Raw genomic sequence first — 56087 nt, forward strand, 5'->3', positions numbered from 1 at the left:
CCTCCACACCTACAACCACCACCGCTGCCACACCGCACTGGGCGGCATGCCACCCATCAGCCGCGTGAACAACGCTGCGGGTCAATACACCTAGGCTCAGGGGCTCTTGGTATTGGTATGACTTTCAGCCCAAGCCCCTTCCTGACGCCCCTTCCCGCCGAGGAGAGCCCGATGAGCCTGTACGACATCCCGCTGACCACCCTGGACGACGAGCCCACCAGCCTGGCGGCGCACCGCGGCAAGGCCATCCTGCTGGTGAACACCGCCTCCCAGTGCGGGCTCACTCCGCAGTACTCGGGACTGGCCCGCCTCCAGTTCGCGTACGAGAAGAAGGGCTTCACCGTCATCGGCGTGCCCTGCAACCAGTTCGGCGGCCAGGAGCCCGGCACCGCGGAGGACATCCAGACCTTCTGCGCGGCCGGCTTCGGCGTGACCTTCCCGATGCTGGAGAAGTCCGAGGTGAACGGCGAGAACCGGCACCCGCTGTACCAGGAGCTGGTGAAGACCCCGGACGCCGAGGGCGAGGCGGGGGACATCCAGTGGAACTTCGAGAAGTTCCTGATCTCCCCCGCCGGCGAGGTCGTGGCGCGCTTCCGCCCGCGCACCGAGCCCGAGGCGCCCGAGGTCATCGCCGCGATCGAGGCCCAGCTGCCCGCCTGAGCCCCGTACGGCCCGCTCAGCCCAGGTCGGCCTCGTCGTACTCCTGCCCCGAGCCGGCCGCGGTGAGCTCCCGCAGCTCGACCCGGCGGATCTTGCCGGAGACGGTCTTGGGGAGCTCGGCGAACTCGATGCGCCGGATCCGCTTGTACGGGGAGAGGACCGCCCGGGAGTGCGCGAAGAGCGCCCGGGCGGTCTCCTTCCCGGGCTCCCAGCCGGCCGCGAGGGTGACGTACGCCTTGGGCACCGCGAGGCGCAGCGCGTCCGGGGCCGGGACGACGGCCGCCTCGGCCACGGCCTCGTGCTCCAGCAGGGCGCTCTCCAGCTCGAAGGGGCTGATCTTGTAGTCGGAGGCCTTGAAGACGTCGTCGGCCCGGCCCACGTAGGTGAGGTAGCCGTCGGCGTCCCGGGAGGCGATGTCCCCGGTGCGGTAGAGCCCGCCCGCCATGGCCTCCGCGGTGCGCCCGGGGTCGTCCCGGTAGCCGGTCATCACCCCGGCGGGGGCCGGACGCAGGTCCACGCACAGCTCGCCCTCGTCGGGGGACTCCCCGCCGGTGACCGGGTCCAGCAGCACGATCCCGTAGCCGGGCGCGGGGCGGCCCATCGAGCCGGGCTTGACCGGGACGCCGGGGAAGTTGCCGACCTGGAGGGTGGTCTCGGTCTGGCCGAAACCGTCGCGGATGGTGACGCCCCACGCCTCCCGGACCCGCTCGATGACCTCGGGGTTCAGCGGCTCGCCCGCGGCGACGGCCTCGCGCGGGGGCGTGCGCAGCTTGGTGAGGTCGGACTGGATCAGCATCCGCCAGACGGTGGGCGGGGCGCAGAAGGTGGTGACGCCGCCGCGGTCCATCTCCGCGAGGAGGCGGTCGGCGTCGAAGCGCGCGTAGTTGTGGACGAAGACGGTCGCGCCCGCGTTCCAGGGGGCGAAGAGGTTGGACCAGGCGTGCTTGGCCCAGCCGGGCGAGGCGATGTTGAGGTGGACGTCCCCGGGGCGCAGCCCGAGCCAGTACATGGTGGAGAGGTGCCCGATGGGATAAGAGGCGTGGGTGTGCTCGACCAGCTTGGGACTGGCGGTGGTGCCCGAGGTGAAGTACAGCATCAGGGGGTCCGTGGCGAGGGTGTCCCCGTCCGGGGTGAAGGCCGCGTCGGCCCCGTACATGTCCTCCAGCCGCCGCCACCCGGTGGGGACGTCCGTCCCGGCGGCGATCCGGGTGTAAGTACCGGGAACCCCGTCGAACTTCGCTGTGTCCTCGGCTCGCGCGATGACGTGGCGTACGTGGCCCCGGTCGACGCGGTCGCGCAGGTCGGCCGGGCCGAGCAGCGGGGTGGCGGGGATGACGACGGCGCGGAGCTTCATCGCGCCGAGCATCACCTCCCACAGCTCGCGCTGGTTGCCGAGCATGACCAGGATTCGGTCGCCGGCGGTGACGCCCTGGGCGCGGAGCCAGTTGGCGGCGGAGTCCGACCGTACGGCCATCTCGCCGAAGGAGACGCTCCGGCTGGTGCCGTCCTCCTCCACGATGCGCAGGGCGTCGGCCCCGTTCCCGTGCGCGATGTGGTCGAACCAGTCGAGGGCCCAGTTGAAGCGCTCGGGGCGGGGCCAGGCGAACCCCGCGTGGGCGGCTTCGTACTTCCCGCGGTGTTCGAGCAGGAAGTCCCGCGCGGTCCGGAAGCTGTCGGTGGCGCTGTTCTCCGTCATGACAGGCATCGTGCCGCGCCGGACGGGGCCTCCACCAGGGCGGCGTCAGCCTCGGATTGACCCGAAGCGCACGGATCCGGGCGCGCCGGCCATCCCCGCGAGCAGGGCTTCACCCTCGGCGGCGATCTCGTCCATGCGAGCACGGGAATGCGTACCGAAGAGCTCGACGGTCAGGGCCGGTCCGCCGCTCCCCTCCGCGATCCGCCACAGGCCGGCGAGGAACCCGTCGACGAGCAGGGTGCGGTGGGCCTGGTTGCCGCTCCAGGTGCGGCCCTTTACTTCCGGCGGGACCACGCGGGAGCGGTCGGCGTGCGAGAGCAGCAGGTTGTCGAACTCGGGCAGGAAGCGGGGCGGCGCGGGGGTCGCGGCGTCCGGGCGGGGTGCGTCGGGCAGGTCGAAGAGCTCGACGCCGTTCTCGTCGCGGAAGGCGGTCAGCCGCGGGCGCAGCCGCTCGAAGACCTCGCGCAGCCGGGTCAGCCCCGCCCAGGTCTGCATGTCCTTGACGGAGGCCGGGCCGAAGGCGCCCAGGTAGCGCAACACCAGGCCATCGATCCCCTGCTCCTCGCCGGAGGGCTCGCCCACCCACGCCTCGACGGTGGTCAGCCGCACCTGCCCGCTGCGCCCCCACACCCCGCGCGGGGTGACCTGCACGAGCGGGAGCAGGCAGCGGGCGGCGACGGACAGCGACTGCGGGTCGGCGGCGGGCCACTGGCGCAGCAGCTCCTCGCGGATCTCCCCCATGGTGCGCGGCTCGGCCTCGACGAACGCCCGGGCGCGGGCGGCGAGCCGGTCCAGGTCGACGCCTGCAAGCCCCTTGCGGAAGTAGGTCACCTCCCGGTCGCGGGCGGCCTGGACGAGCGGGCGGAGGGTGAGCGCGTCATGGGCGGTGTGGGTGTGGATGGTGGACCGCATGGTGACCATCCGGACCACCTTCCGCTCCTCCATCAGCCGGGCCAGCCCTTCGGGCCGGAACCCGGCGAGCCGGGCGTGCAGCTGGTAGTAGGGGGGCGTGACGTTCTGCGCCTGGAGCCCGAGGAGGTGCCCGACGGCTCCCTCCGGGGACATCTCGGCGCGGCTCAGCAGCAGTTGGCGGGCGAGCGTGGCACGGTTCAGAGCGCGGGTGCCGAGTACGGGGTTCGTCCTGGAGGCCATGACAGCAAACTAACCCCCCTCGCGGACACCCCCTGTCCGCAACTCACACGGAGACTGCCCGCGCTACCGGAGCACCCGAACCGCCGTCCCCCCTCGTCCGCGAAGCGCTCGGGCTGGCTCCGCCCGCCCGGCCCCGCCGCCCCGCCCCCGCCGACGGCCCCCGGCCCGCCACCCCCGGACCACGCCGGCGTGATCGACTCCGCGGTCTACCGCGACGGCCGCCGCGTCGCCTCCCCCACCACCCTCGCCGACACCTTCCGGCTACTGCGCGAGCAGCCCGACGGGATGGCCTGGATCGGCCTGCACCGCCCGTCGGAGTCCGAACTGCACTCGCTGGCGACCGAGTTCAACCTGCACCCGCTCGCGATCGAGGACGCCATGGAGGCCCACCAGCGCCCCAAGCTGGAGCGCTACGGCGACACCCTCTTCGTGGTCCTGCGCGCGGCCCGCTACCTGGACGCCCTGGAGGAGGTCGACTTCGGCGAGCTCCACGTCTTCGTCGGCCCGGACTTCCTGATCACGGTCCGCCACGGCGCCGCCCCCGACCTCTCGACCGTCCGCCACCGCATGGAGGAGACCCCGGACCTCCTCTCCCTCGGCCCGGAGGCCGTCCTGTACGCGATCCTCGACGCGGTGGTGGACGGCTACGCCCCGGTGGTGGCGGGTGTCCAGACCGACATGGACGAGATCGAGACGGAGGTCTTCCGCGGCGACCCGGAGGTCTCCCGCCGCATCTACGAACTCTCGCGCGAGATGGTGGAGTTCCAGCGCGCGACCCGCCCCCTGGGCGGCATGCTCCACGGCCTGATGGCGGGCTTCGCCAAGTACGGCACGGACGAGGAACTCCAGCGCTACCTCCGCGACGTGGCCGACCACGTGACGCACACGAGCGAACGCGTGGACGCCTTCCGCCAGGCCCTGACCGACATCCTGACGGTGAACGCCACCCTGGTCTCGCAACAGCAGAACGCCGAAATGCGGGCTTTGGCGGAGGCCGGCTTCGAGCAGAACGAGGAGATCAAGAAGATCTCCTCGTGAGCCGCCATCCTGTTTGCACCCACACTCGTGGGAACCATCTATGGCATGAACTTCGAGGACATGCCCGAGCTGAAGTGGGCGGGCGGCTACCCCTTCGCAATCCTCCTGATGGCAGTGGTCTGCGTCAGCCTCTACGTCATCTTCAAGAAGCGCGACTGGCTGTAGCGATCCACCGCACGAGCTTGATCGACTTAGCGCAAGCGAACTGCGGCCCGTGCCCCTGGAGGCCCCGTGGGGAGTACCTGGGGAGAACGCGCGGTAAGGGGTCGACCAGACGCAGCTCCGCCGCCTACCAGGGGGCGGCGCCCGGCGCAGTCGTCACCGACCGCGCTCCACGGGAACTCGCCATTCGGTACGCCCTGCATTTCCGCAGCGTGACACACGACCGAGACGCCTCGACGCAGGCCAGCGGGCCGTCCAATCTGCTAGGCGTTCCCGCAGACATGGCCGACTCGCACCCTTGCCATCCGCACGATCATGACGGCTCATCAGGTTCTGTCAGTGGCCGCCGCTACAACCGAACTGGAGGTCCGCACGGCGCGGACCGATGGGGAGGGAATCAGCATGCCGAAGGTTCCGCACGGCAAGGTGTACGTACGGCCGCACTTCCGGAGCAGGCCGGGCCCGAAGTCCGCCAAGGGCCTGAGTGTGTGGGCCATCGCCGGCCTGTGTGCGGTGGTCTGGCTCTGGGGCCAGGTCTTCGGGTTCAGCGACAGCTCCGCCGAACAGCAGCCCACGCCGAAGCCCGCGATCTCCGCTCCAGCGGGTGGGCAGTGACGGTCCGATGGCGGCGAAGCATCCGGTGGCGACCGCGCAGTACCGCAGACATCCTGGGTGCGGCAGCCGTTGCCCTCGCGCTCTCGGTCGCCCTGGCACAAGCCGCATCGCGCCTCCTCACGAGGGCCGCCGCAGCCTGGCCGGCGCTCGTCCTGATCGGTCTCGCCCTCGCCGTCGGCTTGGCCTGCCTCCGGGTACGGGGCTCCCGTCGGCATCGCGCGGACAGCGAGAGGCTGGCCCGTCTGCGCATCACCTTGTCCGAGCTGGACGCGATGGACGACCAGCAGTTCGAGTACGCGCTGCGCGACCTCCTCGTCCGCGACGGCTGGGCGGCCAGGAAGGTGGGCGGGGGCGGGGACCAGGCTGCGGACGTGATCGGCGTCCGGATACCCCTCGGGCGGATCGTGGTGCAGGCGAAGTACACCCGCGTCGGCGGCAAGGTCGGCTCGTCGGTGATGTACGAGGTGAAGGGCACGGCAGGGCCCGCGCACAAGGCGGATCACGCTGTCGTCGTCACCAACGGCTCCTTCACCCGCGCCGCCATGGCCTGGGGCGACCGTCACGGCGTGCACTGGGTGGACCGCGACCGGCTGGACCAATGGGCCCACAAGGGCAAGGCCCTCCACGAACTGCTCGGACTGCCCGCGCGGCGCTCCCGCCTGCCGTGGCGTCGAGCGGCATGAGACTCAGCGCGTGACCCGCCAACGAGAACGGGTGGCACAGCATGAGCTGTGCCACCCGTTCTCAGGCAAGGGCAAGGTCGTCTGGGACGTACTGAAGGGCAACTCCGAGCAGCGCATCGACTGCCGCACGCCCCTTGCCTCCGGCCTCGGGCATGAAGTGGGCGTAGTGGTCGAGGGTGATGGTCGGGCTGGAGTGGCCGAGCCACCGGGCGAGGGTGACCACGGACTCGCCCGCCTCGAGGATGACCGAGGCGTAGGTGTGCCGGAGGACGTGGAAGCCGTCCTTGCGGGACGCCTTCCAGCGCTGGCCCTTCTCCCGCACGGGGATCACGCCGGCCTTCGCGAGGGCGGGCTTCCACACCTCGTCGTTGAAGATGTTGGCGCGGATCGCGTTGCCGTAGGTCGTGGCAAGGACCAGCGGGAAGGAGCGCTTCTCCCGATCGGCTTCGGGGCCGCCCCAGGGCAGCTCGACCTCAACAGCCGGATGCTGCAGGAAGTGTGCGCGCAGCTCGCTGGCCACCGAAGGCGGCATGTCGACGACGCGGGTCTTCCCGCCCTTGGGAAGGGTGAAGTACAGGCGCCCGTAGAGGAGCTGGACCTGTCGGCGGACGCGGATGAGGCCGCGCTCGAAGTCGACGTCCACCGGCGACAGCCCGAAGACCTCCCCCTGGCGCAGCCCACACCCGAGGGCGACGACGACAGCGATCCGGTACCGCTGGTTGATGACGTCCCGTACCCGCTGCGCGGTCTCCAGCAGCCACGCCTCCCGCTGGTCCTCGGGAGCCTTGGGCCAGCGCACCGACTTGGCGCGCATCGGGTTGCGGACCAGGCGCTTGTCGTCGATCGCCGTCTCGAAGACGTTCGAGAGGGTGGTGAGGATCTGCCGGGCGTAGCGCGGTGCGCACTCGCCTTCGAGCGTGGCGATGTAGCCGCGCAGGACGGACGCGGAGACGTCACGCAGCGCCACCTCGCCGATGTGCGGAAGGACGTGGAGGCGCACGCGCTCGTCAACCCGCTTGACCGTGCCCGGTGCGCCCCGCACTCCCGCCTGCCAGTGGCGCGTGACGTAGTCGGCGAGGGTGATGGAGCCGTCGCGTGGGTCGACGAACTCGCCCCGCTCGCTGTCGGTGCCGGCCCTGCGGAGCCACGCCTTGGCGTCCTCCAGGGTGTCGAACGACATGCCCCGGACCCCCGGGATGCCCGCGACCCGGTAGCGACTCCCCTTTCCGTACCGGGCGGTGCGCTCGCGCTTGCCGCTGACGGGGTCCTTCTTCTTGTTGATCCAGCGGTCTTCGATGTAGCCGGCCAAGTGTTTCCTGGCAGCTAGGGGTTCGGGACGGTTGGCCGGAAGCCGTCAGACGGTGGCCGGGTAGGCGGCGCGCCGCTGTGGTGCGGTGCTCACTGGGTTGAGGGCGGGGTTGGAGCGGGAGTCCGCCCGCTCCTGCTCCCGTATCCAGGCATCGAGCGCATCGATCCGGTACGTCACTCGCCCGCGGGCACCCATGCGGAAACTCGGCGGACCCTGACGCCGGTGACGCCAGACGTAAAGCGTCTTGGGTGAAATGCCGAGATATTCAGCCGCGTCATGCACCCCAAGAAACGCGCGACCGATGGCCGGACGGTGACGGAATGTGGCAGCGCTGACGGAGGAGAGCGGGTCGATAGAAGACAAGCGAGAATCCTTAAGGCAGAAAAAGGGAATGAAAGCGCCCTGCCACCCATGGGTGACGAAGACGTCCAGGACCACCAATGGTCCGGAGGATCCCCGGTTTCGGAAACCGGGGATCGTCGGCTATATTCCGCCCACCCCAGCCGGAGCCGGGTGGATCGGCACCGTCGCCAGCAAGATCTGCGGAGGGGTTCCGAGAGCAGCGGCGATGGCGACGAGATCGTCGATGTCGCAGCGCCGGACCGTGCGTTCGATACGTGAGAGCGCGGTGAAGGTCATGGGGCGACCCAGTGCGGTGACGCGGGCGGCGAGCTGGCGCTGGGAGTAGCCACGGGCGACGCGGGTGCGTTCGATGGCGTGGGCGGCGGCCCGTCCGGCGGGTCCGATTCCAAGGGGGCGTGGCGGCATTGCTGTGTTGTAGCTTGCGCGCCCGAGCCTTCGGAAGGCTTTCCTGTCTGCTGTGAGCGATGCCAGCAGAATTCGGGGGAGATTTCGGCGACCGGGATTTCAGGTCTACCCTGCAGCCGGAAAACCTTTCAGGAGTCCTAGAACCAGCTCTGGACTTCCGGGGCAGGGGTGTGGCTTTGTTGTCCACGCGCCACTGCCCCGCCATCTCCTCGCCCCCATTTTCGAAAGGCGGCCGATCCTCATCGCCCGTATCCGTACCATCAAGCCCGAGGCATTCGCCTCCGAGTCCCTGGCGGCCGTGTCCCTGACGGCCGAGCGGACCTTCTTCGGCCTGCTCACCCAAGCCGACGACAAAGGCCGCATCCGCGACCAGGCCGCCGTCATCGCCGGACAGCTGTGGTCGCTGCGCCGCGAGCACGGCCCGGTGGAGGTCGAGGACGACCTGACGCAGCTCGACGCTGCCGGCCTGATCTGCCGATACGAGGGCGAGGACGGAAGGCAGTACCTGCACATCGTCGCCTTCGGCCGCCACCAAAAGATCAACCGCCCCAGCGCCAGCAGGATCTCGGACTGCCCCCACCACGACCTCGGCCTTCCCCGTGAGACCTCACTGCCTATGCGCGGAGCAGTCGCTGAGGCTTCCGTGATAGGTCCGGGAGAAGACACGGAGTCCACCATGAGCCGAGAATCTGCAGGTCATAGGCGATTCAGTGAATCGTCACCGCGCGCTCAGGGAGGGCTCGTAGAGGCTGCTGTGAGCCCTCAGCGTCCGGATCTAGGACCTAGGAACAGGGAACTAGGAACTACCCCGTTGGGGGGCGCGAGCGCCCCCGCGCCCCAGACCGTCTCGGCGAAGGACCTCGTCGCCGAGTACGCCGCGGCCTGCGAACACCGTCCGCCCGCGAGCGTGCTCGGGCAACTCGGACGGGAAGCCGCGAAGCTCCTCGCCGAGGGCATCGACCCCACCCACGTACGAGCCGGTCTGGACCGCCACCGGGCCAAGGGCCTTCACCCGAAGACCCTGGCCAGTGTCATGCACGAGGTCATGAACGCGGGGGCGCCCACGACCGCCGTCACCCACCGCCCCTGGACCAATCCCACCGACGTCGCCGCTGCCTACGGGGGTGCGCTCTGACCGCCACCACCCTGCCCCAGTCCTCCGGTCAGGCCGTCCGGGCCGTGGCGGGCATCCTGGCCCGCCGGGGCATGGACCCCGTCATCGGCTCGGAGGAACCGGAGCCCACGCCCGAGCCTGTCAGCGCACTGGAACTGGCCGACGCCCGGATCCCCCCGCGATACCGACACGCCCTCGCCGATCACCCCCAAGTCGTCGCCTGGGTGGACGAGATCGCGTGTGCCGGGCGCCCCGGCCCGAGCGGGACGCGGGGCATCGCAGAGGGCCCGTCGCTCCTCATCGCTGGTCCCACCGGCACCGGCAAGACCCACCAGGCCTACGGGGCCGTCCGCGCACTGCTCGCTGCCGGCGTCCGCCTGCGCTGGGAGGCGGTCACCGCCGCCGACCTGTACGCCCGCCTCAGGCCGCGCCCAGGGCTCGACACGGAACGTGAGCTGCACACCTTGGCCCGCTGCCCGCTGTTGCTCCTGGACGACCTCGGCGCCGCCAAGGGCAGCGAGTGGACGGAGGAGCTGACCTACCGGCTGATCAACCACCGGTACGAGTACCTGCGCCCCACCCTGCTCACGACCAACCTCCCTATCCCCGAGCTCCGCACCGCCCTCGGCGACCGCGTCGCTTCCCGCCTCTCCGAGATGACCCACCGGGTCATCCTCGACGGCACCGACCGCCGCCGCACCTCCCCTAGCGCTTGAACACGCCAACCCTTTGGAGCACCACCCGCTTGACCACCACCTCCCACCGCACGCAGACGGCCGAGCGGTACGCCTTGGCCGTCGCAGGCTGCGTCATCGTTGCGCTCACCGCAGCAGGATTCTGGCTCTCCTACGCCCATCTCGCCGAAGTCGCGGGGCAGCACGGCCTCAGCGCTTCCCCAGCCCGCCAGTGGGCGTGGCCGGCAACGCTCGATGCCTCCATCGTCGCCGGGGAAGTGCTCATGCTCCGCGCCAGCCTCCGCCGGGAAACCGACGGGTGGGCGATCGCCCTCACCGCTGCCGGATCGCTGGGCTCGATCGCCCTGAACGTCGCCGGCGTCAGCAGCACCGACGGCGTCCCGGCCCCGGCCCTCGACTACGTCGTCGCCGCTGTCCCTCCAGCAGCCGCGCTCTTCGCCTTCGGCGTCCTCATGCGGCAGATCCACCGCCACGTCGCCTCCGACGACTCCCGCCACCATTGCCTTCCGGCAGGAGAGACCACAATGCATCCCGCGGACCTGGATCGTGCCCGCGCGCACTCCGCCACAGTGCCGCTTCCGGACCCGGAACGGCCCGAGGGCCGGGAGGGTGACTGCCCCACTCCGGCTGACGCCGTACAGGGCGCATCAGCCGATGTGGCGGAAGAGACCGACCAAGTGGCGGAAGCCCACGTCCCGCCGAGGAAGCGCACCGGTCGCAAGCCCGCCGCCACCGACGACGAGCTCTTCACCATCGCCCTCACCGCCCCGCTCGCACGCGATGGACGCGCGTCAAGCCGCCACATCGAGACGGCTGTCCGCGCTCGCGGCCTCCCCATCGGCAGGGACCGCCGGAACAAGATCACCCGGCAGATCCAGGATGCACTCGACAGCGGCCGAGCGGACGCCGCATAGGCCTCGTCCGAAAGTCGCATTGTTCCCCCACGCATCCGTCGCGGGGCGAGTTGGCGTTCGTGCGCCCCATCCCCCCAACGCCAAAGCCGTTCCGGCCCGACCAACAGGAGGCACGCACTTACAGGACGAACCCACTGCCACGCATCCCCACAACCTCCAAGCAGGCGACGCCTACCCAAGCTCCAGACGGAGCAAGTTATCGGCCAAGACGCTCTTCCCCGTCAGGGGAGAGCGTCTCGGCCGCTCCCGCCCCTGGAGTGGCGGGAGCGGACCGGAGCCAGGGGGCACCGGTCCGCCAAGCAGCGACCGACGACGGATCGCAGCCGAGGGATGAGCAGCAGCCTGCGTGCGAAGCCGCGTCACCTCCGCTGCCCCGCCAAAGCGCGTACACGACGACGTACCCACAGGGACGGCCAGCGCTCCAAAGTGTGCAGCGTCCGTCTGCACGACGACGAGCACGCGCTCGTCGCGACCGCCGCCAGGGCCGTCGAACGTCGGCGTCGCCAGCTTACTTGCCCGAGCGACCCACAAGGCGGTCCCCGGCCTCAGGATCGCCCTGCAGATGTACTGCCATCACGCGTGAGCGCGCGGAGCATGGTGGTGTACACCGGGGCGTCGGGGAACGGCTGCTGGTCACCGATGTGCTGGTACCCCCAACTCCCATAGAGGGCCTTCACCTTCGGGTGGCCGGGCTCGACGAGCAGCGTGACGCGCTCCTCGGTGCGGCCGGCCAGGAGTTCCTCGTGGATGCGGTGCGCCAGGCCCGTGCCCCTCCAGGGAGCCCGGACCATGATCTCGAAGAGGGCGAGGGTGCGGGTGCCGTCCTCGATCGTGTCCGCCTCGGGAAGGGGCTGGAGCATGTGGGCCCACCAGCCGGTGTTCTGGGGCAGGGCTGCGGCGTAGGCGTAGCCGGCGGCCTCGCCACCGTCGTAGGCGACCACCGCCTCCCAGGAAGGGCGGGAGGAGTGGCCGGTGAGACGCCCCTCGAAGCGGTCTACGGAGAAGAACGGGTCCTCGCCGATCTCCTTCTCGTACACCTCGGCGTACACACCGACCAGGGTGGGGCGGATGATGGGCAGTTGGTCGGTGCCGTAGCGGTGAAGGGTGATCTCCGGGGCGGGCATGGTGCTCCTTGTCGCGTGACGGTTCAGGCAGTGCGGGCGCGGTCGTTCCACTGGCGGGTGACGGCGGACTTGGGGGCCGCCTGGTTGAGTGCGGAGGTGAAGCTGCCCAGGAGATGGGGGATCCGGCCGGCGTCAGCGCCGGTCGGGGCGATGACGCGGGTGGCAGTGGCCACGGCCTGCTCGACATCACCCTGCGCGACCTGCGCGAGGGCCGCCTGGGACAGGTAGTAGGCGCGGTTGCGGTGCTGGTCGTCGCGGAGGTCCGCGATGCACCGGTGCGCGTGGAACTCAGCCTTCTCCGCCTCGCCGAGCCGGTAATGGGTGATGCCGGTCAGGCCGTGGAGTTCGCCCCGGGTGTAGAAGGCGACGGAGGACGGACGGGCCTCGGCGGGATCGGCCCGGTCGTAGGCACCGTGGGCCCGGTCCAAGGCGCGGAGGGCCCGGGTCTTGTCACCGAGGCTGGCGGCGGTCAGGGCGATGCGGGAGTGGGTCAGCGAGGCGTAGAGGGGGTCGGTGCGGTGTGACCGGGTGCCGGTGCAGGCTTCGGCTGCGGCAAGGGCGTCGGCGTAGCGGCCCCGCTGTCCGGCGAGCATGGCGGCGTACCGCCAGGTCTGGTGCTGGACCTGACCGTCTCCGGAAAGCCCTGCGAGCGTGACGGACTGCTCCAGGTAGCGCTGGGCCTCCCCCAGCCGGCGAGCGTCGATGGCGGAGAACATGGCGAAGGCCGTGAAAGACGCGGCGACGGCGTAGAGGCGGGAGCGGACGCGCTGACTGGCGGAGCCGTGCTGCTGGAGGCTGATGGTGCGGGCGGCGAGGTCGGCGGCGCGCTTCTCCAGGACGGGACCGCCGCCGTTCTGGTCGTCCAGGAGCCACAGTTCGGCCAGCAGACCGCGCAGGCGGTCGACGTCGGAGTGCCCGACGGTGGGTCGGGTGGCTGCGGTCGCGGTGCCGGTGGACACGGCGACGGCGGCGCCGGTGGCTACGGAGATGAAGCTTCGACGGCCAAGCACAGGGTCCTCCAGTCGTGCTGAGGGCGTTGCGGGGCGGGGGCGGGCACGGGGCACGAACCCCAGGTCGGTCCCAGGAAGCCCGGAAACGGCCTCCAGGGCCTGCCACTGGCGGTCCTGGGGCGAGCGGTTCTCTCCCGACAGCCACCGGTAGACCGTCCGTTCGGTGACGGCACCGCGGTGGCCGGTGAGGTCCGCCATGGCGTCGTTGACCTGCTCGGCAAGAGCGCCCGCACTGAGCCCGTGTTCCTTCATCCAGGTCTCTAATTCCGCGTTCCGCTTCCGCACCATGCAGTCACGGTAGGGGTGGGGCCGCCATCCGAGGTAGCAGAGGTCGGGACTTTTCGTCAGTGGTCACGCGAGTAGCTGCGAGCGGATTCGTCATGTCCAACACGGCTCGGACACGGGTTACTTGTCCGCACAGCCGAACCGGCAGCAGGCGGATGGGAGCGGAATCGTGACCGTACTCGCGCACGAAGTGGCGGCAGCCCCGGTCGAGGTGCCCACGGTCACCTCCGCCAACCAGAAGACCGTGATCGCCTCCGCGGCTGCCGCCGTCGCCGGGGACGTCGAGGCCGCCCTCGCCCTCGCCGACCACCACCCGGCTGGGGAGGCGGCCGTACGGCTGCGGGAGCGGCTGCGCGAGCACGTCCACACCCTCGCGGTACCCGCCGAACGGTACGCGGCTCTGCTGCCGGAGAGCCGGGAGAAGGACATCGCGGCCGGCACCGTGCGGTTCGCCCGCAAGGTCGCCCGGGACTGCGGGAGCGATCCGGCGATAGCGCTGCGGCTGCTGGCCAAGTCGGTGGCCCACCTCGCCCGGAACACGGACCTCCTGCGGCTTATCTGAACCGCTTCCGGCGCCGGCCTGCCTGGGGCGCCGGTGCCGGAAGCCCTCCATCTGCCCGGCCGCGGCAGGTGACTGCAACACCTGGCCGACTCCGGTGAGGTGGTCGCCTCCCCCGGATACGGGCGAGGAGCCGGCCACCATGCCCCGGCCCTCCCGGCCAGTCCCCTCGAACCTCGCCCTGGAGGCACCCGCGTGTACGCGATCGGCATGTGCGTCGATGCCCGCTACCTGCTACCCGCCCTGGTCACGCTCGGGTCGGTCGCCGACCACCTGCCGGTGGCCGACCGCCGCGAGAGCGCGGTACGGGTACTGACCAACGGCCTGTCCCCGGGGCAGGCCGCCGTGATGGAGTCCTTCGCCCGCCGCTGCGGGTTCGGCTCCTTCGACCTGCGCTGGCAGGCCCCGCCGCCCGAGAGCGTCATGGCAGACACCGCCTACATCTCGGTCGCCACCTACCTGAGGTTCGGGTTCACCCCCGGCTTCCTCGACCGGCCGTTCCTGATCTACGTGGACGCCGACGTCCACGTACGCGCCGACCTCTCCACGCCTCTGGACGGACTGCCGGCGGATCGGATAGGCGCCGTGCAGGACGAGTTCAACTCGGCCGTCGGCCAGCGCCCCGCCCTGCCCGGCGTCGCCGAGCGCTGGCCCCACCTGGTCGGGCGCACCTACTTCAACGCCGGGATGCTGTGGGTCCCCGCCCCGATGCTCGCCCCCATGCAGGCCGGGGTCCAGCAGGCTCTATTCGGCGGGCGGCAGTACATCAAGCACAACGACCAGTGCGCCCTGAATCTTTGGCTGCTGTCCTCCGGGGCCGCTCACCCGGTCGAGCCGGTGTTCAACCGATTCGAGGTGGACCGGTTCCTCGAGCGGGGGGACTGGGTCCGCCGGGTCATCCGCCGCCCGGTCACCCGCCGGGACGGCCACGTGGTGCACTTCGTCGGAAGCCAGAAGCCGTGGATGCGCTCGTGCCCCAGCACGGAGGACGTGCGTGCCTACCGGCAGCAGATGCACCGCACGCTGCGGCACCTGACCGGGGCAGGTGCACTGTGACTGGCGGCACGGTCCTGGCAGTGGAGAGGGCCTGCACGGAATTGGCCGGGTCGGCTCCGGCGGAGACGGTCCGCGTCCGCAACGGACCGAAAACGGCCGTCTACCGCGTCCGTCTCGCCGACGGCCGCCCGGTGGTGGTCAAGCTGTTCGCGGTCGACGGCACCCACGGCGCTGTCGACGAGGCCCGCCTCCTGGCCGCCGTCACCGCCGCCGGGCGGGTGCGGGTGTCGACCGTGATCGGGTACGGGCCGGTTCCCGGCCTGACCGTCTCTGCCGTGGTCACCACCGATGCCGGAACAAGCACCTTGGGGGATGCCGTCCGAGCCGGGCAGATGCCGCGTCCGGCGGCACTGCTGAGGCTAGCCCTGCTGATGGCTGCCTTCCATAGCGTCAAGGCCCCGGCCGGGGTCCCCCTGGCGCCAGGCATCGGCCAGCAGGTCAGCGCTCTGGCCGCCCACTGCCCCAAGCAGGTCTTCGTCCGGCTCGCTCCCGCCCTGGAGGTCATCGCGGCCGGGGCATGCCTGGAACGACTCGTGTGGTGCCACGGAGACCTCCACCTGGAGAACGTGATCTGCGGAGGCGACCGACGCCTCACCGTCGGCGAACACGGCCGGCCCCGCCTCCCCGACTACCTCGTGGACTTCGAGGCCGCGACCGTGGAGGTCCCCGAGTACGACCTCGCCCAGACCCTCGTGACCTGCGACGCCCTGGAGCTGTCCGACCGGTTGTTCGTGGCCGCTGCCTACGGACGGCCCGTCGACACCCGACTCCTCAACGCCTACGTGGCCTTCCAGGCCGTACGCGGCTGGACCTATGCCGCCCACCGGGAAGGCCGCGACCGCGACACCTGGGCGGCCCGCCTGCACCTTGCCCTGTCTCCGCAATCAGGAAGGACCCTGCTGTGACCGACCCCGATCTGTCGGTGATCATCCCCGCGTACAACGAGGCCGCGTACCTGCCCCGCTACCTGCCCACGGTCTTCGCGTCCCTGCGCGCCTGGGAGGCAGGTTCCGGTCGGCGCGGAGAAGTGGTCGTCGTGGACAACGCCTCTACCGACGACACCGCGACCGTCGCGAAAGAGCTGGGCGCCCGGGTGGTGACGGAGCTGGTCCGCAGCATCGGCCTGGCCCGGAACAGCGGAGCCCGCGAGGCCAAAGGGCGGATGCTGTTCTTCGTCGACGCCGACGTGGCCCTGCCGCTGGAGGGGATCACCGCTGCCGTGGCCGCGATGGACGCCGGAGCCGTCGGCGGGGCGATCCCACCGCTCTACACCCCCGACCGGTTCGGGGCCCGCCTGCTCTGCGCCTACTGGGACCACCACCGCTCCCGTCACGGGGGCGCCCAGGGCGTCAACCAGTTCTGCACCCGGGACGCCTTCAAGGCAGTACATGGCTACCGGCCGGACTACTTCATGAGCGAGGACATGGAGTTCTTCGCCCGCCTGACCGCCTACGGCCGCCGCACGGGCGGGCCGGTCGCGGTCCTCGAAGACCTCCGCGTGCGGCCCTCCACCCGCCGCTACGACGCCTGGTCCACGGCCCGAATGCTCTGGTGGCAGAACCCCGTGGTCGTCCGCCTCGGCCTGACCTCGCCCCGCTTCTGGCGCAACTGGTACGCCACCACCGTCCGATGATCGGAGAACCCCAGGTGACCCAGCCTCCCCTGCCGGACGCCGACGGCATCTACACCTTCCCCACCGACCTCCTGACCGCGCACCGGTCCTGGATGGATTCCCTGACCCGGGCGAAGGAGATCACGACGCTGACGGCACCGCTGACCCTCGCGCCGTACTGGATCGAGCCGCGCAAGCCGTCCGGGCGGCCGGTGGTCGTCATCGAACCCCACCACGACGACTTCGTCCTGTCCGCCTCCGGAACCTTCCTCGCCCGTCCCCGACCGCTGACCGTGGTCACCGTCTTCACCCGCTCCCGCAGCGTCCACCCCTCCCTCGAAAGCACCTACAACAGCGTGGAAACGGTCTCCGAACTCCGCGACCGGGAAGCCGCCCAGTCCCTGTTGCCCCTGGGGGCGGCCAGGGTCGACCTGGGGCACAAGGACGCCGAGAAGCCCTATCGGGCACCCGAGCCCGCCCAGGTGGACCGGATCACCTCCGAACTCGCCGAGTTGCTGGACGGGATGGACGACGCGGAGCTGCTCGCCCCGGCCGCCGTCACTCGCCACCCGGACCACCTCGCCGTCCACGAGGCGGCGCGCCGCCTGGGCTGCCGGTGGTTCTGGGAGGACGCCGCCTTCTGGTCCACCTACGGCCTGTCCGGATGCGACCGGCAGCTGTTCCGGCAGCGGGTGCGCGATGTCTTCGAACCGGAACTGGAGGACATCACGGCCACCGTCCTGGACAAGGTGACCCTGCTGCACATGCACGGCTCGCAGATGCACCCTGCGCGGAAGATGTACCGGCCGATCCGGCACGCCCACACCGTCGCCGCCAACCTGCTGCCCGAACCGGACGGCCGTCCGCGGGGCCAGTTCGCGGAACGCTTCTACCGACTCGGAGGGGCGTGATGATCCTCGGCCTGGAAGGCCCCTCGTACGGGGGCAAGACCTCTGCCCTGGGGCGGCTGCGCCGGGTGCCGGCGATGCAGGACGCGTTGTTCTTCTCCTGCTACGTGAAGTCGTTCGCGCGCCGCGAGGACATCCCCACCCCCTCCACCCGGTCGGCAGACGAGCAGGTGGAGGCGTTCATGACGTTCATGGAGATCGAGGGCGAGCGCGTGGACGCAGCTCGCCGCCACGGCGGGCTGGTCGTCCTGGACCGGACCGTCGACACCCTCCTCGCCCACGCTCACGCCATGGACGAGATCTACGGCTTCAACGTCCTGCCCGAACTGTGACAGCGGGTCGAGGAGATGCCGTACCTGCGGCCGGACCACACCCTGTACCTGGACGTGACACCCGAGCTCTTACACCTGCGCCGCAAGGCGGCCGGGCACCACGAGGTCGAGCCGGAGTACTTCCTCCACGACCCCGCCTTCCTCACGCACTTCCGCGACTACTTCTGTCGCCCGGCCCGCCCGGCGACTGCGGAGTTGGCCGTCGCCTCCGGGGACGGTGACCGCCAAGAGACGGCCGCCGTCGTGCAGGCCCTCTTCACGTACTGGGCGGGTGTCCGGTGACCGGCCCGACGGTGGTGTTCGTATGGAGACGAACGCCGCCACCGCTGCTGATCGGGGGCGCGGAGGTCTCCCAGCAGCTCCTGGCGGAAGAGTTCGTCGGGGCTGGCTGGAGGGTCGTCTACCTAGGCAGCCACGAGGCCCCCTGGAACGGGTCCGCCCAGATCGGCCACCTGCGCGCCCACCTCCGGGCCCACGGAACCGTGTGGGAGGAGGCCGACGGGGAGGTCCGCTACCGGTGGAACGGCGTCTCGTGCCGAGCCGTGCCGCAGGACAGGGTGGAAGCGACGCTGAAGCGCCTCCTGACCGAGGCCCGGCCGGATCTGGTGATGACCTCGCAGGAACGGGCCGCCGACCTCGCCGCACTTGCCCGCCCGTCCTCGCGGGTCGCCGGATGGCTTCACTCGGTCTCGGCCAACAGCATGGGCGTCCTCCACGGCCGACCGCACGTCGCGCTCGCCACGTCAGAGTTCGTCGCGGGACGGGCCCAGACCCACGCCAACACGAAGGCGGTCGTCTTCTACCCGCCATTCGCGCCGGCCGAAGGCGCCGGGCCCCTCCTCGCCGCGGGGCTCGGCACAGCCGGTCGCAGCCCCGGCAGCCCCGGCGGCGTGCTGATGGTCAATCCCATCCCCGCCAAGGGCGCGGCCCTCCTGCACCAGCTGATCCGCCGCTTGCCCGCCCGCCGGTTCACCCTCGTCGAGGGTTGGTGGGACACGGCCAGCGAGTTCACCGCGTACCCGAACGTCCACTGGGTCCCCCGCACCTACGCCATGGGCCCGATCTACGCGGCGAACGACCTGCTGCTCGTGCCCTCCCAGGTCGAGGACGCCTTCCCCCGGGTGATCGTGGAAGCCGGGCTCCACGGCGTCCCCACGATCGGCTCATCCCGCGGCGGCATTCCCGAGGCGGTCAGGGACGGCGGAGTGATCCTCCACCCCGACGACGTGGACGGCTGGCTGCAGGCGATCGATTCGGCCGACCGGACCGGCCTCGGCGCGAGGGCCCGCGCCGGGGCAGCGCCGCTGGTCCGGCCGTGCCTGCCCGAGTTGGCTGCCGCCGGACTCATCCCGGCGGCAGCAGCCGCCGGCTAACGGGCCGCGTAGGCGGCCTGCACCTCGTCGGCGCGGTCGGTCCACCAGTTCAGCAGTGCCTCGTCCGTCAGGAACATCTCGCCGAAGGCGGGGTCCTGGCGGTCAAGGTAGAGCTCCAGCTGCCAGAAGTCGGTCAGCCGCTTCCACCACAGCCGCTTCACCGCATCGGCGAGGTCACCCTCGGACAGATCGATCACGGACCGGTATCCGGAACAGAACGCGGCGACACGGTCGAGGTCGAAGGCACCACCCACCCCGAACTGCACCTGCGCGGTCCGCGCGACCTCCTCCCCGTACGGACGGACCCCGAGCCGGTCCCAGTCCAGGACCGCCACCACCCGGCCGTCGCGGCGCAGCAGATTGCGGTACTGGAAATCGCCGTGCGTCCACCCGTAGGGCCCGGTCGGCACCTCGCCTTCCGGCCGGGCATCGGCGTACCGCGCGAGGAGGCGGCGTCGGTCGTGCAGGACCTCGGCTGCTGCCTTGTCGAAGTCCGTCACCGGAGCGGACGGCAAGCGGCTCAGGAGACCAGCAGCCGCACGGTCGGCCTCGGTCACATCGCGGACCTTCGCCACCGGCGCCTGCTCCGGGACCGGGCCGGGACCATGCCGCCGCAAGCCCTCGTGGAGGCGGCCCAGCAGAGCGCCGAGATCACGCACCTGGTCGAGCGGGAGATCCGTCCCTTGGAAGTGCTCGCCGTCCACCCACGGCAGGACGCAGTAGCCGTGACCATCGACTTCCGCGACGAGGTCACCGTTGGCCGCGCTCAGCGGCGCCGGCACGGGGATGCCCTCGCGAGCCAAGTCCAGGAGGACCGCAAGGTTCCTGCGGACCTTCGGCAGAGGAACGTCGGTGATCTCCTTGAGCGCGAACACCCCGGCAGCGGTCACAAGCCGCCAGTTCCGGTTCATCAGGCCGTGGGCAAGGAACCGCCGACCACTCACCGCGCCCAGCCCGAACGCGTCGGACAGGCTAGGCAGCACTGCCGTCAGAGCATCTTCTCGAGTCGTATCCGTCACCCCCAGCACGGTACGCCGCCCCCGATTCGCGCACCCGAATTCGTCACCCAGATCCCCACTGAGAGTCGGAGGGAGAGGCGAGCCGAGATCGCTCGCGCCACCAGCTCGCCTGACTCCGCCCGTGGCGGAGCCGGAACAGTCCTGGCGGCCTCACTACCCTGACCGACGGACCACCCGCGGCCGTACGACGATCGGGAGACCATGACGACGCCCTCCACCGCCCGAATCGAAGACCTCCTGCAGACCGGCGTTCGCGAGGAGGTCTACCCCGGCGCGGTGTGGGCGGTCGGTGACGCCGACGGCATCCGCGCGAGCGGAGCCGTCGGCCTCCTCGATCCCGACCGGCCCGACGAACCGATGCGGCTGGACACCGTCTTCGACGTGGCCAGCCTTACCAAGATCCTCGCCGTCTGGTCCACGATCGGCACCCTCGCCGAAGAGGGCAAACTCGACCTCCACGCCCCTCTGGGCACCTTCTGGGACGAGGTCGCCGGCCATCCCCTGGCCCGGGCCACGGCCCACCACCTCCTGACCCACACCGCGGGCCTGCCCCTGCGCGCCAACCTGAAGAACCTCTACGGCACCGACCCCCAGGACATCCGCGACGGCGTCCTCCACGAAGCCCTCCACCGCCCACCGGGCGAGGCCGTCGAGTACACCGACCGGGCCGCCCTCGTCCTCGGCTACCTCGCCGAACACCTCTCGGGCCAGCCCCTGGACCGGCTCGCCACCGACCGCGTCTGGCACCCCCTGGGCATGACCCGCACCCGCTTCGGCCCCCTCTCCGCCGCCGAAACTGCCCGCTGCGCCCCCACCGAGTACGACGAGACCACCGGCACCCACCTCAAGGGCACCGCCCACGACTTCTCCGCCCGCCTCCTCGGCGGCATCTGCGGCATCGCCGGCACCTTCTCCGTCCTCGACGACCTCGCCCTCTTCCTCCGCCACATGCTCGCTCCCACCCAGGCCGCCTTCGGTCCGACCTGGATCAAGGACTCCCTCCACCTCCAGACCGGCGCCCTCACCCCCGCCCGCGGCCTCTTCTGGCACCCCGCCCCCGGCACCGACCCTGCGAAAGACGTCTGGGTCCACTACGGCTTCACAGGCACAGGCATGTGGATCAGCCCCACCCAGGGTCGCTGGGCCGCCCTCCTCACCAACAAACTCCGCTTCAACCGCGACCGCGAACCCCTGACGGAGATCCGCGACGCCTTCCGTGCCCTGGTGTTCGCTGAGCCAGCTCAGCTCATGACCACACGTTCATAGCTGAGCTCAGCAATTTAAGATCCCCATCCGGCACCGCCCAAGACACGAGCCGGTAGCGCCTCGCCGTCTCCCGACCGCTCTTCCCCGGCAAGCCCGAGACCCCCACTGGCTCCACCGAAGTGAATCTCCGTCAGCAGCGTTCGCCTCAAGCCTCAGCCCAGCTGGTCGAAACCTATCGACGCTTCGACAAGGCCGCGCTACGTGTAGTGATCCAGTCCGTGATGCCGTCGCGCAACGCAGGGTTTCCGGCAAGCACCTCATGGAAGTTTGACCACTCCTTGGCGGCTTTAGCTGCTGTATCTGCGGCCAAGTCGGCAAGAGCGGCCCCGCTAACTCCGAGCTTGGAATCAAGCCTGGCTTCGAGACTCGAGAAGGAAGAAAGACTAACAGCCTCGAATCGTTTATTACCACAGAATTTCAAACCGAGATCTTCAGGGCCGTCTTCGCTCTCTCGATAGAGAGCGGTCGACACGATGTCATAGACTGGCGAAAGTGTCGGGATTCGGGAATCCGGGTAGATCAAGGACCAGTTCTTGAGATGTGCGTCCCCATTGCCGACGACAACGGAGAAAGCGATTCGCCGAGCAACCTCTTGAAGAGCGCGCAAATCCCGCCCTCGATACGCTAGCGCGGCTACAGTCTCGAAGCTTCCTTGATACTTGTCCTGAGGATACAGATCTCGAACTTGAGCGAAGTCCTCAATATGCACAGCTGTGCGGTCCTGATCCCCAAGTCGATCAAACCGGCGCACGGCGTATGCCCACGCCTCAGAGTTTGGCCACATGCGGGATGGCAGGCCAACCAATTCATCTCGGTGAACAAGGCGAACTTCAGGAACGTCCAACCCGACAGCCTTGGCCAGCGACATCATCGCAAATTCGTTTCTCGGCACATCAGGGAATCGATAATCAGGGAACTTAACGAGCCAATCGCCACGTTCGCCAACTGTCGGGACCGTCAGTCGATCACCTCGCGAAAGCATCGAGAATTTTAGTGCGACTCCGGCTAGCGAGAATCGCCAGGGCGAATCCTTCGAAGGGTTCGTGCCACCGCTCACAACAATGGCCGCATCGCTCGACCAGTCCCAATTCTCATCTGACCCTTCAGCCGGCATAACCTGTACAGCTCCCGGCAAGTCGTGCCCCACCTGAGCAAGAAGTTCCATCTCGCGATCGAGAGATACTTGTCGCTCGTCTGCAACCCATTGGCGGAGCGGTCCCTCGGGGAGCAGATTGGAGAACCACTTCGGCAACCTCAGAGCCGCAGCATAGGGCTTTCGCAGATTTTCTTCGAATCGCAATCCCAGGACCGGCCGTTGAGGGTTACTCAGATAAGACTCACCGAACCGGAAGCTGGTGTAATCGCCCCGCTGACAAAGTGTGCCGACCCGACGCCCATTCAAGAGGACTGCATAAAAAGCCTCAGAGAGAGCCATCAGATTCCTCGTCATCCAGCTCATCGAAGTCCAACGAGTCGAGCGCCGGAGTATCCTCGTACTCCCACTCGGCCATCTGAGACAGAAATTTATGCAGCTGATCTTCAGCTTTCTTCTGGCGTGCTACGAGAAATGCATCACGCTCACCACGTGAAAGACTGTCCATCATGGATCGATCTAGGACGTAAGAGGCCAGAATGGCATCCCAGACGTCATCATCAAGGTCCATCGGCTGCTGAGCCATCCGCTCCAAGAAGGCATCGCCAGTCTCCAATTGACCCGGCGCGAACAGCCGATTTGCGGCCCAGAGCTGTCGTCTACTATCCAAGCCGCGAGGGAATACATACTGCACGGAGACTGCGGCAGTACTTTGCTCACCCAGTAGATTCGTCAGCTCTCGGGCATCATAAGGCGATCCGGTAATCGGGGAGCGGGGACGCAGAGCCCACCACGAACACAGAATGATCTTCCCCGTAGCTTCATTGGTTCGAAACCGCTCGGCATTCGGCATCACACGACGCGCCGAGGCCATCGAATCGATCAGGCCCGATACGGATGCATCCTCATCGCCAGGCTTGATAACGGCGCAGAGGATACGGCTCATCTGAGTGAAGCTTCCCTTAAACACCGCCGGACCTGATACCGAGACCCGCCAGTAGGTGCGCCGCAGTAGCTCCAGATTTCGCTGGCGGGGATTAGGGAAGTGCGCGAAGAATCGAGTGAGAACAACCAGAAGGGCTTTATACGTCAAGAAAGAGGCATGCGGTACGCCAGCCTTCTCCTGAAGGAACGAAATCGCAAGCGCCAACGCCTGCTCACCCTGAGCATAAGCAGTGTCTCGATCTTCCCCAGGGAACTCGGGAGCAGTGCGGCGGCTACTGTCATCAAATTCACTGCGAATATCTCGAGTAGGATCTGGTCCACGCCGTGCCAGGATCGCATGCAGCACAGTATTGGCATCAATGGTACCAAATCCGCTGCGAGCAGCCACCTGTTCGGCAATTCTTGGGATCGACAGGCGATCGGCTGAATCTTCTTCTGGTCCAGCAAAAAGCGCAGAAAAAATCTCAGCACGACTGAGCCTTTTTCCGTAATTATTCATCCGGTCAAAGATGTCAGTCAGCACTCGCTCATCGTCTTGCCTTACGAGATACGCGGGCACTTTGTACTGGCGCAACCTCTTGGCCACCTGCCGGGCCTCCGGGAAGTACTCGGCGCTTTCCTGGCCAACTCCAGAAAACCAGTCAAGTAGCCTGTCAAGGTCAAACAGGACCGGGAGTGGTATGTGTGCCGACTCCAACACCTTAGGTCGAGCTACAAACTCTCGCATCGCAAGGTCGTAGTAGATCGCGAACGGCGGGTGCTCGTTCCCGACCGGATGCAACGCATTCGCTAGACTGGTAATGCGTTGCTGGCCGTCCACAACCCAAAGTGCATTGTCGGCCGCTGGCGCTTCGATCTCTAGCGTCCCCAAAGTAACGGGACCGGGTCCGGATCGCCGCTCCCAGAGGAGAAGGTTTCCGATCGGATAGCCCTTTGAAATGCTATCGAATAGACGAATTACATCTTGCGTCCCCCACCGGAAATCCCGCTGAAAATGCGGAACCCTAATATGCCCACGCCAGGCGAGGTTGATGAGATCTTCCAGCTCATAGGTCGTAGCGCTTGGTTGAGTGTCGAATCCAGATGTAGTCAACAGGTTCACCCTCTCCTGGGACAGGTCCCACGGGTTAGATGCTACCGAGAAGAGTCAGAAAGGTACGGATTTCGAGTGATCCCCCAGTGAGCCCACTCGCCAGATCCAGTCGGCGGGGAGCACAGGGGTCAGGATCATCGCCACCATGGACCGCCTCCTCACCACGGCCACCGACCGATCGGAGTGAAGCCGGCCGACACCATGGAAGCGCCTGGCGCGGGGACGTTAGGATCACGGCCCATGGCTGCGCCTCCTCTTGAGCACACACCGGACCACGACAGGGCCCGGGCCCTGGCCAAGCAATTACGAACCCTCCGGGATGCCAGAGGCTGGAGCCGTGAGCGGCTGGCGAAGGAGGCCGGAGTCCAGCCGAGAACTCTCGCCCGGGTAGAGAGCGGCGGTGCGATCCAGCCAGGTTTCTTCACGATCGGAGCCCTGGCCGCGGCCCTGGAAGTCTCCTTGGACGACCTCTTCTGCCCGCCCAGACCCAACCCTGGGCTGTGGTCCGCCGGCTATGAAGGTCGGGACATCGATTCCTTCGTTTCCTCCCTCGTCGAGAGCCGGATCGACGTCGTGGCAGACGTGCGGCTGACCCCGATCAGCCGCAAGCCCGGCTTCAGCAAGACCCGCCTAGGACAGGCACTCGCCGAGGCCGGTATCGAGTACATCCACCTCCGTGCCCTGGGGAACCCGAAGGACAACAGGGCGCCCTTCTGGGATGGTCGCCTCAGCGTGGGCCGGGCCCGCTTCCGCAGCCTGCTGCGGTCCGACGAGGCCCAGGCTGACCTGGACCGGCTGACCGAACGGGCGAGCCTGTCCCGCGTGGCGGTGCTGTGCTTCGAGCAGGACGAGAGCCGCTGCCACCGCCACGTAGTGCTGACCGCGGTTCGCAAGCGCATCGAGGTACCCGTGGTGCCGTTGGCCTGACTTCGCCCCTTCACTCCGCACGCGCCCTTGTTCAAGGCGACGGCCTCCCGTCCAATCTGACGAGGTGTTGGGCGAAGGGGGACGCCGTGACCGGATTATGGCAGCGCGCACGCATCATGATCACCGTCAAGACCTATCCCGAACTGTCCACCAAGTACCGGGAGACCAGCTGCGTCGCCGGCATACGCCTGGACCAGGGGAAGCCACAGCACGTACGGCTCTTCCCTGTGCCCTTCCGGCTGCTAGCCGAGGAAGCGCGGTTCGCCAAGTACTCAGTCGTCGAGGTCGACGTCCGAACACATCACGGCGACCGGCGCCCGGAGAGCCTGCGTCCGAACCTCGACACCTTGAAGGTGCTCGACCGGATACCGCCCTCCGACGGCTGGCGGCAGCGGTACGCACACGTGGAGCCGCTGATCGCCCCCTCGCTGTGCGCCATCAAGCGAGAGCAGGAAACGAACCGTACCTCGCTCGGCGTCTTCCGTCCGGCTGAGATCACGGGCTTCCGGCTCGCCCCCGCCGAGCCATGGCCCACCTCCAAAGCCGCCATGGCCGATCAGATGGACCTTTTGGACCAGGACCTCCGCCGCCTGGAGTGGGTACCCCTCGAGTTCCGGTATCGCTTCCGCTGCTCGGACAACGCTTGCCCCGGCCACGACATGGCCCTCAGGGACTGGGAGGCAGGCGAGTCCTACCGGAAGTTCCTGCACAAGTATGGTGAGGCCGGCGTCCGCGAGAAGCTGCACGAGCGCTGGTACGAGCGCCTGGTCACCCCGAACCGTGCCGTACACCTCTTCGTCGGCAACATCGCCGCCCACCCCAGGACCTTCATGCTGCTCGGCCTCTTCTACCCCGAACGATCGGTGGTCGCGGGCGGGATCCAGGAGGGCTTGTTCTCCCTGTGAGCGAGCCACCGCACCAGACCGCGAGCACTCCCGAGCAAACAGCGGCCCGACTCCACCTGCCCCGGTGCCATTACGTCGCGTAGCCTCATCGCACCTCGATCACGGTCCCGACCAGCGGAGATCTTCCTTCAAAGGCAGCCCCCTGTGGGGAGAATCTGGGGAGAACGAAGCCCGGTTGGGGAGCGGCTGGGGAGGATCGGCCACATCAACAGGCAGCACGGCGAAAGGGCCGGAAAGACGGATCGTCGCAGGTCAGAGCGTGCCGCCAGTCAATTTCCGCAGGTCAGCGGTGTGAGGGTGACGACTTCAAGAAGATCTCCTCATGGGCGGCCATCTTGTTTGCACCCACGTTGGTGGGAACGATCTACGGCATGAACTTCGAGACCATGCCCGAGCTGAAGTGGGCAGCCGGCTACCCCTTCGCAATCCTGCTGATGGCGGTGGTCTGCGTGAGCCTGTACCTCATCTTCAAGAAGCGCGACTGGCTGTAAGACGGCGGGGATCCACCGAAAATCACTCAGGCTGGCCGACAACAGCCACCTCTCCGTGCCGTACTTCGCCCCGGTCAGCGTTGGCGGACGCCCGTCAGACGGGCGCAGGCGGCCACCACCTCCGCTCTGTGACGGGACTCCGTGCCGGCCAAGGCCGCCTCTACCCGCTGGGTAAACCCTCGCTCACGCTCACGCTCACGACGCTCCTCCGTCCGGTGACGCACCCACCAGCGCACTACCCCTGCGAGCACCGCCAAGACCGTCAGCAGCCACGCGTACGCCCCGGCCGATCCCATCGCCTCACCCACTGCACCGAACACGGCACCTCTCCCCATTCTTCCCCTCGACTCCCCGGCAGCCCTGCCGGTGCCACCAACTCTTCACGTCATGCCGCGTTTCCCTCTAGCGTGAGGAAACTCAGGGGAAACCGATCACCGTACGAGAGGGAGGCCATGGCCGGCGGACGACCCAGCGGCAGCACGGCGCAGCCCGAACTCCGGGAATTAGCTGCCTGGTTCCAGGCGGCACTGCGCGCCGCCGGACATGAGAACGCCCACACCTTTCTCAACGCTCGCCGAGCGGCCCGCCAGGTTCCACCGCCACACAAGAACGCCGTGTACGAGATCCTCGGCGGGCGGCGGCTGCACGAGCTGGCGACCAACGAGCAGTTCGCCCAGTCTCTGGGCCTGCCTCGGCAGGCAGTCGCCGAGGTCTGGGGCAGGGCCCGGTTCGCACTGCAGCGCCGGGAACTGGCCGCCCGGCGCGGCGCACCCGGCCTCACTCCCACCGCCTGGTCCGCCATCCCGCTGCCCGATGACTGGCTGGAGGACCTGCTGTCCAGCCAGGCAGCCGCTGCCGAGCAGTTCCCGTACGACCTGCTTGGCGTGCGCAAGCCGCCGTTGTCTCACATCCACGTCGAACAGGACCTCCAGCCGCTTTCGGAGAACACCAGGCACGCATCGCATGCCCCCACCCTCGCCGCCGCCCTCTCTGCCCACGACCACCTGTTCATCACGGGCGGTCCGGGCGCAGGGAAGACCACCCTTGGCCGCCACATCGTCCGCCAGATCGCCCGGTTTTGGCTCCGCGAGGAGGAAGCGGAAGATCCATGGTGCGAAGAGGCGGTCGTCGCCCTGCGAGTGACAGCGACGGACCTGAGGACACCCCGCGCCCTTCACCAACAGCTCAGCAGCGCCGCAGACCGCACCGGCACCCTGCGCAGCGCCGTGCCCGCCGACCGGTTCGCCGTGCGGCCGCACGGCGTGCGGTGGCTGGTGGTCGTCGATGGTCTTGACGAAGTCGTCTCGCCGAACGAACGGCAGCTGGTCCTCGAGAACCTAGGTCGGGAGATCCGACCCCACGGCCTGTTCCGGCTGCTCATCACTTCCCGGCCACTTCCCCAGGACGAGCTGCGGCCCTTCCGGAACCTGCAGTCCATCGGTTTCTACACGCTCGCCGGTTTCGACTCCGGACAGCAGTTGGCCTTCGCCGAGCGCTGGTTTGGCGCTCAGAGGGATCCCGACCCGGCCGCCGAGGCCCGAGCTTTCCTCAAGGAGGTCAGTCACGCCGGCCTGGGTGAGGTGCTCCATGTCCCGTTGCTGACCACCATCGCCGCCGCATACCGCAGCCGGAACCCCGGAGCACCGCTCCCCCGCGGCCGGGTCGCTCTCTACGACCAGTTCCTCGCCGACATCGCCACTGCCCGCGAGGGCTCCGACGAGGTGGACAAGGGATTCCGGGCTCGGTGGGAGCGTCGCGGGCAGGGTCGGCTCGCCGAGTCGATGCTGGCGTACCGAGACCGCTTGATCACCCACCTGGCCCGGGTACGCACCCTGGGAGGGAGGGGCTCCATCCGCCTGTTGGACGCCGCCGTGGCCTGGCTCGGCGCAGCCCTCCCGTCGGACCTAAAGTGGCCGGAAGGGGCCCGAGACGAACTCGGCCAGTTCCTGGCTCAGAGCGGAATCCTCGTCTACGACCACGATGAGGTCTCGTTTCTGCACCTATCCTTCGCGGAGTTCCTGGCCGCACGTGACGAGGCCGCACGGATCCCAGCGGACTTCCCCGGTCTCGAAGACTGGGCCAACGAGATCCGGAGCCCGTCCTCTCGGAACCGAGTGCTTTTCACCTTCGCCCTGTGGGCTCGGCGCCCAGGGCACGACGTGACCCTGGTCGTACGGCATCTACTGGCTGGCGATCTCGAACACCGAATCATGGCGCTGCGCTTGATCACCTCGGGAGTGCCGCTCGGGGACGCCCTGGAGGAGGCGGTGATCGAGCGGGTGGCGGACCTCGGTCGGCACTCGTTCGACCGCGGCCATGAAAAGGGCCGCCAGGTACTGAGGGAGCTGTCCCAGCTTCGGGGAAGCCGTCTGCTGGCGGCCAGGCTACGGCGGATCGCGGAGGCCGACGGCCTTTCCGCCTCTCTGCGGATCGGAGCTGCTTCCGCGTACGCGGAGGTCGCCTCACTTCCCGAGGGGGTCACCCTGCTGCAGGCGATCGCTCGGGATACCCCGCCCGAGGGCGCACTGGAATGCTGCCGGGAATTGGCCGTGCTCGATCCAGCCGACACAGGATTCCGTGCAGGACTACTATCTGACCTGCTCGCCTCGTCGACGACTCCCACCTGGAACCGGCTCGTGGCCGCAGAGGAGCTCGCGGCTCTCGGCCGTACGGAAGGCCTGGCCGAGTTCACCCGCTCGGTCCTGGCCGGCACCGAGGAGAACGGTGGAGTCCTGGAACGGGCAGGGCAGCTCTGGTACGAATTGGAAGGAAAGTCGGCTGCATCGCGCGTCGCGGCAGCGGTGGCCCAGCGGCCCAGCACACGGGATTGGGCGAAAGCCTCCCTGGCGCAAGTGCTCTTGCTCTTCGGCCTCGTAAACGAAGCGATTCCACTTATGGCGTACACCATCGAGAATTCCGTGGATTCGGATTCGATCGACAACGTGGTGCGCGGTTGGCTCGACCAAGAGGGGGAGAAAGCCGCCGACGGTTTGACCGAGCTGCTCCGCGGATACAAGGTCTGGAACACGGACGAGCGCCCGGGCATCGCCATGGACCTCGTGCGTGCCGGATTCCCGAGGCAGGCCGTGGAATTGGTCCGGCTGAGCCTCGATGAGCCAGACCCGGACACCCGGCACCATCTAACGCTGGAAGTGATGGTGCTCATCCGAGCTCTGGGGCCTGAGAGCTCGGATGAGGTCCTGAGCTGGTTGGACCGGAACCGGGCCACGGCAGATTCCTACGCCTCCGCGATGCGGGATTTGGCCGAGGTGGACGCGGGCACGGAAGGTCTGTTGCCCCTGGCGCGACGGGTACTTCGCCATCCCGGAAGTGGACACGACGAGTTCACCTCAGCTGCCCGCACTCTCTTTCGGTTGGCTCGCGCCGACGCCTGCGCCGAAGTGTTGGCCGCCCTGCACGACCGCCCATATGGCGGCCCCGCCCTGCGGGCGGCACTGCTGCCGTTGCTCGCCGAACACGGTGAGGCGGCGGCCGTAATGGCTCTGGGACAAGAACTGCTGGCAGACCCCGGCCTCGTCGGGCGTGAGTTGGAGGCTGTTTTCTCGGCTTGGCTCACCGTGGAGGGCCGCGAAGCGGCAGCCGCCATCCTGGACCGGGTGAGGACCTTGGTACGGCTCACGGCTGATCAGAGCATGCTTCTTGCCGAATTCCTGGCCATGCGGGGGCTGTCCCGTGTGGCGGTCCCATTGTGGTGCCAGGTGGCTGCGGCCCCCGAAGCCAGTGTCGAAACCCGTTGGCGAGCTGTCCAGGAGCTGCTTACCGCCGACGCCGCCCCTCAAGCCAAACAGGCGTTGCGTGCAGCGTTGCTGGCCCCACCCGCCCCGGGCGAGGCACTGCTGGTCGCTCGCCTTCTCTCCTGGGTACAGCCGCCAACGCCACCGGCGCTCGTGAGCACACAGACTGCTGGGACGGAGTCCTAATTGCTGTCCTGCGGATCGCGCTGCGGCGTCAGGTGTCTACGGAGGCAGCAGCTCGACTCCCCCGTTCGGCAAAGGCCCGATTCGGTACTTGTGTCGAACATAGCCAGCGGTGATCCTCCTTCCCCCGCCCGGCCAGAGCTGGGGAGAGCCTGGGGAGAATCGATGCCCGTTGGGGAACGGCTGGGGAGAATCGGCCGCATAGACGGGCAACACGACGAAACACTCAGAAAGATCGATCACCGCAGGTCGGACCGCCTATCCAGACGATTTCCGCAGGTCAGCGGCGTGAGGGTGACGACTTCAAGAAGATCTCCTCGTGGGCCGCCATCCTGTTCGCACCCACGTTGGTGGGAACCATCTACGGCATGAACTTCGAGACCATGCCCGAACTCCAGTGGGCAGCCGGCTACCCCTCCGCGATCCTGCTGATGGCGGTGGTCTGCGTGAGCCTCTACGTCATCTTCAAGAAGCGCGACTGGCTGTAGCTGGATGAGCCCTCCGGCTACGTCCGCGACACCCTTCTGCCCGCCATGGTGAAGGGCGCGGCCGAGTCGGGCCGCCCGGTGCCCCGCATGGTCACCGTCGTGCACGCCGCCGTCGACCGCCGCGGACGCCATGCCTATCGGCTCGCCTTCACAGGGGCCCACTTCCACCTCGCCGGGCCGCACTACTGCGTCATGCTGCGCCGCGCCGGCCTGCGCGTCCACCACAGCCGCCCGGGCCCCGGCGCCCGTGCACTCGTCGACTCCGGAGTCTTCCTCTACGGCACGCCCGGGAACATCGCCGCACAGATGGCCGGATACGAACGGGCGGGGGTGGACGAAGTTGTCGTCAAGGTCGCGGGAGTGTATTCCGAGCATGGCCGACCGGATGCCGTACAGGACCTCCAGGAGATCCTCGCGGCCTGCCAGGAGGCGGCGAACTGACCCGTGAAGGGGTGCGAGAGGCCCGGGCACGACCGCGTGCCGCCCTGCCGCACGCGGTGAGGAGAGGCAAGACGGTGCGCGACGACATCGCCCGATGGCTGGACGAGCACGCCAAGCCCTTGAGCACCCTGACCCCCGGCGCGCCCGTGGAGGACCTGCAACCCCTGGGGGAGGCCCTGCGGGGCACGCGGATCATCGGCTTGGGGGAATCCACGCACGGTACGAGCGAGTTCTTCCGGCTGAAGCACCGCATGCTGGAGTTCCTGGTCCGTGAGGAGGGGTTCACCGCCCTTGCCATGGAGGCCAGCCAGTCCGCCGCCCGCGCGCTCGACGCGTACGTCCGGTACGGTGCCGGCTCCCCCGAACGGCTCGTCGCCCGGCTCGGCTTCTGGACCTGGCGCACGCGCGAGATGGTCGACCTCGTCGAGTGGCTGCGCGCCCACAACCGCGACCTGCCCGCAGAGCGCCGGATCCGCTTCGTGGGAACCGACCCCCAGCTCTGCGCCGACTCGGTCGAGGCCGTCGCTGCCTTTCTGCGCCGCGCGGCGCCCGGTCAGGCCGGGTGCGTGAACGCCTTGGACGTACTGGCGCGGGCCCGCCCGGGCTCCATTCCGGACCCGGACAAGGCCCTGGTGCGGCGCGCCGAGGAAGTCGCACGCCTCGTCGCGGACCACGTCGAGCGGTCGGGTGCCGGCGACGACGCCGGCGAGGCCCTGGAACACGCGCGGATCCTGGTCCGCGCCGCCGACCTGGTGAGCCGGCCCTTGAAAGCCTCAGCCGGCGAGGACGGCGTGTACACCGCGCGTGACCGCTACATGGCCGAGGCCGTCGCACGGCTCGTGGACGACGACCCCCGGGCCCGCGTCGCGGTCTGGGCACACAACGGGCACATCGCAAAGGGCACGTACGGGGACCAGGTGCCGGCCCTCGGCAGCAGACTCCGAGAACGGTACGGCGACGCCTACTACGCGCTGGCCCTCTTCTTCGGCAAGGGCTCCTTCCTGGCCCGCCGCGGCCACGACCTTCAGCGCCCGCCGGCCCGCCACCGCATCGGCACCGGCTTCCGCTCCTTGGAGGCGTGGCTCGCGGACGCCGTACCCGGCGACTACTACGCGGACCTCCGCGGCGCGGTTACGTCCGCCGGCGGCGCACCCTGGCTGCACACCCCGCACGCGCAGCGCAGCTTCGGCGCCAACGTCCAACGGTTCTTCTACCGCCTGAACACGGCCCCGCTCGTCCCGGCCGAGGACTACGACGGCATCGCGTTCGTAGCACGCTCGACCTGCTCCCACCTGCTGCCCGAGGCGGTGGACTGAGGCTCTTTCACGGCCATGGGCCGAGGGCGGCGTTCATAGTGAGCTGCCACGACGGTTCGGCACCGGTCCGAATGCCGCGGCGAGCGCCCGTAGCCCAGGGGCGCGTCATAAGGGTCCCTGGCGGGCTCGATCGTCGCGTCTCCTGCTCATCCTGATCGTCTCCCCCGGCCTCGTCCGGATGCGAGGCGGAAGGGGGCCGGGGGGAGGATCGCGGTGGGCGGATCCTGGTTGAGCGGGTTCTTGCCGGGCGTCCGGCCGGCCACGTGGCCGCCCAGATGGGCACGTCCCGGCCCAGCGCCCACAAGTGGGTCCGCCGCTGGAGGGCGGAGGGTGAGGCCGGACTGCATGACCGCTCCAGCAGGCCGCACACCACCCCGCACCGCACGCCCACGGCGACCGAGAACCAGGTCTGCCTTTGCCGGGCGGCGGCCTCCGTGCTTGGTGAGGCTCTGCGGCGGCCGGGTGCCCTTCCGATTCGACACGTGTCAACATAGACGTATGTCGAACATCGAGGAGCTGCCGCTGCTGGAGCCGGATCCTGCGGCCCCGGCCTGCTGCCCGCCGCTGGCCGAGCGCCCCTTCAGCGCCGAGGAGGCGGAGCGCACCGCCAGGATGTTCAAGGCCCTCGGCGACCCGGTGCGGCTGCGCCTGTTCTCCGCCGTCGCCTCCCACCCGGACGGGGAGGCGTGCGTGTGCGACATCTCCGACGTCGGGGTCTCCCAGCCGACCGTCTCCCACCACCTGAAGAAGCTCAGGGAAGCCGGCCTGCTCAGCTCCGAGCGCCGCGGCACCTGGGTGTACTACCGCGTCGAGCCGTCGGTGGTGGCCGCCATGGGCCGCCTCCTCGCCACGGCCGCCGACCGCTCCGGCTGAGGGAGCGCCGGGAGCGGCGGCCGTCAAGCGGTGCCCACCACCACCGGGCCGCCCGCCGGGTCGACCCGCGCCGTCCACCCCGGCGGCAGCCTCAGTGAGCGCCACGCCGGCACCCGGCCCGGGAAGCGGCGGCGCCACAGCAGGCGGCCGTCCTGCGACACCTCCACCACCGGCGCGGTCAGCGGCACCGCGGAGCGCAGCAGCAGCGGCCGCCGCGCGGGGGCCGTGACGCGGTTCGGCGTCACCCACGCGAGCGGGGCCCGTACGAGCAGCGGCGGGCCGGCGTCGGGCCAGGGGGCTCCCGCGAGGCGGGCCAGGACCGGGGCGGCGGCGGCCCGGCCTTCGGCGGCCGCGGTGGCCGCGCGCTCCACGCCGTGCAGGGCGTTGCCGACGGCGAAGACCCCGGGCGTCCCCGTGCGGAAGGCGGCGTCCACGCGGGGTCCGAGGGTGCCGGGGTCGACGGGCACGCCGCCGCGGCGGGCCAGTTCGTGCTCGGGGATCCAGTCGCCGGTGAAGACCACCGTGTCGCAGGCGATGACCCCCGAGCGGCCGTCCCGGTGGCGGACCGCCACTCCGGAGAGCCGGCCCCGGCCGCGCAGCTCGCTCACCGTGGTCGCCGTGAGCAGCGGAACCCCCGGTACGGCGGTGCCGCGCGCGTGCTCGGTGAGGACCGCCACCACCTCCGTGCCCGACCGCCGCAGGGTGCGTACCGCGTGGCGGGCCACCGGCTCGGCGCCCACCACCACGGCCCGGCGGCCGACGGGGCGGCCGTGGAGGTGGACCGACTGCTGGAGCTCCCCGGTGGTGAGCACTCCGGCCGGGCGGGTGCCGGGCACCAGCCGGGCGCTTCGGGGGCGTTCCCTGGCACCCGTGGCGAGGACGACGGCCCGGGCCGTGATCCGTTCCAGCCCCGACGGGCCGGTGGTCTCCAGGGCCAGCGGTCCCGCCCAGCCGGTGGCGGTGACGCCGGTACGGACGACGGCACCGGCGGCCAGGGCCGCGGCCACCGCCCGGCGTGCGTACGCGGGTCCCGGCAGCCAGGGCAGCGGCGGCCGTCCGAAGCCGCCGTGGTGGCAGTGGCGGGGGACGCCGCCCGCCTCCTCCTCGCGTTCCAGTACCTCGACCCGGCCCGCGCCCGCGGCCACGACGCGGGCGGCCAGGGCCAGCCCGGCCGGGCCCGCTCCGACGACCAGCACGTCGACCGTGCGGTCCGTGCGGCCCGTGCTGTCCGTACGGCTCACCGGCGGGCCTCCTCGAACAGCGCGCGTACGGCGGCGCCGCAGTGGAAGCCCTGGCAGCGGCCGCCACGGGCGCGCGTACGGCGCCGGAGTCCGTCCAGGGAACCGGGCGGGACGGTACCGGCGAGCGCGTCGCGGATCTCCCCGCGGGTCACGCGCTCGCAGTGGCAGACGATCCGGCCGTACTCGGGGTCCGCCGCGATCAGCTCGGCGTCGCGGTAGGGACGGCGGAACGCCTCGCCCAGGTTCGGCATCCGCACCGGCTCCGGTTCCCGTGGCCCGGCCATCGGGAGACCGCCCTCGGCGAGGAGCTCCACCACGTGGGACGCGATCGCCATGGACGCGGTCAGACCGGTCGAGCGGATCCCGCCCACGGTGACGTACCGCTGCGCGGGGTGGGCGCGGATCGCGTAGTCCTCGGATCCGGTGGCGGCCCGCAGTCCCGCGTACACGGCGGTGACCTCCTCCTCCAGGAGCGCGGGCAGGATCCGCCGGCCCCTCTCCCGCAGCAGTGCGATCCCTTCGGCGGTGGACCCGGTGGCGGTCTTGTCGTCCAGGTCCTCGGCGGTCGGCCCGAGCAGCACCTTCCCGTGGACCGTCGGCGTGACCAGGACGCCCTTGCCGAGCGCGCCCGGTACCGGCAGCAGGATGTGCCGGACCAGGCCGCGGGCGAGCTCGTCGAAGACGATCAGCTGGCCGCGCCGGGGGGTCACCGTGAAGTCCGCGTGCCCGAGCAGCCGGTCGACCGCGTCGGCGTGCAGGCCGGCCGCGTTGACCAGGTGGCGGGTGCGCAGTACGCCGCGGCCGGTGTCCAGCAGGTGCGGGGCTCCGGGGATGACGGACCGGACCGGGCAGTTCAGGTGCAGGTCGACGCCCGCGCGGACGGCCTGCGTCGCGTAGGCGAGCGTGGTCGACCAGGGGCAGATGACGGACTCGCCGGGCACGTCGAGCGCCCCGAGCGCTCCGGGTCCGAGCTCCGGCTCGCGGGCCCGCACCTCTTCGGCCGACAGGACCCGGGCCTGGTGGTAGCCGTTGCGCTCGGCCTTGCCGGCGAGGCCGGGCAGCGCGGCGCGCTGCTCTTCGTCCCAGGCCACGAGGAGGGCCCCGAGCGGCTCCACCGGGATGCCGCTCTCGGCGGCGTACGCGGCGAGCCGCCGCCCGCCGTCCCGGACCAGCCGGGACTCCAGGGTCCCGGGCACCGCGTCGAACCCGGTGTGGAGGATGGCCGTGTTGGCCTTGGAGGTGCCGTCCCCGACGTCGTCGGACGCCTCGACCAGGGCGGTCCGCAGGGGCAGCCGGGCCAGTTCGCGGGCGATGGCGCAGCCCACCACACCGGCGCCGATGACCGTCACGTCGTACTCCCCGCCGGGCAGGGCGCCGCGGGTGGTGACGCTCATGCGGGGCCGTCGAGCAGGGCGGCGACCGCGGTACGGAACCGTGCGCGGCGCTCGGCGGCCTCGCCCGCCCCGGCCCGGGGCTCGTAGACGGCGGAGGGCTTCCACTCGGGGACGGTGTCGCGGACCGTGAGGGAGGGGTCGAGGCCGAGCCGGGCGACCGCGCCGACGCCGAGGGCGGTGGCGTCCGGCAGCGCCGACACCTCGACGGGGATCCGGAGCAGATCGGCCTGGGCCTGCATGAGCAGGGCGGACCGGGTGAGCCCTCCGTCGACGCGGAGGGAGGTCAGCGGCGCGCCCAGGTCGGCGGCGGCCGCGTCCGCGAGCTCGGCGACCTGGGCGGCGATGCCGTCGCAGAGGGCGTGCACCAGGTGTCCGGCGGTGGTGCCGAGACCGAGTCCGGTGACCGAGCCGCGCAGATCGCCCCGCCACCAGGGGGCGGCGAGCCCGGCGAGCGCGGGGACGAAGGTGACGCCGCCGGAGTCGGGGACGCTCCCGCCCACGGCGTCGATGTCCGCGGCGCCGGAGATCACTCCGAGATCGGTGAGCCAGCGTACGGCGGAAGCGGCCGTGTACACCTGGCCGTCGAGGCAGTAGCTGGTCCGCCCGGCGATCCGCCACGCCACACAGCCGACCAGTCCGGAGGAGCTGCGGCGGGGGTGCGGTCCGGTCTGGGCGAGCAGGAACGCGCCGGTGCCGTAGGTGCACTTGGCGGTGCCGGGGGCGGTGACGCTCTGGGCGAGCAGGGCGGCCTGCTGGTCGACGAGCAGTCCCGTCAGCGGCAGTTCGGGACCGAAGGCGGTGGTGGTGCCGACGCGGGAGTCCGCGTCGACGATCCGCGGCAGCGGCTCGCCGGCGAGGCCGAAGACGTCGAGGGCGGCCTCCGACCAGCCGACGGTGTCGAGGTCGAGCAGCTGCGTACGGCCCGCGGTCGCCGCGTCGGTGACGAACTCGCCGGTGAGGCGGTGCACCAGCCAGGCGTCGCTGGTGGTGACGACGCCCCGCCGCGTCAGGTGGCGGCGTATCCAGGCCATCTTGGGGGCGGCGAAGTACGGGTCGAGCGGCAGCCCGGTGCGCTCGCGCAGCAGCTCGGCGTGCGGGGACAGTTCGGTGCACAGCGGTGCGGCGCGCCGGTCCTGCCAGACGATCGCGTCGGTCAGCGGTTCGCCGTTCGCCGGGTCCCAGGCGAGTACGGTCTCGCCCTGGTTGGCCAGGCCCACCGCCGCCACCGGTTCACCGGCCGCCGCCAGCGCGGCCCGCCCGGCGTCCACGACCGAGCCCAGCAGCTCGCCCGGGTCCACCTCCACCCGGCCGTCGGGCAGGTACCGGGGCCGTACGGGAGCGGAGGCGGAGCCGATGACCCCGCGATCCGGGCACAGGACGAGGGCCTTGGTTCCCGAGGTGCCTTGGTCCACAGCGAGCACCGGGCCCGTCATCACCACTCCGTCCGTGTTGCGGCAGGTCGTCGATCGCGTCGGCGACCGGGCCCCGGCCAGGTCGCCGATCACGTCGGCGACCACGTCAGCCGTCGCCGGTCGGAAGCCTTCACTAGGGGAGGTCGCCCGTCAAGATCCACCCGAGCGCGCGGCCGCGGCAGTGACGTTCAGTCATGTTCCGTGCGTGGCTTGAAACTTGTGTCCGAAAGGGAATGCGTGTGCGATCGGCCGCCTCCGCTCTATAGTGATCGCCGGTCAACGGGCGGTAACGGCGCCGCCCGTGACCCAACGGCGGGGGTTCGCCGGGCAGTTCGCGCATGGTTCACGCATCCCTGGTGCTGGCCCGGCCGCAGTGCGGCTACCGGACGCCGGACGGACCCGACCCGTCCCTCCAGGCGATCCGAGGACCGATGACCACGATGACCGCAGTACGAGCCGGCTCCGGCCGCACGTCCCCCGGGGCGAGGTGATGGCCGGCGGCGATTTCCGGCCCGTCTACCACCCCGCCGGCCTCGACGACGACCTCCGCGCCGCCGTGCAGGACCTGCGCACCGGCCGCTGGCTGTCGATGGCGCGGCTGCTGGAACGTACGGACGGCTGGGGCCTGTGGACCCAGCGCACCCAGGTCCTCGCCGCGGTCGCGGCCGGCTCCGACGTGGTCCAGGCCTGGAGGGCCGAGCAGCCCACCAGCGTCGCCGCGGCCGTGATGCACACCCGGGTCACCGTCGAACGCGCCGTCCGCGCCCACCGCGCGGGCCACCCCCGCACGCACGAGCTGTGGCAAGAGGCCTGGCAGGCCTGCCGGACCACCACCGGTATCAGCCCCGCCGACCCGGTGCCCTGGGTCTGCCTGCTCGCCCTGGCCCTCCTCGACGAACACCGCCAAATGGACGAGCACCGGCAGCGGCCGCCCGGCCCGATGCTGCCCCCCGGGCCCTGGGGCATCCTCGCGCAGGCCGACGAGCGGGACCCGTACAACCGCGAGGCGTACCACCGGATGCTCCAGTTCATGTACGCGGGCCCGGCCGGACCGCGGCCGCACTCCGAGGCCGTCAACTTCGCCCGCTGGGCGGTGGACACGGCGCCGCCGGGGTCCGCCGTCCACCTCCTGCCGCTCTACGTCCACGTCGAGCGCTACCGCCGCGAGGGCGGGCAGGAGCGGGCCCTCGACCTGCACTGGCTCACGGACGACGCCATACGCGACGCCGTCCACGCCCTGGAAGCCTGGTTCCCGTACGCCGACCCGGCGTACGCCTCCCCGCTCGACCTGAACCACCTCGCCCACGCCCTGTGGGGCGCCCACCAGTTCGAGGGGGCGGCCCGGGTCTTCGAGGCGATGGGCGGGTACTGGACCACCCTGCCGTGGGCCCGGCGGACCCGCGACCCGGCCGACCCGGCGCCGGCCGAGGAGGTGTTCCTGCGCGCCAGGTCCCGGAGCCTGGCCGGCCGGGACTGACCCTCCCCCGCCCTCCTCCCGCCCCCGTTCCGCAGCGCCGGCTCCCCCGCCACCGCTGCTCCCGCTCTCCACCCCCGTCCCCCGCTCCACCACTTCGGAGGTACCCCCGTGTCGCGCACCACGCCGGCAGCCCGCCCGGACCACAAGCTCCCACCCCGCCAGGACGAGGAGGAGCGGCTCAGAGAGCTCGGCTACCAGCCCGTCCTGGCCCGCCGGATGGGCGGCTTCGGCAACTTCGCCATCAGCTTCTCGGTCATATCCGTACTGTCCGGCTGCATGACCCTGTACGGCTTCGGCCTGGGCACCGGCGGCCCGGCCGTGATGCTGTGGGGCTGGGCGGGCGTCGGCCTCTTCGTCCTCTGCGTGGGCCTCGCCCTGGCCGAGGTGACCAGCGCCTACCCCACCTCCGGGGCGCTCTACTACATGGCCGACCGGCTCGGCGGTCGCCGCTGGGGCTGGTACACGGGCTGGCTGAACCTGCTCGGCCTCCTCGGCGCCATCGCAGGCATCGACTACGGCGCCGCGCTGTTCACCGGCGCCTTCCTCAACCTCCAGTTCGGCTTCGTGCCCACCCCGGGCTCGACCTTCCTGATCTTCCTGGCGATCCTGCTGCTGCACGCCGTGCTCAACCTCTTCGGCGTCCGTCTCGTCAGCGTGCTCAACTCGATCAGCGTCTGGTGGCACCTGGCCGGCGTCGCCGCGATCGTCGGCGCCCTGGCCCTGGTCCCCGACCACCACCAGCCGGCCTCGTTCGTCTTCACCGAGTTCGTCAACGACACCGGCTGGGCCAACCCGTTCTACGTGGCGGCGATCGGCCTCCTGCTCGCGCAGTACACCTTCTCCGGCTACGACGCCTCCGCGCACCTCTCGGAGGAGACCTCGAACGCCTCCGTCTCCGCGGCCAAGGGAATCGTGCGGGCCATCTGGGTCTCCTGGCTCGCCGGGTTCGCGCTGCTCGCGGGGCTGACCTTCGCCATCCAGGACTACGCGGCCGTCCAGGGCACCGCCACCGGGGTCCCGCCCGCCCAGATCTTCCTCGACGCCCTCGGTTCCGGCGGCGCCTCCGCCCTGCTGCTCGTCGTCATCGTCGCGCAGCTGTTCTGCGGCAACGCCGAGGTCGCCGCCGCGAGCCGGATGGTCTTCGCGTTCAGCCGTGACAACGCGCTCCCCGGCTCCTCCCTGTGGCGCCGGGTCAGCAGCCGCAGCCAGACCCCGGTTCCGGCCGTCTGGCTCTCCGTCGCCGCCGCCGGCGTCCTCGCGCTGCCCTCCCTCTACTCGGCCACCGCGTACGGCGCCGTGACCGCCATCAACGTCATCGGCATCACCCCGGCCTACGCCATCCCCGTGTACCTGCGGCTGCGCGCCGGCAAGCGGTTCCGGCCCGGCCCGTGGAACCTGGGACGCTGGAGCAAGCCGGTCGGCTGGATCGCGGTCGTCTGGGTGGGCCTGGTCACCGTCCTGTTCTGCCTGCCGCAGAAGTCCCCGGTGACGGTCGACTCGATGAACTACGCGGTGATCGCCCTGGTGGTCGTCCTGGCCCTCGCCAGTGTGTGGTGGTACGCCGCCCGGCGCTCGTACGGGACCCCGGCCCCCTACGGCAACGCCCGCGAACAGGCGGACATCGCGGAGGACATCGTCTGACCGGTGTCCTCCGGGGGGCCGTCCGCCGGGCGGCGGCGCGGGGGCCTCAGCGGGTGTCCGCCCGCCCTCCGGAGGAACGGTCCGGCACACCCGCCCCCCGGTGGCGGAGGTTGACGGCCGCCGCCCTGGCCAGTGCCCCGGGGTTCAGGAAGCGCAGCGGCCCGATCAGGCGGGATGCGAACAGGTGCATGTGCCGTGCCATCGCCTCGTCGCGCGCCGCCGCCGCGAACATCAGCCGCTCCCCCGCATTGAACGGGCGGGCCCTGGCGTAGTCGACGGCCAGGGACTGGTGGCCGCGCAGCCGGCGCCGGTGGGTGCGGGCGCAGGGCCCACCCGCACCCCACTCCCCACAGCGGATCGCTGGTCAGGGCGGCGTCGCCGACGAGTGCGACGCCGGGTGCGGTCGGCTCGCGCGTGACGAGCGGGTAGTCGACCGTGCCGATGATCTTGCTGATGCGCTCGGCGGAGTCGACGGGCGGGGCCTCGGGCAGGGCCCGTACGAAGGAGAGGAAGCTGCCCTCCAGGTCTTCACGGAAGGCCGGCAGCCGCTTCTTGCCGGGGAGCACCGCGAGGACGGTCACCCCGTCGTCGTTGGGGAACGCGTACGCCATGTCGGGCTCCAGGAACCAGGCCTGGCCGACCCCGCCGTGCAGCGGCAGGTCGCGGAAGTGCGCGAGGTAGCCGAACCGCCCGTTCTCGTGCTGCCGGGTGGGCACCTCGGCGAACTTCGCCACGGCCGAGTCCTTGCCGTCGGCGCCGACGACGAGCCGGGCCCGGATCTCCCGCTCGCCCCCGGGCGCCTTGACCCGCGCCCCCACGGTCCGCCCGGCCTCCCGGACCAGCCCGGCCGGCTGGTGGCCGAGCAGCAGGTCGACGCCCGGGGTCCGCGCGGCACGGGAGCGGATCAGCGGGTCGAGGGTGCTGCGGCGGACGTTGTACGCGTACGGCAGCGCGGGGCCGGCGGGCGCGGCCCTCGGCTCGATCCACCCCCAGCGGGTGTACCAGCGCGCATGGTTGCGGACGGCCCCGGCCTTTTCGAGCGCGGGCAGGAGGCCGAGTTCGTCCAGCACCGGGTGGGCGTTGGCCGTGATGGAGTGGGTGCACAGCACCTTGTACGCCTCGGGGTCCGAGCGGCGTTCCAGCAGTGCGACGCGGACACCGCGCCGGGCGAGCAGGATCGCCGCGGCGCTGCCGGCGAGGCCGGCTCCGCTGATGACGACGTCGTAGTCGTCTCCCGCGCTCTCAGGCTTGGTCATGCGCTGATCGCCCCCTTGGGGGTGTGGTGCGGTCGTGGGAGTGGCGCGCGCCAATGCTGTCAGGAGCATGGTCAATCCGGCAGGGGTGCCGCCGCCGGTCGCCGGTCATGTGATGGGCTGGGCCGCATGGGTTCCGGGGGAGAGCGGGCAGGCCGTTCCGAGGACGGCGGGGCGGGGGCCGACGGGGCGCGGGTGCCGATGCCGGTGCCGCCCTTCGATCCCGAACTGCGGGCGGCGCTCGGGGCCGTGGGCGCGCGCGTGCGGGAGCCGGTCACGCCGGGGAACCTCGCCGCGTGGCAGGCCCGGGACGTCGGCTCCCGGCCCCGGCCGGCGCTCGAAGCGCTGCGCGACGGCGGGCGGTTCGAGGTGAGGGAGCTGTCCGTGCCGGGGCCCGGGGGCGCTCCGGAGGTCACGCTGGTGAGCGCGCGGCCGGCCGGGGCGGGCGGGAGGCTGCCGCTGCTGTACTACCCGCACGGCGGCGGGATGATCTCGGGCAACGCCCGGTCCGTGCTGCCGCGGATCCTGCGCGAGTGGGCGCTCCCGCTGCGGCTGGCCGTCGTCTCCGTCGAGTACCGCCTGGCGCCCCGGGCGCGCTACCCCGAGCCGCTGGAGGACTGCTACGCCGGGCTCGTGTGGGCCGTCGCGCACGCGGACGAGCTGGGGGTGGACCCGGACCGCGTCGTCATCGGCGGCAAGAGCGCGGGCGGCGGGCTCGCCGCGGCCCTGGCCCTGCTGGCGCGCGACCGGGGCGGCCCGAGGGCGATGGGGCAGCTGCTGCTGAGCCCGATGCTGGACGACCGCGGCGCCACCTTCTCCGGCCGGCAGATGAGCGGGGCCGGGGTATGGGACCCGGTCTCCAACGCGACCGCCTGGCAGGCGCTGCTGGGCGAGCGGTACGGCACCGAGGACCTGCCGCCGTACGCGGCTCCCGCGCGCGCCACGGACCTCTCGGGGCTCCCGGCGGCCTATGTCGAGGTCGGTTCGGCGGAGGTCTTCCGAGACGAGGGCGTGGCGTACGCGAACGCGCTCTGGCAGGCGGGCGGAGAGGCGGAACTGCACGTGTGGCCCGGCGCCTGCCACGGCTTCGACGGCCTGGCCCCGCACGCCGCCCTCACCCTCGACGCCCGCGAGGCCCGCACCCGCTGGCTGCGCCGCCTGCTCGCACGGCCCGCCACCCCCGGCCGCCCACCGCCCGACACCGGGCGGGGCGGGCGGATCCGATAGGTCGTCTCTTTCGGATCTTGCCGGTTAAGCCCGCGCTGTCCGGTGCCGTGCATCGCAAGGCGGAGCGGCTCCCGATTACTGGACGTCCTCGGGTGCCGCAACGACGCGGCGAGGTGCCGTGCCAGGCGTCGCGAGTCTGGGGGCACCTCCCAGCGGTAGCTGGGGGAGCAAGATCCGGAAGAGACGGCCTAGGCGCGGACCATGCGGGCGACGGCCCGGGAAGCTTCCTCGACCTTCTCGCGCGCCTTGTCGCCGCCCTCGGCGACGGCGTCGGCGACGCAGGTGTGCAGGTGGTCCTCCAGCATGGTGAGGGCGAAGGACTGCAGCGCCTTGGTGGCGGCGCCGACCTGGGTGAGCACGTCGATGCAGTACGTCCCCTCCTCCACCATGCGCTGGAGGCCGCGCACCTGGCCCTCGATGCGGCGCAGCCGCTTGAGGACGTCGTCCTTGTGCGCGCTGTAGGCGGGGGCGGTGGCGGTGCCACCGGCGTGTGCGGGATGTGCGGTGTAAGCGGGCACGGCGATCGATCCCTTCCCGTTCGTTCGTCCCTCTCGTCGCGGACCTTTGCAGACCCCCGGGGGGTATGCGGTGTGCCTCTCAGTGGGAGTGGCCGCCCGGCTCCTCCGGCGCCGCCGGGGGCGCGGCCGGGGCTGCCGCCGGGGCCGTGCCACCGCCCGCGTTGACGGTGAAGGCCGCCGTGCGCACCTTGCCCTGGTGCTGGAAGTCCAGGAAGAGCCGGTACGTGCCCGTGCTGGGGGCGGTGGCTGTGAAGGAGACGTCCGGGCCGGGGCCGCCCTCGTTGGGGTGGACGTGCAGGTAGGCGAGGTCGCCGTCGCGCAGGGCGACCAGGTGGCCGTAAGCGCCCAGGTAGGGCTCGAGGTCGGTGACGGGCTTGCCGTCCTTGCTGACAGTAAGCCTGAGTTCGCCCGGCTTGCCGGGGTCGAGGGTTCCGCCCAGGGCCACCCGGTAGCCGTCCACGTCCGCCGTGTTCACGGCCGGCGGCATCGGCTCGGGCGCGTGCGCCCCGGGGACGAGGAGGTCCGCGCCGAGGGTGACGTTCTTCGCGCCGGGCGCGGCGGGCGCGAAGTCGGCGAACGCCTTGTACGCGCCGGCCGCGGGCAGGTCCACCGGTACCGACCAGGTCCCGTCCGCGGCGCGCACGGGGTGCAGGTGGCGGTAGACCGTGAGGTCGCGCGAGGCCACGATGAAGTGCAGCTCCTTGCCGTGCTCGGTCTTGTACGAGGTCACCTTGCGGCCCTCCGCGTCCTTGACCGAGAACCGCAGCTCGCCCTGGCCCGCCGCGACCCGCGGGGTGTCCAGGCTGAGCGTGTACCCGCCCTCGGAGACCTGGAGCCCGCCGGCCGCGGGAGCCGCTGCCGCCGTCCCGTCGTGGGCCCCGTGCGCGGTGGATCCTTCCCCACCCGCGGGGGTCCGCGCCGCGTGACCGCCGTGTCCGGGCTTGGCCGGCGCGCCCACGGGGCCCACGCCCGCGCCGACGCCGTAGGCGGTGCCGAAGGTCGCCGCCAGCGCGGCGGCGAAAACGGTGATCTTCACTCCGGTGTTCATGGCTGATCTCCCCTACGACGTACGTACCACTGCCGCATCCAGCGGTTTCATAGACTTCACGATACCCCCCAGGGGTATCAAGTCAAGCCGGGGCAGCACTTGCGATGCATACCTCCGGGGGGTATATCTGGAGTCAGGCGGGTACCCCCGGCGGGTACCGGCACGACTGAGGTCCGATCAAGGAGAAACACATGTCTTCCTGCTGCACCCCCGAAGGCAGCTGCGGTACGAACGCCGGCGGTACCACCGCCGTGGCCGTGGCCGAGGCCACCGCCACCGTCTACCGCGTGTCCGGCATGTCCTGCGGACACTGCCGGACCGCCATCACCGCGTCCGTCGGCGCGCTCGACGGCGTCCTCTCCGTCGACGTGGACGTCGACGGCGGCGTGGTGACCGTGACCACCACCGGCGAGCCCGACGACGCCGCGATCACCGCGGCGGTGGACGACGCCGGCTACGAGCTGACCGGCCGCGCCTGACACCCGGCCCGTCCCACACGCCCGGCCGCCGGGGCCCGTCCGTCCACGGGCCCCGGCTCCCACCCCGCGCTCGAACGAGGAGCAGCACTCATGACCACCATCACTCCCGGCGCCGCCCAGGTCGAGCTCGCCATCGGCGGCATGACCTGCGCCTCGTGCGCGGCACGCATCGAGAAGAAGCTCAACCGCATGGACGGCGTCGAGGCCACCGTCAACTACGCCACCGAGAAGGCCAAGGTCACCTTCGACGCCGACATCTCCGTCGCGGACCTGATCGCCACCGTCGAGGCCACCGGCTACACCGCGCAGGAGCCCGCGCCGCCGAGCACGGGCGGCGCGCCGGGCGCCGGGACGGAACCGGAGGAGCACGACGGGCTCGCTCCGCTGCGCCAGCGGCTCGTCACCGCCGTCTCCCTCGCCGTGCCGGTGATCGCGATGGCCATGGTCCCGGCCCTCCAGATCGACTACTGGCAGTGGCTCTCGCTGACCCTGACCGCGCCCGTCGTCACGTACGCGGCCTGGCCCTTCCACCGCGCCGCCTGGACGAACGCCAAGCACGGCGCGGCCACCATGGACACCCTGATCTCGGTCGGCACGATCGCCGCGTTCCTGTGGTCACTGTGGGCGCTGTTCTTCGGCACCGCGGGCACCCCCGGCATGACCCACGCCTTCGAGTTCACCATCGCCCGCACCGACGGCGCGGGGAACATCTACCTGGAGGCGGCCGCCGGCGTCACCGCCTTCATCCTGGCCGGCCGGTACTTCGAGGCCAAGTCCAAGCGCAAGGCCGGCGCGGCCCTCAAGGCGCTGCTCGAACTGGGCGCCAAGGAGGTCACCGTGCTGCGCGGCGGCCGCGAGGTCACCGTGCCGACCGCCGAACTCCAGCCCGGGGACCGCTTCCTGGTCCGCCCCGGCGAGAAGATCGCCACCGACGGCACCGTCGTCGAGGGCTCCTCCGCCGTCGACGCCTCCATGCTCACCGGCGAGTCCGTGCCCGTCGAGGTCTCCGTCGGCGACTCCGTCACCGGCGCCACCCTCAACGCGGGCGGCCGCCTCGTCGTCGAGGCCACCCGGGTCGGTTCCGACACCCAGCTCGCCCGGATGGCCCGGCTGGTGGAGGACGCCCAGAACGGCAAGGCCGCCGCCCAGCGGCTCGCCGACAAGATCTCCGCGGTGTTCGTCCCCGTCGTCATCGGACTGGCCCTGGCCACCCTCGGGTTCTGGCTCGGCACCGGATCGGGCCTCGCGTCCGCCTTCACCGCGGCGGTCGCCGTCCTCATCATCGCCTGCCCCTGCGCCCTGGGCCTGGCCACTCCCACCGCCCTCATGGTCGGCACCGGCCGCGGCGCCCAGCTCGGGATCCTGATCAAGGGCCCGGAGGTCCTGGAGAGCACCCGCAAGGTCGACACCATCGTCCTGGACAAGACCGGCACCGTCACCACCGGCCGGATGACCCTGCTCCACGTGCACACCGCCGAGGGCACCGACGAGGCCGAGGTGCTGCGCCTCGCCGGAGCGCTGGAGCACGCCTCCGAGCACCCCATCGCGCAGGCGGTCGCCGCCGGCGCCACCGCGAGGGTCGGTGCCCTCCCCGCCCCCGAGGACTTCGCCAACATCCCCGGCCTCGGCGTGCAGGGCGTCGTCGACGGCCACGCCGTGCTCGTCGGCCGCGGCAAGCTGCTCGCCGAGTGGGCGATGGAGCTGCCCCCGCACCTGGAGCGCGCCAAGTCCGAGGCGGAGGCCGCCGGCCGTACCGCGATCGCGGTGGCCTGGGACGGTGAGGCCCGCGCGGTCCTGGAGGTCGCGGACGCGGTCAAGGACACCAGCGCCGAGGCCATCCGCCGGCTGCGCGCCCTCGGCCTCACCCCGATCCTGCTGACCGGCGACAACAAGGCCGTCGCCGAGTCCGTCGCCGCCGAGGTCGGCATCGACGAGGTCATCGCCGAGGTCATGCCGCAGGACAAGGTCGACGTCGTCAAGCGGCTGCAGTCCGAGGGCCGCAGCGTCGCGATGGTCGGCGACGGCGTCAACGACGCGGCCGCCCTCGCCCAGGCCGACCTGGGCCTGGCCATGGGCACCGGCACCGACGCGGCCATCGAGGCCGGCGACCTGACCCTCGTACGCGGTGACCTGCGGGCCGCGGCGGACGCCATCCGGCTCGCCCGCAAGACGCTCGGCACCATCCGCTCGAACCTGTTCTGGGCCTTCGCCTACAACGTGGCCGCCCTGCCGCTCGCCGCGGCCGGACTGCTCAACCCGATGATCGCCGGTGCGGCCATGGCCTTCTCCTCGGTCTTCGTCGTCGGCAACAGCCTGCGCCTGCGCGGCTTCCGGGCCTCCGCCGGCTGAGCGGCCCCCGCGCCCGCCGCCCCTCCACCCGTACGGTCCGGGTGGAGGGGCGGCGGTCGTTGCGGCGCGCGTCGCGGCGCCCGTGTACCGGGCCGGGGTATGACCGGGCCGGGGTGACGGGCCGTACGATGAGCCGCTCGCGAGGGGGAGGGCCGAGAGGGATGCGCGTACGCCGGCTGGGAGAGCTGGAGGCCGAGATCATGGACCGGGTGTGGCAGTGGGAACGCCCCGCCTCGGTCCGCGAGATCGTCGACGACATAAACCGGCGGCGCAAGGTCGCCTACACCACGGTGATGACCGTGGCGGACATCCTGTACCGCAAAGGCTGGCTGACCCGCGAGAAATCGGGCCGCGCCTGGATGTACGAGGCGGTCCGCAGCCGCGAGGAGTACACCGCGGCGCTGATGCAGGACGCGCTCGGCGACAGCCAGGACCGCAGGGCAGCGCTGCTGCGGTTCGTGGAGCGCATGTCCCACGAGGACGTGGAGGCCCTGGACGAGGCCCTGCGCGCCGCCCGCCCCGACCGTCCGGCAGAGGGGAGCGGCCGGTGAACCACCACGTCCTGCCGCCCCTCGGACTCGCCCTGATCACCGGCCTGGTGATCCCGTGGCTGCTGGTGCGCGCCCGCTGGGCGCAGCAGGTGCCCCGGATGGGGCTGGCCGCCTGGATCGTGTGCGGTGCCGTCTTCGCCCTGGCCACGGCCATGCTGCCGGCGCAGCTGCTGCTCCCGGCGGAGTCCAGCCACCGGCTCATCGACGCGGTCATGACCCTGACCCCGCCCTCCGGCGCCCGGCTGGCGGCGGCCTCCGGGCGGGAGGCCCTCGCCGCGGCGGCGGCGCTGGCGGTGCTGACGGTCCCGGTCACCGGTTTCGTACGGGAACTCGCGCGGGCGCGCCGGGCCCGCGGCCGGCACGCCGAACTGCTGCGCCTCGTGGGCCGGTACGACGCCGGGCTGGGGGTGACCGTACTGGAGGACGCGCGCCCGGCGGTGTACTGCCTGCCGGGGCGCTCGCGGCGGGTGGTGGTGTCCTCGGGGGCCCTGGAGGTCCTGACGGAACAGGAGCTGGCCGCCGCGCTGGCCCATGAGCGGGCCCACATCGGCGGCCGCCACCACCTGCTGGTCGCGGCGGCGGGCGCGTACTGCGCGGTCTTCCGCCGGCTGCCGCTGGCCCGGATCGGCGGGCGGGCCGTGCCGCTGCTGCTGGAGATGGCGGCCGACGACCGGGCGCTGCGCGGGTGTTCCAGCGACGCGCTGGCCACGGCGCTGTACGCGCTGGCCTCGGGTCGGGCGCCCCGCAGGGCGTTCGCGGCGGGCGGACCCTCGGCGGCGGTGCGGATGCGGCGCATCCTGGGGCCGCGCCGGGCGGGGCGCCCGGTGCTGCGGGGGGTGCTGGCGGTGGCCGCGGCGGTGTCGACCGTCGTTCCGCTGATGGTCGCGTGCTGTTGGACCTCCTGATAGCGGATCGTCTCCTTCCCTTCGCTCCCGCTGCCGCCTTCCCGCCCCACTCCGCCAACCCGGCTATTTACTAAGCCAATTCGTAGATTTACCGCCGCGCCCGGCCACTCGAATTGCCCGCTATTCTGAGCCCGTGCGGGCGCAGGACCGGTACGGCGAGAGGTGCGGGAAGAATGCTGCTGGCTGAGGTGCGGACGGCAGCGCCCGGCGACGCGACGGCGATTTCACGGCTCCTCGCCGAAGCGATTCGCGACGGCTACGGCGAGGTCCTCGGGGAAATCCGGGTGGGCCGCCTGGTGTCGGATCATTGCGCTCTCCCCCGCATAAGAGCGGAAATTGAAATTCCAGGCGGAGCGCCCGCCTGGCTCGGCTGGCTGGTCGCGTCCGACACCGACGGAAGAGTGCTGGGGGCGGTCTCCGGCGGTGTGCCGGTCGCCGCCGAGGGGGAGATCTACGCCCTGTGCGTGACCCCGGACCGGCAGCGGCAGGGCGTCGGGACGGCGCTGCTGGAGGCCGCCACCGGCCGGATGCGGGCGCACGGGGCGACGAACCAGCGGATCACCCTGCCCGTCGAACGGGCCCCGGCCCAGCCCTTCTTCGCCCACCACGGCTTCGCCGCGCTCACACCGGTCAGGCTCGGCCGCGCGCTCTGACGGCCGCCCGCCCTCCGGCGGGGTGTGGCAGATCCACGCCATCGCGTGTTCACGCAGCCTCCCGCTCTGGCCCCGGCCCGCCTCCGCGGGACAGGATTCATTCAGCGGCGCGGTCCCGGCGGCACGGGAGCCCCGCACCGGACGGCTGGACCGAGCGACCCCCTGGAGGAGCGATGCACACCCCGAGCGGCATTTCCCTGTCCGTCCCGCCGGTCGCGTCCTCCCCGTTCGCACCGCTCCCGCCGTCCGCGCGCACGGCGGCCGGCGCTCCGGCGGCGCACGGCGCGCCCGCCGTGCTGCGGCCCGCCGGATACCTGCCCGGCCTGGAGTCGGCCGCGCCCGCCGACGAGGACGCGCTCTGGCTGCACGACGCTCTGCTGGGCCCGCACAGCGCGGACATCGTCCGCTACCTGAGCCTCGCGCGGAGCTGCGCGGGCGGCCCGGTCCTGGACCTGGGCTGCGGTGCGGGGCGGCTCGCGGTGCCCTTCGCCCGCCAGGGTTTCCGGGTGGAGGCCGTGGACCGGGACGCCGCCAGTCTGGAGCGGCTGCGCGCCTGGGGCCGGCGGATCGGGCCGCAGGTGTCGGGATCGCTGGTCACCACCCGGGCGGATCTGGCGGAGCTGCGGCTGCGGGGCACGTACCGGCTGGCCCTGATGGCGGGGACGATGATCTCGGCCGTGCCGCCCCACGCCCGTCCGGGGCTGCTGCGCGAGATCGCCACGCATCTGGAGCCGGGCGGTGCGCTCGCCCTGGACTACACGGCCCACGGGCTGCGCGGGCTGTCGCAGGACCCCCGGCGCACCTGGGCGTTCCAGGTCCCCCGGTTCGACGGGGTCGAGGAGTGGACGGTCGCCCGCCAGGTGTTCGACCTGGACGCGATGAGCGAGCACATCTCCTACCACTGCGTCCGCACGGGCCGGCTGAGCACCGAGCGGCTGGTCCTGACCACCCGGAAGTGGATCGTCGATCCGGAGCGCCTGGCCGCCGAACTGCACGGGGCGGGCTTGCGCGTGGAGCGCCGGAGCGCCCACCGCCTCGACGAGCGGACGGAGAGCGTCCTGCTGGTCTGCCGCGCCGACGCCTGACGCGGGGCGGGCGGCGGTCCGGGCCGTCAGCGCCCGGCGGCCCCCGTCCCCCGTTCCGCGAGGCCGGGCAAGAGGTACGATGGCCCCAAAGGTTTGATTGGACCAGATCGCGGAGACGGGCGGGATGATGGCTGTCGTGGAGGGGCCGACGAGCCGCGAGGCGGTGATCCAGCGCCTCCGCGACGTGGGGCTGCGCGTCACGGGGCCGCGGCTCGAGGTGCTGCAAGTGCTGTCGACGGGCGGCCACATGGACGTCGAGTCCATCACGGCCGCCGCTCGTGAGCGGCTCGGGACCCTGACCAGCCAGGCCGTCTACGAGATGCTGCGGCACTTCCTGGAGACCGGACTGGCGTCGAAGTTCGACCGTCCGGGCCTGCCCGCCGTCTTCGAGATCTCCGGCCCGCCCCACCAGCACGCGCTGTGCGTGCGCTGCGGCCGGGTGGAGAACGTCGGGGCCGAGGTGCCCGAGCCGGCCGGTGAGGCGATCGGCGCGTGGCGGATGGCCGGCGCCGACGTCACCTTCAAGGGGCTGTGCCCCGACTGCCTGGACGCTCCGCAGGACTGACCTCCCGCGCCCCCGCCCGCCCGCGCCCGCGGGGAAGCGGGCGCCCGCCGGCCCGGCGCCACCCCGCCGGAGCCCTGGCCCGGCCGCCCTGAAGCACCGTCACGCACCCCGGAGATGCCATGTGACGCCCGTCACATCCCCTTCTGGGGAACGGGAGCCCCGCCATAGGTATGTGCCAAAGTGTGACTGTCGATTCGTAAGATGAGGGGGTCGCTTCGCGATGGCAACGGGCGACGGCAGGGACGGCATCCAGTCCGCCGACAGGGTGCTGGCCTTCTATCAGGAGCTGCGCCTGCGCGGGGTGTCCGACCCGAACGAGGTCTTCCAGGAGCTCGGGCTGGCGCCCGAGGAGTACGAGAAGTGGCGCGCCGAGCTGACCTCCCTCGGCCTCATCGTGCCGACCGGTACCACCCACGCCACCCGGGCCGACCTCCAGTCCGGCGCCTGGGAGCCGGGTCCGGACGCGGTCACCGTGGTCGACCCCGAGATCGCCTTGCTGCGCATGCTCCAGCGCGAACGCGAGCGGCTGCGCGAGCACCTGGACGAGTCCGACCGGGCGTACAGCGCGCTCGAGACGCTGGTCGGGAGGTTCCTGCGGCCCGGTTCGCTGAACGGTTCCGACGTGGAGGTCGAGATCCTCGACGACTACGGCCGGATCCAGCAGGTGCTGGAGGACATCACGGACGTCATCCGGCACGACCTGACGTCCATGCACGTGACGGCCCTGGTCCGGGAGGTCGCCGACCGGGTGCTGAGCCGTGACCGCCGCCAGATCGACAATGGGGTGCGGATCCGCGCCATCTACCACCAGCGCATCACCACCTCGCCGGAGGCGGTGGAGATGCTCCGCCGCCGGGTCGAGGCCGGGGTGGAGATCCGCCTGTCCCCCGCGGTCCCGATGAACATGATCATCGCGGACCAGCAGTTCGCCGTGCTGCCCGTACACCCCGACGACCGGGCGGCCGGCGCGATCCTCGCCCGCGGCCCCGCCCTCGTCCGCTCCTATCTCGCGCTGTACGAGCACTGCTGGCACGCGGCCACCCCGTACGGCGACGACGTCGCGCCGGAACTGGGCGGCGACGGACTTTCCGAGCAGCAGCGGGCCGCACTGAAAATGCTCGCCTCGGGCATGAAGGACGAGAAGGTCGCCCGCAATCTCGGGGTATCCCTGCGGACGGTGAGCCGCATGCTGTCCGAGCTGATGCAGGAAATGGGGGCGTCGAGCCGTTTCGAGGCCGGCGTACGTGCCCAGCGACTCGGCTGGCTGGACTGATTTCATAAGCCACCGATCCGGTTCCACCGTTTCTCGACGGCTTTTCCGATCCACCGGGACGGTGCGCGGAAATACTGCCGAAATACTCCGCTCCCGCGCAATGCGCCGCCGGGACGCGAAAAAGCCCCATGACCGCCGAAGGCGGTCATGGGGCTTCACGGGCGCTGACGGGGCGGGCCGTTCAGTCCCAGCCGTTGTCGTCGGAGTGGAACGACGGACGGCCGGAACCGGCCGCGGTACAGGACGGGCTGGCGGGGGCGGCCTGACGGGCGTTCCCGCGGATTCCGGCGGTGTGCGCAGCGGACATGTTTTCCTCCAGGGAGTGGGAATAGCGATTCCGTCTCCGCGGATCCGTGCCGCCGGTATTCCGTCGAAGACATCTCCATTCTCGTATGAATTGCACGGCCGGACCACGGGCCTGTAGCGCGTTTAGGGCGGATCTGGAGTTCATGCAGATGTGACACCTGCACATCTTTGGTCAGCTCAAAAGAGCTGTTAGGGTGGCCGTCCGGCCTTCTCGACCCTCCAGGGGAGAGGCGTCGGCGAGGCAGGAGCGTGCCGCCGCTCCTGCCTCACTCATCTCCGGGCCCCACCGCTCCTCGCGCAGGACGTCCCGGTAGACCTCCAGGGTCCGCGCGGCCGCCGCCCCCCAGCTCATGCTCCGGGCGTGACGCACCGCCGCGCGCCCCATGCCGGCCGCCTCCGCGGGGTGTTCCGCGAACCAGCGCAGCCCCCGGGCGTACTCCACGGGATCGTTGCCGCGTACGAGCCGCCCCGTCACCCGGTCCCGGACGGCGGTCGGCAGTCCCCCGACGGCCGAGGCCAGCACGGGGGTCCCGCACGCCTGCGCCTCCAGCGCGACCAGGCCGAAGGACTCGCTGCGCGAGGGCACCATCAGGACGTCCGCCGCCCGGTACCACTGCGCCAACTCCGCCTGCGGCACCGGCGGGAAGTGCCGCAGTACGTCCGACACCCCCAGCTCGCGCGCCAGTTCCCAGGCCTCGCCGCGCGGCCCGGCCCCCGAGTTCCCGCCCACCACCGGGACGACGGTCCGCCGGCGCAGCCCGGGGGCCTCCCGCAGCAGTTCGGCGATCGCGCGGACCATCACGTCGGGGCCCTTGAGGGGCTGGATGCGGCCCGCGTACAGGGGGATGAAGGCGTCGGCCGGCAGCCCGAGACGGCTCCGCGCCGCGGCCCGCCCCCGGCCGGGCCCGAAGGTGCGCAGGTCGACGCCCGGCCGGACGATCTCCGTGCGCCGCTCCTCGGCCCCGTACAGCTCCCGCAATGCCCGCGCCTCGTCACCGGTGTTGGCGATGAGGCGGTCGGCGGAGCCGACGACCTGGTGCTCGCCGCGGATCCGCAGCTCCGGTTCGGGGGTGTCACCGTCGGCGAGGGTCTCGTTCTTCACCCGGGCCAGCGTGTGCGCGGTGTGCACCAGCGGGATCCGCCAGCCGGCGGCGGCGATCCGGCCGGCCTGGCCGGAGAGCCAGTAGTGCGAGTGGACCAGGTCGTAGCGCCGCCGCTCCTTGAGCAGTGCCAGCGAGAACGGCACGACCAGGGCGGGCATGTCCTCCTTGGCGAGGGCCGCGCGCGGCCCGGCCTCCAGGTGGCGCACCCGCACGCCGGGGCCGAGCGCGTCCGGGGAGGGACGGGCCTCGCCCCGGCAGCGGGTGAACAGGTCGACCTCGATGCCCTGTTCGGCGAGCGCGCGGGAGAGCTGGACCATGTAGACGTTCATGCCGCCCGCGTCCCCGGTGCCGGGTTGGTGCAGCGGCGAGGTGTGGACGCTGAGCATGGCGACGCGCAGGGACACGTGGAGCTCCTACGGGGAGGGCCGCGTCCGCCCCGCGCCGCGGGGCGACCGGCGCGCGGTCACGCGGCGGAGAAGGGATTCTGTCGTCTTGCTGTCGTGCGGGTGGTGCTGCTGGTGCGCGTCGTGCGGGTGGCACGTGGGGTGCGGGCCGTACGGGTGTTCCGCGCGCGGCCTAGGTCGTCTCTTTCGGGTCTTGCCGGTCAAGCCCGCGGCGTCTGGTGCGGTGCCTCGCAGGGCGGAGGCACAGCGCGCGTACTGGACGTACTCGGCTGCGCCGACAACGCGGCGAGGTGCCGTGCCAGGCGTCGCGGGTCTCGGGGTACCTCCCAGCGGTAGCTGGGGGAGCAAGATCCGGAAGAGACGGCCTAGAAGCCGAACACCGGGCCCGAGGGCGGGGCCAGCCGGGTCCCCGGCGCGGGCGGGACGAGGGCCGCGGCCGAGACGGGGCCGCCGGGCGCCGTCTTGAGGGCGGCGGCCAGCCGGTCCGCACCCTCCGGCATCACCGGCCGCGCCCACGCGCCGAGCGCGCGGGCCACCGCCAACTGCGCGGCTAGTACCGGCAGGTGGCGGCCACCGGAGGCGGGGCGGTGCGTCTCGTGCGCGTTGACGTGGCCGAAGTCGGCCACCGAGCGCACCATCTCGTCGAGCAGGGCGACCGCCCTGCGTGGGTCGAACGCCTCGGGCGAGTAGGCCTCGCGCAGGTCCTCCACCCCCCGCAGCAGCCGCCGCTCCAGTACCTCCCAGCCGGTGCCGCCGGGCAGCGCCGCCGGCGCCAGCCCGGCGCACTCCTCGCGGACGGCGGCGAAGAGCCGGGCGAGCCAGTTGTTCCAGCTCTCGTCCAGCTCCCGGCGGGCCGCGGCGAGCCGGTCGGCGTGGAAGGCCGTGCGGCGGCCCAGCGGGCGGGCCTGGAGGACGTGCCGGCGCAGGGTGTCCGAGCCGTATTCGGTGATCAGGTCCAGTGCCCAGGCCTTCTGGCCAGAGCCCCAGACGAGGGCCTCGTCCTCGATGACGTACGCCTCGTTGACGCAGAAGTGCTGCGGCAGCTTCATCCCCTGGGCGAACAGCAGGACCGGCAGCAGCACCGCGTGGCAGAAGGCGTGGCCGAAGCCGCAGAAGTGGACGGCTCGTTCGGGCAGCGGCCGCTCTCCGTGGCCGAAGAGGTGCATGGCCGCCGCCTCGAAGCAGCCGTCGATGCGGTGCTCGGGGAAGCCGTCGACGGGGACGGGCAGCCCCCACTCCGCGGGGTGGGACACGGCGATGTCCGGCAGCCCGTCCTCGACGAGCGACTCGCACAGCGCGGCCAGCCTCGGCGGCATGCCGGTGCCGGCCCAGTACTCGGCGAG

The 56087-nt window shown here is 71.1% G+C and carries 51 protein-coding genes and 4 pseudogenes (1 of these 55 running past the window's edge); 36 read left to right on the forward strand and 19 right to left on the reverse strand.

Annotated features, from left to right (window positions below; genetic code table 11):
- Positions 1–171: 171 nt before the first annotated feature.
- Positions 172–660 (forward strand): glutathione peroxidase, encoded by a 489-nt coding sequence (locus ACFY7H_RS31170; protein ID WP_388945072.1) that lies wholly within the window; start codon positions 172–174, stop codon positions 658–660.
- A gap of 16 nt (positions 661–676) precedes the next feature.
- Here ACFY7H_RS31170 and ACFY7H_RS31175 read toward each other — a convergent pair whose 3' ends face one another.
- Together ACFY7H_RS31175 and ACFY7H_RS31180 are read right to left on the reverse strand one after the other, a co-directional pair.
- Positions 677–2356, reverse strand: coding sequence for an AMP-binding protein (locus ACFY7H_RS31175; protein WP_388945075.1), 1680 nt, complete (start codon positions 2354–2356; stop codon positions 677–679).
- A gap of 45 nt (positions 2357–2401) precedes the next feature.
- Positions 2402–3508 (reverse strand): winged helix DNA-binding domain-containing protein, encoded by a 1107-nt coding sequence (locus ACFY7H_RS31180; protein WP_388945078.1) that lies wholly within the window; start codon positions 3506–3508, stop codon positions 2402–2404.
- Between the two features lie 54 nt (positions 3509–3562).
- Between ACFY7H_RS31180 and ACFY7H_RS31185 the strand changes: the two are divergent.
- The 3 genes and pseudogenes from ACFY7H_RS31185 to ACFY7H_RS31195 all read left to right on the forward strand — a co-directional run bounded on the left by ACFY7H_RS31185 (position 3563) and on the right by ACFY7H_RS31195 (position 6006).
- Positions 3563–4711: pseudogene (locus ACFY7H_RS31185) on the forward strand (magnesium and cobalt transport protein CorA).
- A 399-nt stretch (positions 4712–5110) separates the two neighbouring features.
- The gene (locus tag ACFY7H_RS31190) at positions 5111–5323 is read left to right on the forward strand and encodes a hypothetical protein (protein WP_119094994.1); all 213 of its coding nucleotides are present in this window, start codon (positions 5111–5113) and stop codon (positions 5321–5323) included.
- A 50-nt stretch (positions 5324–5373) separates the two neighbouring features.
- Positions 5374–6006: a restriction endonuclease gene (locus ACFY7H_RS31195; RefSeq protein ID WP_388945198.1), complete on the forward strand. Its 633-nt coding sequence runs from the start codon at positions 5374–5376 to the stop codon at positions 6004–6006.
- Between the two features lie 61 nt (positions 6007–6067).
- Here the strand turns inward: ACFY7H_RS31195 and ACFY7H_RS31200 are convergent, their stop codons facing one another.
- The 3 genes from ACFY7H_RS31200 to ACFY7H_RS31210 form a co-directional block, all read right to left on the reverse strand.
- The gene (locus ACFY7H_RS31200; protein ID WP_388945081.1) at positions 6068–7315 is read right to left on the reverse strand and encodes a tyrosine-type recombinase/integrase; all 1248 of its coding nucleotides are present in this window, start codon (positions 7313–7315) and stop codon (positions 6068–6070) included.
- A gap of 45 nt (positions 7316–7360) precedes the next feature.
- Complete coding sequence (locus tag ACFY7H_RS31205; protein ID WP_388945084.1) at positions 7361–7678, reverse strand: helix-turn-helix transcriptional regulator; 318 nt, start codon at positions 7676–7678, stop codon at positions 7361–7363.
- A gap of 120 nt (positions 7679–7798) precedes the next feature.
- Entirely contained in the window at positions 7799–8083 is a 285-nt protein-coding gene (locus tag ACFY7H_RS31210) for a helix-turn-helix domain-containing protein (protein WP_388945087.1), read from the reverse strand.
- Between the two features lie 241 nt (positions 8084–8324).
- On the opposite strand from ACFY7H_RS31210, the gene ACFY7H_RS31215 reads away from it, so the two are divergent.
- The 3 genes from ACFY7H_RS31215 to ACFY7H_RS31225 all read left to right on the forward strand — a co-directional run bounded on the left by ACFY7H_RS31215 (position 8325) and on the right by ACFY7H_RS31225 (position 10806).
- Positions 8325–9218: a hypothetical protein gene (locus tag ACFY7H_RS31215; RefSeq protein ID WP_388945201.1), complete on the forward strand. Its 894-nt coding sequence runs from the start codon at positions 8325–8327 to the stop codon at positions 9216–9218.
- A gap of 71 nt (positions 9219–9289) precedes the next feature.
- Positions 9290–9913 carry an ATP-binding protein gene (locus ACFY7H_RS31220; protein ID WP_388945204.1) on the forward strand — a complete coding sequence of 208 codons (624 nt, stop codon included), beginning with the start codon at positions 9290–9292 and terminating at the stop codon, positions 9911–9913.
- A gap of 29 nt (positions 9914–9942) precedes the next feature.
- Positions 9943–10806, forward strand: a complete 864-nt coding sequence (locus ACFY7H_RS31225; protein WP_388945090.1) for a DUF2637 domain-containing protein — start codon at positions 9943–9945, stop codon at positions 10804–10806.
- Between the two features lie 545 nt (positions 10807–11351).
- Here the strand turns inward: ACFY7H_RS31225 and ACFY7H_RS31230 are convergent.
- Together ACFY7H_RS31230 and ACFY7H_RS31235 are read right to left on the reverse strand one after the other, a co-directional pair.
- Positions 11352–11930, reverse strand: a complete 579-nt coding sequence (locus ACFY7H_RS31230) for a GNAT family N-acetyltransferase (protein ID WP_388945095.1) — start codon at positions 11928–11930, stop codon at positions 11352–11354.
- Between the two features lie 23 nt (positions 11931–11953).
- Positions 11954–13228, reverse strand: a complete 1275-nt coding sequence (locus tag ACFY7H_RS31235; protein ID WP_388945098.1) for a Tat pathway signal protein — start codon at positions 13226–13228, stop codon at positions 11954–11956.
- Positions 13229–13394: 166 nt separating this feature from the next.
- On the opposite strand from ACFY7H_RS31235, the gene ACFY7H_RS31240 reads away from it, so the two are divergent.
- From ACFY7H_RS31240 to ACFY7H_RS31275, 8 genes are all read left to right on the forward strand, one after another.
- Complete coding sequence (locus tag ACFY7H_RS31240; protein WP_388945101.1) at positions 13395–13787, forward strand: hypothetical protein; 393 nt, start codon at positions 13395–13397, stop codon at positions 13785–13787.
- 192 nt (positions 13788–13979) lie between these two features.
- Positions 13980–14840, forward strand: a complete 861-nt coding sequence (locus tag ACFY7H_RS31245; RefSeq protein WP_388945104.1) for a glycosyltransferase family 8 protein — start codon at positions 13980–13982, stop codon at positions 14838–14840.
- Positions 14837–15745 carry a phosphotransferase family protein gene (locus ACFY7H_RS31250; protein ID WP_388945107.1) on the forward strand — a complete coding sequence of 303 codons (909 nt, stop codon included), beginning with the start codon at positions 14837–14839 and terminating at the stop codon, positions 15743–15745. The genes ACFY7H_RS31245 and ACFY7H_RS31250 overlap by 4 nt, the downstream gene beginning before the upstream one ends.
- On the forward strand, positions 15742–16473 hold the full coding sequence (locus tag ACFY7H_RS31255; RefSeq protein WP_388945109.1) for a glycosyltransferase: 732 nt from the start codon (positions 15742–15744) through the stop codon (positions 16471–16473). Before ACFY7H_RS31250 ends, ACFY7H_RS31255 begins: the two co-directional genes overlap by 4 nt.
- Entirely contained in the window at positions 16470–17363 is an 894-nt protein-coding gene (locus tag ACFY7H_RS31260; protein ID WP_388945112.1) for a PIG-L deacetylase family protein, read from the forward strand. Before ACFY7H_RS31255 ends, ACFY7H_RS31260 begins: the two co-directional genes overlap by 4 nt.
- Positions 17363–17692, forward strand: coding sequence for a hypothetical protein (locus tag ACFY7H_RS31265; RefSeq protein WP_388945115.1), 330 nt, complete (start codon positions 17363–17365; stop codon positions 17690–17692). The genes ACFY7H_RS31260 and ACFY7H_RS31265 overlap by 1 nt, the downstream gene beginning before the upstream one ends.
- Before the next feature lie 15 nt (positions 17693–17707).
- Positions 17708–17974, forward strand: a complete 267-nt coding sequence (locus ACFY7H_RS31270) for a hypothetical protein (RefSeq protein WP_388945118.1) — start codon at positions 17708–17710, stop codon at positions 17972–17974.
- Positions 17971–19065 (forward strand): glycosyltransferase, encoded by a 1095-nt coding sequence (locus ACFY7H_RS31275; RefSeq protein WP_388945121.1) that lies wholly within the window; start codon positions 17971–17973, stop codon positions 19063–19065. Before ACFY7H_RS31270 ends, ACFY7H_RS31275 begins: the two co-directional genes overlap by 4 nt.
- Here the strand turns inward: ACFY7H_RS31275 and ACFY7H_RS31280 are convergent.
- A complete protein-coding gene (locus tag ACFY7H_RS31280) occupies positions 19062–20093 on the reverse strand; it encodes a phosphotransferase (RefSeq protein WP_388945123.1) in 1032 nt (343 codons plus the stop codon). The genes ACFY7H_RS31275 and ACFY7H_RS31280 overlap by 4 nt on opposite strands.
- Before the next feature lie 192 nt (positions 20094–20285).
- Between ACFY7H_RS31280 and ACFY7H_RS31285 the strand changes: the two genes are divergently transcribed.
- Positions 20286–21350 carry a serine hydrolase domain-containing protein gene (locus ACFY7H_RS31285; RefSeq protein WP_388945126.1) on the forward strand — a complete coding sequence of 355 codons (1065 nt, stop codon included), beginning with the start codon at positions 20286–20288 and terminating at the stop codon, positions 21348–21350.
- A gap of 172 nt (positions 21351–21522) precedes the next feature.
- Here the strand turns inward: ACFY7H_RS31285 and ACFY7H_RS31290 are convergent, their stop codons facing one another.
- The gene (locus tag ACFY7H_RS31290) at positions 21523–22800 is read right to left on the reverse strand and encodes a type II toxin-antitoxin system HipA family toxin (protein WP_388945128.1); all 1278 of its coding nucleotides are present in this window, start codon (positions 22798–22800) and stop codon (positions 21523–21525) included.
- Positions 22772–24490, reverse strand: a complete 1719-nt coding sequence (locus ACFY7H_RS31295; protein WP_388945131.1) for a DUF262 domain-containing protein — start codon at positions 24488–24490, stop codon at positions 22772–22774. Before ACFY7H_RS31295 ends, ACFY7H_RS31290 begins: the two co-directional genes overlap by 29 nt.
- A 231-nt stretch (positions 24491–24721) precedes the next feature.
- Between ACFY7H_RS31295 and ACFY7H_RS31300 the strand changes: the two genes are divergently transcribed.
- From ACFY7H_RS31300 to ACFY7H_RS31340, 9 genes and pseudogenes are all read left to right on the forward strand, one after another.
- Positions 24722–25408 carry a DUF488 family protein gene (locus ACFY7H_RS31300; protein WP_388945134.1) on the forward strand — a complete coding sequence of 229 codons (687 nt, stop codon included), beginning with the start codon at positions 24722–24724 and terminating at the stop codon, positions 25406–25408.
- A 116-nt stretch (positions 25409–25524) separates the two neighbouring features.
- Entirely contained in the window at positions 25525–26313 is a 789-nt protein-coding gene (locus tag ACFY7H_RS31305; RefSeq protein ID WP_388945208.1) for a hypothetical protein, read from the forward strand.
- A 305-nt stretch (positions 26314–26618) separates the two neighbouring features.
- A pseudogene (locus tag ACFY7H_RS31310) lies at positions 26619–26804 on the forward strand (CorA family divalent cation transporter); the annotation flags it as partial.
- Between the two features lie 614 nt (positions 26805–27418).
- Positions 27419–30745 carry an NACHT domain-containing protein gene (locus tag ACFY7H_RS31315; protein ID WP_388945137.1) on the forward strand — a complete coding sequence of 1109 codons (3327 nt, stop codon included), beginning with the start codon at positions 27419–27421 and terminating at the stop codon, positions 30743–30745.
- A 299-nt stretch (positions 30746–31044) separates the two neighbouring features.
- A pseudogene (locus ACFY7H_RS31320) lies at positions 31045–31230 on the forward strand (CorA family divalent cation transporter); the annotation flags it as partial.
- A gap of 45 nt (positions 31231–31275) precedes the next feature.
- On the forward strand, positions 31276–31671 hold the full coding sequence (locus ACFY7H_RS31325; protein WP_388945140.1) for a hypothetical protein: 396 nt from the start codon (positions 31276–31278) through the stop codon (positions 31669–31671).
- Positions 31672–31745: 74 nt separating this feature from the next.
- Positions 31746–32987: an erythromycin esterase family protein gene (locus ACFY7H_RS31330; RefSeq protein ID WP_388945143.1), complete on the forward strand. Its 1242-nt coding sequence runs from the start codon at positions 31746–31748 to the stop codon at positions 32985–32987.
- 221 nt (positions 32988–33208) lie between these two features.
- A pseudogene (locus ACFY7H_RS31335) lies at positions 33209–33409 on the forward strand (helix-turn-helix domain-containing protein); the annotation flags it as partial.
- 76 nt (positions 33410–33485) lie between these two features.
- Positions 33486–33860 carry an ArsR/SmtB family transcription factor gene (locus ACFY7H_RS31340; protein ID WP_388945146.1) on the forward strand — a complete coding sequence of 125 codons (375 nt, stop codon included), beginning with the start codon at positions 33486–33488 and terminating at the stop codon, positions 33858–33860.
- 23 nt (positions 33861–33883) lie between these two features.
- On the opposite strand, the gene ACFY7H_RS31345 is transcribed toward ACFY7H_RS31340, so the two are convergent.
- Genes ACFY7H_RS31345 through ACFY7H_RS31355 form a run of 3 tightly spaced genes read right to left on the reverse strand, consistent with a single transcriptional unit; the run spans position 33884 to position 37928 of the window.
- The gene (locus tag ACFY7H_RS31345) at positions 33884–35101 is read right to left on the reverse strand and encodes an NAD(P)/FAD-dependent oxidoreductase (protein WP_388945149.1); all 1218 of its coding nucleotides are present in this window, start codon (positions 35099–35101) and stop codon (positions 33884–33886) included.
- A complete protein-coding gene (locus ACFY7H_RS31350; RefSeq protein WP_388945151.1) occupies positions 35098–36495 on the reverse strand; it encodes an FAD-dependent oxidoreductase in 1398 nt (465 codons plus the stop codon). The genes ACFY7H_RS31345 and ACFY7H_RS31350 overlap by 4 nt, the downstream gene beginning before the upstream one ends.
- On the reverse strand, positions 36492–37928 hold the full coding sequence (locus ACFY7H_RS31355) for an FGGY family carbohydrate kinase (protein WP_388945211.1): 1437 nt from the start codon (positions 37926–37928) through the stop codon (positions 36492–36494). Before ACFY7H_RS31355 ends, ACFY7H_RS31350 begins: the two co-directional genes overlap by 4 nt.
- Before the next feature lie 469 nt (positions 37929–38397).
- Here ACFY7H_RS31355 and ACFY7H_RS31360 point away from each other — a divergent pair, with 469 nt between their 5' ends.
- Complete coding sequence (locus ACFY7H_RS31360) at positions 38398–39384, forward strand: hypothetical protein (RefSeq protein WP_388945154.1); 987 nt, start codon at positions 38398–38400, stop codon at positions 39382–39384.
- Between the two features lie 216 nt (positions 39385–39600).
- Positions 39601–41025, forward strand: coding sequence for an amino acid permease (locus ACFY7H_RS31365; RefSeq protein ID WP_388945213.1), 1425 nt, complete (start codon positions 39601–39603; stop codon positions 41023–41025).
- On the opposite strand, the gene ACFY7H_RS31370 is transcribed toward ACFY7H_RS31365, so the two are convergent.
- On the reverse strand, positions 40977–42281 hold the full coding sequence (locus tag ACFY7H_RS31370; protein ID WP_388945156.1) for an NAD(P)/FAD-dependent oxidoreductase: 1305 nt from the start codon (positions 42279–42281) through the stop codon (positions 40977–40979). The two genes, ACFY7H_RS31365 and ACFY7H_RS31370, sit on opposite strands and share 49 nt — an antisense overlap.
- Before the next feature lie 198 nt (positions 42282–42479).
- Here ACFY7H_RS31370 and ACFY7H_RS31375 point away from each other — a divergent pair, with 198 nt between their 5' ends.
- Complete coding sequence (locus tag ACFY7H_RS31375; protein WP_388945216.1) at positions 42480–43505, forward strand: alpha/beta hydrolase; 1026 nt, start codon at positions 42480–42482, stop codon at positions 43503–43505.
- 188 nt (positions 43506–43693) lie between these two features.
- Here ACFY7H_RS31375 and ACFY7H_RS31380 read toward each other — a convergent pair whose 3' ends face one another.
- Together ACFY7H_RS31380 and ACFY7H_RS31385 are read right to left on the reverse strand one after the other, a co-directional pair.
- On the reverse strand, positions 43694–44023 hold the full coding sequence (locus ACFY7H_RS31380) for a metal-sensitive transcriptional regulator (RefSeq protein WP_388945159.1): 330 nt from the start codon (positions 44021–44023) through the stop codon (positions 43694–43696).
- Positions 44024–44102: 79 nt separating this feature from the next.
- Positions 44103–45071, reverse strand: a complete 969-nt coding sequence (locus ACFY7H_RS31385; RefSeq protein ID WP_388945162.1) for a hypothetical protein — start codon at positions 45069–45071, stop codon at positions 44103–44105.
- Positions 45072–45262: 191 nt separating this feature from the next.
- Here ACFY7H_RS31385 and ACFY7H_RS31390 point away from each other — a divergent pair, with 191 nt between their 5' ends.
- The 8 genes from ACFY7H_RS31390 to ACFY7H_RS31425 all read left to right on the forward strand — a co-directional run bounded on the left by ACFY7H_RS31390 (position 45263) and on the right by ACFY7H_RS31425 (position 52931).
- On the forward strand, positions 45263–45550 hold the full coding sequence (locus ACFY7H_RS31390; RefSeq protein WP_388945164.1) for a cation transporter: 288 nt from the start codon (positions 45263–45265) through the stop codon (positions 45548–45550).
- 90 nt (positions 45551–45640) lie between these two features.
- A complete protein-coding gene (locus ACFY7H_RS31395) occupies positions 45641–47899 on the forward strand; it encodes a heavy metal translocating P-type ATPase (protein WP_388945166.1) in 2259 nt (752 codons plus the stop codon).
- Positions 47900–48060: 161 nt separating this feature from the next.
- Complete coding sequence (locus tag ACFY7H_RS31400) at positions 48061–48450, forward strand: BlaI/MecI/CopY family transcriptional regulator (RefSeq protein ID WP_388945168.1); 390 nt, start codon at positions 48061–48063, stop codon at positions 48448–48450.
- Entirely contained in the window at positions 48447–49355 is a 909-nt protein-coding gene (locus tag ACFY7H_RS31405) for a M56 family metallopeptidase (RefSeq protein ID WP_388945171.1), read from the forward strand. The genes ACFY7H_RS31400 and ACFY7H_RS31405 overlap by 4 nt, the downstream gene beginning before the upstream one ends.
- 173 nt (positions 49356–49528) lie before the next feature.
- The gene (locus tag ACFY7H_RS31410; RefSeq protein WP_388945174.1) at positions 49529–50008 is read left to right on the forward strand and encodes a GNAT family N-acetyltransferase; all 480 of its coding nucleotides are present in this window, start codon (positions 49529–49531) and stop codon (positions 50006–50008) included.
- A gap of 173 nt (positions 50009–50181) precedes the next feature.
- Positions 50182–51093, forward strand: a complete 912-nt coding sequence (locus ACFY7H_RS31415; RefSeq protein ID WP_388945177.1) for a class I SAM-dependent methyltransferase — start codon at positions 50182–50184, stop codon at positions 51091–51093.
- Between the two features lie 97 nt (positions 51094–51190).
- Positions 51191–51658, forward strand: coding sequence for a Fur family transcriptional regulator (locus tag ACFY7H_RS31420; RefSeq protein ID WP_388945179.1), 468 nt, complete (start codon positions 51191–51193; stop codon positions 51656–51658).
- A 220-nt stretch (positions 51659–51878) separates the two neighbouring features.
- Positions 51879–52931, forward strand: coding sequence for a LuxR C-terminal-related transcriptional regulator (locus ACFY7H_RS31425; RefSeq protein WP_388945182.1), 1053 nt, complete (start codon positions 51879–51881; stop codon positions 52929–52931).
- A gap of 181 nt (positions 52932–53112) precedes the next feature.
- On the opposite strand, the gene ACFY7H_RS31430 is transcribed toward ACFY7H_RS31425, so the two are convergent.
- The 3 genes from ACFY7H_RS31430 to ACFY7H_RS31440 form a co-directional block, all read right to left on the reverse strand.
- Positions 53113–53238 carry a hypothetical protein gene (locus tag ACFY7H_RS31430; RefSeq protein ID WP_388945185.1) on the reverse strand — a complete coding sequence of 42 codons (126 nt, stop codon included), beginning with the start codon at positions 53236–53238 and terminating at the stop codon, positions 53113–53115.
- A gap of 171 nt (positions 53239–53409) precedes the next feature.
- Positions 53410–54726: a D-inositol-3-phosphate glycosyltransferase gene (gene mshA / locus ACFY7H_RS31435; protein ID WP_388945218.1), complete on the reverse strand. Its 1317-nt coding sequence runs from the start codon at positions 54724–54726 to the stop codon at positions 53410–53412.
- Positions 54727–55109: 383 nt separating this feature from the next.
- Positions 55110–56087, reverse strand: the 3' portion of a protein-coding gene (locus ACFY7H_RS31440) for a class I tRNA ligase family protein (RefSeq protein WP_388945189.1). The gene runs 597 nt beyond the window's last position; 978 of the gene's 1575 nt are visible here — the last part of the coding sequence; its start codon lies beyond the right edge, outside the window; its stop codon occupies positions 55110–55112.

It is taken from the genome of Streptomyces sp. NPDC012794, from assembly GCF_042901085.1.
In the GTDB taxonomy this organism is placed as follows: Bacteria; Actinomycetota; Actinomycetes; order Streptomycetales; family Streptomycetaceae; genus Streptomyces.

Excerpts from the sequence above, each read along its gene's own strand:
- ACFY7H_RS31170 (WP_388945072.1), top strand. The coding sequence starts at position 172 with ATGAGCCTGTACGACATCCCGCTGACCACCCTGGACGACGAGCCCACC.
- ACFY7H_RS31175 (WP_388945075.1), bottom strand. The coding sequence starts at position 2,356 with ATGACGGAGAACAGCGCCACCGACAGCTTCCGGACCGCGCGGGACTTC.
- ACFY7H_RS31180 (WP_388945078.1), bottom strand. The coding sequence starts at position 3,508 with ATGGCCTCCAGGACGAACCCCGTACTCGGCACCCGCGCTCTGAACCGT.
- ACFY7H_RS31190 (WP_119094994.1), top strand. The coding sequence starts at position 5,111 with ATGCCGAAGGTTCCGCACGGCAAGGTGTACGTACGGCCGCACTTCCGG.
- ACFY7H_RS31210 (WP_388945087.1), bottom strand. The coding sequence starts at position 8,083 with ATGCCGCCACGCCCCCTTGGAATCGGACCCGCCGGACGGGCCGCCGCC.
- ACFY7H_RS31220 (WP_388945204.1), top strand. The coding sequence starts at position 9,290 with ATGGACCCCGTCATCGGCTCGGAGGAACCGGAGCCCACGCCCGAGCCT.
- ACFY7H_RS31230 (WP_388945095.1), bottom strand. The coding sequence starts at position 11,930 with ATGCCCGCCCCGGAGATCACCCTTCACCGCTACGGCACCGACCAACTG.
- ACFY7H_RS31235 (WP_388945098.1), bottom strand. The coding sequence starts at position 13,228 with ATGGTGCGGAAGCGGAACGCGGAATTAGAGACCTGGATGAAGGAACAC.
- ACFY7H_RS31260 (WP_388945112.1), top strand. The coding sequence starts at position 16,470 with ATGATCGGAGAACCCCAGGTGACCCAGCCTCCCCTGCCGGACGCCGAC.
- ACFY7H_RS31265 (WP_388945115.1), top strand. The coding sequence starts at position 17,363 with ATGATCCTCGGCCTGGAAGGCCCCTCGTACGGGGGCAAGACCTCTGCC.
- ACFY7H_RS31270 (WP_388945118.1), top strand. The coding sequence starts at position 17,708 with ATGCCGTACCTGCGGCCGGACCACACCCTGTACCTGGACGTGACACCC.
- ACFY7H_RS31285 (WP_388945126.1), top strand. The coding sequence starts at position 20,286 with ATGACGACGCCCTCCACCGCCCGAATCGAAGACCTCCTGCAGACCGGC.
- ACFY7H_RS31290 (WP_388945128.1), bottom strand. The coding sequence starts at position 22,800 with ATGACGAGGAATCTGATGGCTCTCTCTGAGGCTTTTTATGCAGTCCTC.
- ACFY7H_RS31300 (WP_388945134.1), top strand. The coding sequence starts at position 24,722 with ATGGCTGCGCCTCCTCTTGAGCACACACCGGACCACGACAGGGCCCGG.
- ACFY7H_RS31305 (WP_388945208.1), top strand. The coding sequence starts at position 25,525 with ATGATCACCGTCAAGACCTATCCCGAACTGTCCACCAAGTACCGGGAG.
- ACFY7H_RS31325 (WP_388945140.1), top strand. The coding sequence starts at position 31,276 with ATGGTGAAGGGCGCGGCCGAGTCGGGCCGCCCGGTGCCCCGCATGGTC.
- ACFY7H_RS31340 (WP_388945146.1), top strand. The coding sequence starts at position 33,486 with ATGTCGAACATCGAGGAGCTGCCGCTGCTGGAGCCGGATCCTGCGGCC.
- ACFY7H_RS31350 (WP_388945151.1), bottom strand. The coding sequence starts at position 36,495 with ATGAGCGTCACCACCCGCGGCGCCCTGCCCGGCGGGGAGTACGACGTG.
- ACFY7H_RS31355 (WP_388945211.1), bottom strand. The coding sequence starts at position 37,928 with ATGACGGGCCCGGTGCTCGCTGTGGACCAAGGCACCTCGGGAACCAAG.
- ACFY7H_RS31360 (WP_388945154.1), top strand. The coding sequence starts at position 38,398 with ATGGCCGGCGGCGATTTCCGGCCCGTCTACCACCCCGCCGGCCTCGAC.
- ACFY7H_RS31365 (WP_388945213.1), top strand. The coding sequence starts at position 39,601 with ATGGGCGGCTTCGGCAACTTCGCCATCAGCTTCTCGGTCATATCCGTA.
- ACFY7H_RS31370 (WP_388945156.1), bottom strand. The coding sequence starts at position 42,281 with ATGACCAAGCCTGAGAGCGCGGGAGACGACTACGACGTCGTCATCAGC.
- ACFY7H_RS31375 (WP_388945216.1), top strand. The coding sequence starts at position 42,480 with ATGCCGGTGCCGCCCTTCGATCCCGAACTGCGGGCGGCGCTCGGGGCC.
- ACFY7H_RS31385 (WP_388945162.1), bottom strand. The coding sequence starts at position 45,071 with ATGAACACCGGAGTGAAGATCACCGTTTTCGCCGCCGCGCTGGCGGCG.
- ACFY7H_RS31390 (WP_388945164.1), top strand. The coding sequence starts at position 45,263 with ATGTCTTCCTGCTGCACCCCCGAAGGCAGCTGCGGTACGAACGCCGGC.
- ACFY7H_RS31395 (WP_388945166.1), top strand. The coding sequence starts at position 45,641 with ATGACCACCATCACTCCCGGCGCCGCCCAGGTCGAGCTCGCCATCGGC.
- ACFY7H_RS31400 (WP_388945168.1), top strand. The coding sequence starts at position 48,061 with ATGCGCGTACGCCGGCTGGGAGAGCTGGAGGCCGAGATCATGGACCGG.
- ACFY7H_RS31410 (WP_388945174.1), top strand. The coding sequence starts at position 49,529 with ATGCTGCTGGCTGAGGTGCGGACGGCAGCGCCCGGCGACGCGACGGCG.
- ACFY7H_RS31415 (WP_388945177.1), top strand. The coding sequence starts at position 50,182 with ATGCACACCCCGAGCGGCATTTCCCTGTCCGTCCCGCCGGTCGCGTCC.
- ACFY7H_RS31425 (WP_388945182.1), top strand. The coding sequence starts at position 51,879 with ATGGCAACGGGCGACGGCAGGGACGGCATCCAGTCCGCCGACAGGGTG.
- ACFY7H_RS31430 (WP_388945185.1), bottom strand. The coding sequence starts at position 53,238 with ATGTCCGCTGCGCACACCGCCGGAATCCGCGGGAACGCCCGTCAGGCC.
- mshA (WP_388945218.1), bottom strand. The coding sequence starts at position 54,726 with ATGCTCAGCGTCCACACCTCGCCGCTGCACCAACCCGGCACCGGGGAC.